General features: G+C 41.1%; 53 protein-coding genes, 1 tRNA gene and 1 riboswitch (2 of these 55 cut by a window edge). Of the genes, 43 read left to right on the top strand and 11 right to left on the bottom strand.

Features of this window, described 5'->3' with window-relative positions; translation table 11 throughout:
* Positions 1-174: riboswitch (Lysine riboswitch) on the bottom strand; it reaches 23 nt to the left of the window's first position.
* A 182-nt stretch (positions 175-356) separates the two neighbouring features.
* The 6 genes from L3V41_RS16060 (at position 357) to L3V41_RS16035 (ending at position 8,865) form a co-directional block, all read left to right on the top strand.
* Positions 357-1,052 (top strand): DNA-3-methyladenine glycosylase I, encoded by a 696-nt coding sequence (locus tag L3V41_RS16060; RefSeq protein WP_237128084.1) that lies wholly within the window; start codon positions 357-359, stop codon positions 1,050-1,052.
* Between the two features lie 8 nt (positions 1,053-1,060).
* The gene (locus L3V41_RS16055) at positions 1,061-2,473 is read left to right on the top strand and encodes a protein adenylyltransferase SelO family protein (RefSeq protein ID WP_237128083.1); all 1,413 of its coding nucleotides are present in this window, start codon (positions 1,061-1,063) and stop codon (positions 2,471-2,473) included.
* 382 nt (positions 2,474-2,855) lie between these two features.
* Positions 2,856-3,905, top strand: coding sequence for an OmpA family protein (locus L3V41_RS16050; RefSeq protein ID WP_062568263.1), 1,050 nt, complete (start codon positions 2,856-2,858; stop codon positions 3,903-3,905).
* A gap of 282 nt (positions 3,906-4,187) precedes the next feature.
* Entirely contained in the window at positions 4,188-6,785 is a 2,598-nt protein-coding gene (acnB, locus tag L3V41_RS16045; protein ID WP_237128082.1) for a bifunctional aconitate hydratase 2/2-methylisocitrate dehydratase, read from the top strand.
* Positions 6,786-6,984: 199 nt separating this feature from the next.
* A complete protein-coding gene (locus L3V41_RS16040) occupies positions 6,985-7,617 on the top strand; it encodes a 2OG-Fe dioxygenase family protein (RefSeq protein ID WP_130151508.1) in 633 nt (210 codons plus the stop codon).
* Between the two features lie 9 nt (positions 7,618-7,626).
* Positions 7,627-8,865, top strand: coding sequence for a cysteine desulfurase-like protein (locus L3V41_RS16035; RefSeq protein WP_062568241.1), 1,239 nt, complete (start codon positions 7,627-7,629; stop codon positions 8,863-8,865).
* Positions 8,866-8,919: 54 nt separating this feature from the next.
* Here L3V41_RS16035 and L3V41_RS16030 read toward each other — a convergent pair whose 3' ends face one another.
* Positions 8,920-9,624, bottom strand: coding sequence for a 2OG-Fe(II) oxygenase (locus L3V41_RS16030; RefSeq protein WP_062568242.1), 705 nt, complete (start codon positions 9,622-9,624; stop codon positions 8,920-8,922).
* 36 nt (positions 9,625-9,660) lie between these two features.
* Between L3V41_RS16030 and L3V41_RS16025 the strand changes: the two genes are divergently transcribed.
* The 10 genes from L3V41_RS16025 to L3V41_RS15980 all read left to right on the top strand — a co-directional run bounded on the left by L3V41_RS16025 (position 9,661) and on the right by L3V41_RS15980 (position 19,611).
* The gene (locus L3V41_RS16025) at positions 9,661-10,059 is read left to right on the top strand and encodes a thioesterase family protein (protein ID WP_193988161.1); all 399 of its coding nucleotides are present in this window, start codon (positions 9,661-9,663) and stop codon (positions 10,057-10,059) included.
* 81 nt (positions 10,060-10,140) lie between these two features.
* Positions 10,141-10,719 (top strand): aminodeoxychorismate/anthranilate synthase component II, encoded by a 579-nt coding sequence (locus L3V41_RS16020; protein WP_062568244.1) that lies wholly within the window; start codon positions 10,141-10,143, stop codon positions 10,717-10,719.
* A gap of 49 nt (positions 10,720-10,768) precedes the next feature.
* Complete coding sequence (locus tag L3V41_RS16015; protein ID WP_062568264.1) at positions 10,769-11,929, top strand: HDOD domain-containing protein; 1,161 nt, start codon at positions 10,769-10,771, stop codon at positions 11,927-11,929.
* Positions 11,930-12,299: 370 nt separating this feature from the next.
* On the top strand, positions 12,300-13,505 hold the full coding sequence (locus tag L3V41_RS16010; RefSeq protein ID WP_062568245.1) for an aspartate aminotransferase family protein: 1,206 nt from the start codon (positions 12,300-12,302) through the stop codon (positions 13,503-13,505).
* Between the two features lie 82 nt (positions 13,506-13,587).
* A complete protein-coding gene (astA, locus tag L3V41_RS16005; RefSeq protein ID WP_193988162.1) occupies positions 13,588-14,604 on the top strand; it encodes an arginine N-succinyltransferase in 1,017 nt (338 codons plus the stop codon).
* A gap of 18 nt (positions 14,605-14,622) precedes the next feature.
* Positions 14,623-16,092, top strand: a complete 1,470-nt coding sequence (gene astD / locus L3V41_RS16000) for a succinylglutamate-semialdehyde dehydrogenase (protein WP_193988163.1) — start codon at positions 14,623-14,625, stop codon at positions 16,090-16,092.
* 129 nt (positions 16,093-16,221) lie between these two features.
* The gene (locus tag L3V41_RS15995; protein ID WP_062568248.1) at positions 16,222-16,569 is read left to right on the top strand and encodes a DUF3802 family protein; all 348 of its coding nucleotides are present in this window, start codon (positions 16,222-16,224) and stop codon (positions 16,567-16,569) included.
* A gap of 87 nt (positions 16,570-16,656) precedes the next feature.
* The gene (locus L3V41_RS15990; protein WP_062568249.1) at positions 16,657-17,070 is read left to right on the top strand and encodes an OsmC family protein; all 414 of its coding nucleotides are present in this window, start codon (positions 16,657-16,659) and stop codon (positions 17,068-17,070) included.
* A gap of 88 nt (positions 17,071-17,158) precedes the next feature.
* Entirely contained in the window at positions 17,159-17,971 is an 813-nt protein-coding gene (speD, locus tag L3V41_RS15985) for an adenosylmethionine decarboxylase (RefSeq protein ID WP_054552422.1), read from the top strand.
* 131 nt (positions 17,972-18,102) lie between these two features.
* On the top strand, positions 18,103-19,611 hold the full coding sequence (locus L3V41_RS15980; protein WP_237128081.1) for an NAD(P)H-hydrate dehydratase: 1,509 nt from the start codon (positions 18,103-18,105) through the stop codon (positions 19,609-19,611).
* 18 nt (positions 19,612-19,629) lie between these two features.
* On the opposite strand, the gene L3V41_RS15975 is transcribed toward L3V41_RS15980, so the two are convergent.
* Positions 19,630-20,079 (bottom strand): response regulator, encoded by a 450-nt coding sequence (locus L3V41_RS15975; RefSeq protein ID WP_062568251.1) that lies wholly within the window; start codon positions 20,077-20,079, stop codon positions 19,630-19,632.
* A 201-nt stretch (positions 20,080-20,280) separates the two neighbouring features.
* On the opposite strand from L3V41_RS15975, the gene L3V41_RS15970 reads away from it, so the two are divergent.
* The gene (locus L3V41_RS15970) at positions 20,281-21,009 is read left to right on the top strand and encodes a LexA family transcriptional regulator (protein ID WP_193988164.1); all 729 of its coding nucleotides are present in this window, start codon (positions 20,281-20,283) and stop codon (positions 21,007-21,009) included.
* A 10-nt stretch (positions 21,010-21,019) separates the two neighbouring features.
* Here the strand turns inward: L3V41_RS15970 and L3V41_RS15965 are convergent, their stop codons facing one another.
* From L3V41_RS15965 to L3V41_RS15945, 5 genes are all read right to left on the bottom strand, one after another.
* Positions 21,020-23,362 (bottom strand): ATP-binding protein, encoded by a 2,343-nt coding sequence (locus L3V41_RS15965; protein WP_237128080.1) that lies wholly within the window; start codon positions 23,360-23,362, stop codon positions 21,020-21,022.
* The gene (locus L3V41_RS15960) at positions 23,359-23,991 is read right to left on the bottom strand and encodes a biliverdin-producing heme oxygenase (RefSeq protein WP_062568253.1); all 633 of its coding nucleotides are present in this window, start codon (positions 23,989-23,991) and stop codon (positions 23,359-23,361) included. The genes L3V41_RS15965 and L3V41_RS15960 overlap by 4 nt, the downstream gene beginning before the upstream one ends.
* Before the next feature lie 226 nt (positions 23,992-24,217).
* The gene (groL, locus tag L3V41_RS15955) at positions 24,218-25,864 is read right to left on the bottom strand and encodes a chaperonin GroEL (RefSeq protein WP_062568254.1); all 1,647 of its coding nucleotides are present in this window, start codon (positions 25,862-25,864) and stop codon (positions 24,218-24,220) included.
* Between the two features lie 51 nt (positions 25,865-25,915).
* A complete protein-coding gene (locus tag L3V41_RS15950) occupies positions 25,916-26,203 on the bottom strand; it encodes a co-chaperone GroES (RefSeq protein ID WP_062568255.1) in 288 nt (95 codons plus the stop codon).
* A gap of 141 nt (positions 26,204-26,344) precedes the next feature.
* Positions 26,345-26,821, bottom strand: coding sequence for an FxsA family protein (locus L3V41_RS15945; protein ID WP_062568256.1), 477 nt, complete (start codon positions 26,819-26,821; stop codon positions 26,345-26,347).
* A gap of 159 nt (positions 26,822-26,980) precedes the next feature.
* Here L3V41_RS15945 and cutA point away from each other — a divergent pair, with 159 nt between their 5' ends.
* The 15 genes from cutA (at position 26,981) to L3V41_RS15870 (ending at position 42,625) form a co-directional block, all read left to right on the top strand.
* Positions 26,981-27,301 carry a divalent-cation tolerance protein CutA gene (cutA, locus tag L3V41_RS15940; protein ID WP_062568257.1) on the top strand — a complete coding sequence of 107 codons (321 nt, stop codon included), beginning with the start codon at positions 26,981-26,983 and terminating at the stop codon, positions 27,299-27,301.
* Entirely contained in the window at positions 27,301-29,130 is a 1,830-nt protein-coding gene (locus tag L3V41_RS15935) for a protein-disulfide reductase DsbD (RefSeq protein WP_237114721.1), read from the top strand. Before cutA ends, L3V41_RS15935 begins: the two co-directional genes overlap by 1 nt.
* 350 nt (positions 29,131-29,480) lie before the next feature.
* Positions 29,481-29,933, top strand: a complete 453-nt coding sequence (aroQ, locus tag L3V41_RS15930) for a type II 3-dehydroquinate dehydratase (RefSeq protein ID WP_062568259.1) — start codon at positions 29,481-29,483, stop codon at positions 29,931-29,933.
* Positions 29,934-29,964: 31 nt separating this feature from the next.
* On the top strand, positions 29,965-30,429 hold the full coding sequence (accB, locus tag L3V41_RS15925; RefSeq protein WP_237128079.1) for an acetyl-CoA carboxylase biotin carboxyl carrier protein: 465 nt from the start codon (positions 29,965-29,967) through the stop codon (positions 30,427-30,429).
* Between the two features lie 23 nt (positions 30,430-30,452).
* Entirely contained in the window at positions 30,453-31,793 is a 1,341-nt protein-coding gene (gene accC, locus L3V41_RS15920) for an acetyl-CoA carboxylase biotin carboxylase subunit (RefSeq protein WP_062568261.1), read from the top strand.
* Between the two features lie 137 nt (positions 31,794-31,930).
* Positions 31,931-32,401: a tRNA (adenosine(37)-N6)-threonylcarbamoyltransferase complex ATPase subunit type 1 TsaE gene (tsaE, locus tag L3V41_RS15915; RefSeq protein ID WP_062567170.1), complete on the top strand. Its 471-nt coding sequence runs from the start codon at positions 31,931-31,933 to the stop codon at positions 32,399-32,401.
* Positions 32,402-32,470: 69 nt separating this feature from the next.
* Positions 32,471-33,778, top strand: a complete 1,308-nt coding sequence (locus tag L3V41_RS15910) for an N-acetylmuramoyl-L-alanine amidase (protein WP_228074507.1) — start codon at positions 32,471-32,473, stop codon at positions 33,776-33,778.
* Positions 33,779-33,801: 23 nt separating this feature from the next.
* Entirely contained in the window at positions 33,802-35,640 is a 1,839-nt protein-coding gene (mutL, locus tag L3V41_RS15905; RefSeq protein ID WP_237128078.1) for a DNA mismatch repair endonuclease MutL, read from the top strand.
* Between the two features lie 15 nt (positions 35,641-35,655).
* Positions 35,656-36,573 (top strand): tRNA (adenosine(37)-N6)-dimethylallyltransferase MiaA, encoded by a 918-nt coding sequence (miaA, locus tag L3V41_RS15900; RefSeq protein WP_237128077.1) that lies wholly within the window; start codon positions 35,656-35,658, stop codon positions 36,571-36,573.
* Between the two features lie 80 nt (positions 36,574-36,653).
* Positions 36,654-36,917: an RNA chaperone Hfq gene (gene hfq / locus L3V41_RS15895; protein ID WP_062567174.1), complete on the top strand. Its 264-nt coding sequence runs from the start codon at positions 36,654-36,656 to the stop codon at positions 36,915-36,917.
* A gap of 17 nt (positions 36,918-36,934) precedes the next feature.
* A complete protein-coding gene (hflX, locus tag L3V41_RS15890) occupies positions 36,935-38,224 on the top strand; it encodes a ribosome rescue GTPase HflX (protein WP_062567175.1) in 1,290 nt (429 codons plus the stop codon).
* 91 nt (positions 38,225-38,315) lie between these two features.
* A complete protein-coding gene (hflK, locus tag L3V41_RS15885) occupies positions 38,316-39,482 on the top strand; it encodes an FtsH protease activity modulator HflK (RefSeq protein WP_062567176.1) in 1,167 nt (388 codons plus the stop codon).
* A 5-nt stretch (positions 39,483-39,487) separates the two neighbouring features.
* Positions 39,488-40,366: a protease modulator HflC gene (gene hflC, locus L3V41_RS15880; protein ID WP_062567177.1), complete on the top strand. Its 879-nt coding sequence runs from the start codon at positions 39,488-39,490 to the stop codon at positions 40,364-40,366.
* 224 nt (positions 40,367-40,590) lie between these two features.
* Positions 40,591-41,904, top strand: a complete 1,314-nt coding sequence (locus L3V41_RS15875) for an adenylosuccinate synthase (protein ID WP_062567178.1) — start codon at positions 40,591-40,593, stop codon at positions 41,902-41,904.
* A gap of 112 nt (positions 41,905-42,016) precedes the next feature.
* Entirely contained in the window at positions 42,017-42,625 is a 609-nt protein-coding gene (locus L3V41_RS15870) for a tetratricopeptide repeat protein (RefSeq protein ID WP_193988171.1), read from the top strand.
* Between the two features lie 42 nt (positions 42,626-42,667).
* On the opposite strand, the gene L3V41_RS15865 is transcribed toward L3V41_RS15870, so the two are convergent.
* Positions 42,668-44,527 (bottom strand): sodium:proton antiporter, encoded by a 1,860-nt coding sequence (locus L3V41_RS15865; RefSeq protein WP_062567180.1) that lies wholly within the window; start codon positions 44,525-44,527, stop codon positions 42,668-42,670.
* A gap of 914 nt (positions 44,528-45,441) precedes the next feature.
* On the opposite strand from L3V41_RS15865, the gene proB reads away from it, so the two are divergent.
* Positions 45,442-46,548, top strand: a complete 1,107-nt coding sequence (proB, locus tag L3V41_RS15860) for a glutamate 5-kinase (protein WP_062567181.1) — start codon at positions 45,442-45,444, stop codon at positions 46,546-46,548.
* Positions 46,545-47,792 carry a glutamate-5-semialdehyde dehydrogenase gene (locus L3V41_RS15855; protein WP_062567182.1) on the top strand — a complete coding sequence of 416 codons (1,248 nt, stop codon included), beginning with the start codon at positions 46,545-46,547 and terminating at the stop codon, positions 47,790-47,792. Before proB ends, L3V41_RS15855 begins: the two co-directional genes overlap by 4 nt.
* Before the next feature lie 159 nt (positions 47,793-47,951).
* Here the strand turns inward: L3V41_RS15855 and L3V41_RS15850 are convergent.
* Positions 47,952-48,027, bottom strand: a tRNA-Ala gene (locus L3V41_RS15850).
* Between the two features lie 166 nt (positions 48,028-48,193).
* On the opposite strand from L3V41_RS15850, the gene L3V41_RS15845 reads away from it, so the two are divergent.
* Both L3V41_RS15845 and L3V41_RS15840 read left to right on the top strand, forming a co-directional pair.
* Entirely contained in the window at positions 48,194-48,580 is a 387-nt protein-coding gene (locus L3V41_RS15845) for a hypothetical protein (protein ID WP_237114725.1), read from the top strand.
* Positions 48,581-49,081: a prolyl-tRNA synthetase associated domain-containing protein gene (locus tag L3V41_RS15840; protein WP_193988173.1), complete on the top strand. Its 501-nt coding sequence runs from the start codon at positions 48,581-48,583 to the stop codon at positions 49,079-49,081. It abuts the gene before it with no gap.
* On the opposite strand, the gene L3V41_RS15835 is transcribed toward L3V41_RS15840, so the two are convergent.
* Entirely contained in the window at positions 49,048-50,184 is a 1,137-nt protein-coding gene (locus L3V41_RS15835; RefSeq protein ID WP_237128076.1) for an MFS transporter, read from the bottom strand. The two genes, L3V41_RS15840 and L3V41_RS15835, sit on opposite strands and share 34 nt — an antisense overlap.
* A gap of 233 nt (positions 50,185-50,417) precedes the next feature.
* Here L3V41_RS15835 and L3V41_RS15830 point away from each other — a divergent pair, with 233 nt between their 5' ends.
* The 6 genes from L3V41_RS15830 to L3V41_RS15805 all read left to right on the top strand — a co-directional run bounded on the left by L3V41_RS15830 (position 50,418) and on the right by L3V41_RS15805 (position 54,376).
* Complete coding sequence (locus tag L3V41_RS15830) at positions 50,418-50,957, top strand: DUF2058 domain-containing protein (RefSeq protein ID WP_062567186.1); 540 nt, start codon at positions 50,418-50,420, stop codon at positions 50,955-50,957.
* A gap of 125 nt (positions 50,958-51,082) precedes the next feature.
* Positions 51,083-51,406, top strand: coding sequence for a c-type cytochrome (locus tag L3V41_RS15825; protein WP_062567187.1), 324 nt, complete (start codon positions 51,083-51,085; stop codon positions 51,404-51,406).
* Positions 51,407-51,536: 130 nt separating this feature from the next.
* The gene (locus L3V41_RS15820) at positions 51,537-52,304 is read left to right on the top strand and encodes a class II aldolase/adducin family protein (protein WP_237128075.1); all 768 of its coding nucleotides are present in this window, start codon (positions 51,537-51,539) and stop codon (positions 52,302-52,304) included.
* A gap of 9 nt (positions 52,305-52,313) precedes the next feature.
* Complete coding sequence (locus L3V41_RS15815; protein WP_237128074.1) at positions 52,314-53,489, top strand: mandelate racemase/muconate lactonizing enzyme family protein; 1,176 nt, start codon at positions 52,314-52,316, stop codon at positions 53,487-53,489.
* A gap of 138 nt (positions 53,490-53,627) precedes the next feature.
* Positions 53,628-54,020, top strand: coding sequence for a hypothetical protein (locus tag L3V41_RS15810; RefSeq protein ID WP_062567190.1), 393 nt, complete (start codon positions 53,628-53,630; stop codon positions 54,018-54,020).
* A gap of 23 nt (positions 54,021-54,043) precedes the next feature.
* On the top strand, positions 54,044-54,376 hold the full coding sequence (locus tag L3V41_RS15805; protein WP_062567191.1) for a hypothetical protein: 333 nt from the start codon (positions 54,044-54,046) through the stop codon (positions 54,374-54,376).
* Between the two features lie 46 nt (positions 54,377-54,422).
* Here the strand turns inward: L3V41_RS15805 and L3V41_RS15800 are convergent, their stop codons facing one another.
* The gene (locus tag L3V41_RS15800) at positions 54,423-55,385 is read right to left on the bottom strand and encodes an FHA domain-containing protein (RefSeq protein ID WP_062567192.1); all 963 of its coding nucleotides are present in this window, start codon (positions 55,383-55,385) and stop codon (positions 54,423-54,425) included.
* Positions 55,386-55,505: 120 nt separating this feature from the next.
* Here L3V41_RS15800 and L3V41_RS20030 point away from each other — a divergent pair, with 120 nt between their 5' ends.
* Positions 55,506-57,671, top strand: partial view of a serine/threonine-protein kinase gene (locus L3V41_RS20030; RefSeq protein ID WP_276325274.1) — the 5' portion only. It continues 381 nt past the right edge of the window; only the first 2,166 of its 2,547 coding nucleotides appear in the window; its start codon is at positions 55,506-55,508; the stop codon falls past the right edge of the window.

Here is a 57,671-nt window from a genome sequence, read left to right as displayed (position 1 = left end):
CTAATCAATAGCACTTTGCTATTGTTGGTGACAGTCGCTGGGATTCAGCCCAGTCGCCCGAAATAAGCACCTCACAAACGGTGTTACTTCTCGGCGTTAATTCCCCTCACGTATGATCAACAGAGTCTGTGCTCTTCCCATACGCTACCTGAATAACGCACCTCTTCCAGCCCTTTATGCTCGCTTTAAAGGTTAAAGCCAACATAGTTAAATAGGGTATATTCGGCGATTAAAGCATTTTAGCCATCTAGGTGTCAAGGCGAAGGGTTTGTTTTTAGTGACCGATTTTGCAACATGGTTACGTATAAGCGTGTTTTTACGTACACTTAGCGTTAACCAAATAAATTGGAAAAATGATGGAAAAATTTAACGATATTTATCAACGAGCCGTATCTCGAAAGGGCAGCGAAGACATGCTGCAGGCACTGTTATCAAACCCGCTCGATGATACTGATATTGCCAAAATGCATGACGATTTATGGTTAGAAGAGTTCACACGTAAAGTTTTTCAAAGTGGCTTTTATTGGTCTGTTATCAATAACAAGTGGGCAGGTTTTCGCGACGTGTTTTGGGATTTCAGCGTAGAAAAATTGTTGATGATGCCACCGGATATGCTTGAGCAAAAAGCCAGTGACGAGCGCATAGTTCGTAATTTTAAAAAAGTACAAACGATCCCAGAAAACGCATACATGATCCACGAAGTTGCTGAGAAACATGGCAGCTTCAGCCAGTTTATTGCGGATTGGCCAACTGACAATATTATTGGCTTGTGGGCCTATCTTAAAAAACATGGTGCGCGTTTAGGAGGGAATACTGGCCCTTACGCTTTGCGAGCGCTTGGTAAAGATACCTTTTTACTTTCTCGCGATGTAGAAACCTACTTGCGTGCTCACGAGTTGATAGACGGGGGCTTACAAACTAAAAAATCGTTACAAGCAGCGCAAGATTTTTTCAATGAACTACAACAGCAAAGTGGCTATAGCCTGCAAGCACTTAGTCAGCTTGTGGCCTATGGGGTTGGTGATAACCGCGTAGGTGTAGCCACACGTTAAGGACAGCTATGAAACTGCAAACTCGATACACAGATATTAGTGAACTGCTTGCCATTAAAGATATGCCGAGCGCCGTTGCTGAGCCGCAATTACTGCTATTCAATGATAGGCTAGCTGATAACTTTTTAATTAAACATGACAGCGAACTTTTAGCTAAATTGCTATCTGGTTCAACGATAGATAGCGCCGTTGCTCCGGTTGCACTTGGTTACTCAGGTCATCAGTTTGGTCATTTTTCACCGCGTCTTGGTGATGGCAGAGCGCATTTGCTTGGTGCGATTGAGGATCAAGGAGGCACATTGTGGGATGTGCAATTAAAAGGGGCGGGAGCAACTGTATTCTCGCGCGGTGGTGATGGTCGCTGTGCCATTGGCCCTGCAGTACGTGAGTACATTATGAGTGAGGCGCTTCATGCGCTAGGTATCGCGACTACACGCTGTTTAGCTGTGGTGACTACTGGTGAAACAGTATATCGCAATCCTCCTCGACCTGGTGCAGTCGTCACTCGCTTAGCTAAAAGCCATATACGTGTAGGTTCATTTCAATACTTAGCAACACAGGGTGATATAGAAGGGTTAGAAAAGCTTGTCGATTACGCTATCAGTTGTCATTTTCCTGAAATTAATAGCACGGGTGAAAAGCGCTATATTGACTTTTTAACAGCTGTACAAGACAAACAAATTGAGTTGATAGTAAGTTGGATGCGTGTCGGTTTTATACACGGAGTTATGAATACTGATAATACCTTGATAAGTGGTGAAACCATTGATTATGGTCCTTGCGCTATGATGAACAACTTTGATTTTGATACTGTGTTCAGCTCAATTGATCACCAAGGGCGCTATGCATTTGGTAATCAGCCGACGATTGCTAATTGGAATTGTGCACGCCTAGCTGAAAGTCTATTGCTCTTATTTAAAGATGAAAAACAAGCGCTTATAGACCTTTCGGCGGTTATAAATAGTTTTTCAACTCGGTTCAATGATGCCTTTAATTTGATGTGGCAACAAAAGCTGGGCTTAGAAAGCATGGAAGAAGATGAGCATATACTTGTTTCTGAATTGTTGACGTTAATGAAGCAACATAAATTGGATTATACCAACACATTTAATCTTTTGACTGAGTCATTACAGTCTCAGGTAACCATACCTGCCAATATAAAAGAATGGTATAAAAAATGGTTTTTAAGAACATCTACTCAAAGTTATAAAACGATGCGTGCTGTTAATCCTGCAGTCATTCCACGCAACCATAATATCGAAATGATTATAGGTGAATATGAGGGCTCTGGAAAAAGCGCTTCATTGGAAGCATTTTTGAAAGTGATATCAAATCCTTATATTTATAAAGCTGAAAATACACATTGGTACGCGCCTCCTAAGGAAGGTGATGCGAATTATCAAACTTTTTGTGGAACTTAAAAAATTCCAGAAAAGGCTGATTGTTAGCGACTGTGCCTAAGTGTAATATTTAACACCTACGCTAAAAAATATGACAGAACGCTCTTTATATTTAAGTTAACGCGCCCTGTTATTAGGTTTATTTTTTCTAGTTAATTTATAGTAATTATTTATTAACAATAATAACGCATTGTTAATTTGAATGACGATTTAACTATAGTATTAGGTAAGTTTTATATTATCACCTATAGTTTCTAATGACCTGAATCAAACTATGATTTGAGTTAGTAGTATAACCTGCTACCTATTAAGTATAGGTTAACAAAACGAAGAGTATTCTGCTTATAAAATGGGCTGGGATGACTTAGCTGAAAATTTTAATTGTGAAAATGGGAAGGAAACAATGAAATTAAAATCACTTACAATGGCGATCGCATTAGCTGCAACTAGTGCATCAACATTTGCTGCAGAAAAAGAAGGTTTTTATATCGGTGTATTCGGTGACTACTACGATGCATCTTGGATTGCAACAGATTACTCACCTAACGTGAGAACTGGTTATGCAACGGGCTTCGGTGCTGAGATTGGTTACCGATTCTCAGATTACTGGAGTGCTCGTTTAGAGTACGCTGATGGAAATATTGATACTGAACACCTAATCACGGGTGATAAGTACGACATGGACATGGATAGATACGGCATTGACATGCTGCACCATTTTTCTGGTGGTCCATTCTACGGTGTATTAGGTCTGAAAGAAATTGATGTGTACGAGAAAAGTACATTTGCAAATATTGGTTTAGGTTACCAGCACTTTGTAACTGAAGGTCTATCAGTTAACTTTGAAACATCTTACTACCGAGGTTTAGAGTTCAGTGAGTCAGACTTAAACGCTAAGTTTGGTGTAAGCTACTTATTCGGTCAATCAAGCGAGCCAGCGGCGCCTGTTGAGCCAGCTCCAGTTGTTGTTCAAGAGCCAACAGATTCAGATTCTGATAATGATGGTGTACTTGATGCTGATGACCAATGTGCAAACACGCCTATGACAGATGCTGTAGATGCAACGGGTTGTACTTTATATGAAGAGAAGCCAGTAACAATTAGCCTACTAGTTAGCTTTGCTCATGACTCAGCAGCCGTTCCACAACGCTACTTTGATGACATTGCTGAAGTTGCTACCTTCATGAAAGAAAACACAGACGCAACGGTTGTTTTAGAAGGTCATGCTTCAGCAGTAGGTGATGCTGAGTACAATATGACTCTATCTAAGAAGCGTGCGGATGATGTTGCTGATGAATTAATCAAAGACGGCATCTCTGAAGATCGTATTTCAACTGTAGGCTATGGTGAAGAGCGTTTGAAGAATGAAGCAAACACTTTAGAAGCTCACGCTGAAAACCGTCGTGTTGAAGCACAATTAACATCAACTCAACGTGTAAAAGTTATGCGTTAATAGTGAGTTGTAAGTTTTGATAAACCCAGCCAAGTGGCTGGGTTTTTTTATGGCCAAAATAAGAATGATTCTCACTTAATAAATATTCATCTGAATAGCTTTTTTTTTAACTACTATTCATGCTATTTATAGTGAATATAAAGTGCCTAACCGCAGCATGGATTTTCATCTATACTTAAAAGCTTTATAATCAATCGTCAGAATACTATAAGTACTGGGTTATATATTTGGTATTTAGTTTAATACTACCGAGTACTTTCACGTCACCAAGAGGGCAATATTGTGCTACAAGAATATCGTAAACACGTAGAAGAACGTGCCGCGTTAGGTATCGTACCAGCGCCATTAGATGCTCAGCAAACGGCTGATCTTATTGAACTAATTAAAAACCCACCAGCAGGCGAAGAAGAGTTTATTGTTGATCTTCTTGTTAACCGCGTACCACCAGGTGTTGATGATGCTGCTTACATCAAAGCAGGTTTCTTAGCTGCAGTTGCAAAAGGTGAAGCGAGCTCTCCACTGGTATCAAAAGAAAAAGCTGCTGAGCTACTTGGTACTATGTTAGGTGGTTACAACATTGCACCTATGATTGATCTTTTAGATGACGCAGCGTTAGCACCAATTGTTGTTAAAGGTTTATCTAACACATTATTAATGTTCGATGCTTTCTACGATGTAGAAGAAAAAGCGAAAGCAGGTAACGAGTTTGCTAAGCAAGTAATCGAGTCTTGGGCAAATGCAGAGTGGTTTGTAAACAAGCCTGCAGTTGCTGAAAAAATCTCAGTTACGGTATTCAAAGTAACTGGCGAAACAAATACGGATGACCTTTCTCCAGCACCTGATGCATGGTCACGTCCAGATATTCCACTACATGCTTTGGCAATGCTGAAGAATGAACGTGATGGCATCAATCCTGACAAACCAGGTGAAGTGGGGCCAATCTCACAGCTAGAAGAGCTTAAAACGAAAGGTTTACCTCTTGCGTACGTTGGTGATGTAGTTGGTACGGGTTCTTCTCGTAAATCTGCAACTAACTCTGTACTTTGGTTCATGGGTGATGATATTCCTCACGTACCAAATAAACGCGTTGGTGGTGTATGTTTAGGCGGTAAAATCGCGCCTATCTTCTTCAACACAATGGAAGATTCTGGTGCATTGCCAATCGAACTGCCTGTTGACGAGCTAAACATGGGCGACCAAATCGATATCTTCCCATACGAAGGTGTTGTTAAGCGTCACGGTACTGATGAAGTAATCTCTACTTTCTCTTTAAAATCAGACGTAATTCTTGATGAAGTGCGTGCTGGTGGTCGTATTCCACTAATCATCGGTCGTGGTTTAACGGATAAAGCGCGTGCATCACTAGGTATGGAAGCTGAAGATATCTTCCGCAAACCTGCTCTTGTAACTGATTCTGGTAAAGGCTTCACATTAGCTCAGAAGATGGTTGGTAAAGCATGTAACATGCCTGGCGTACGTCCTGGTCAATACTGTGAGCCGAAAATGACCACTGTTGGTTCGCAAGATACAACAGGTCCTATGACCCGTGATGAACTTAAAGATCTAGCATGTTTAGGTTTCTCTGCAGACTTAACAATGCAGTCTTTCTGTCATACATCAGCTTACCCTAAACCAATCGACGTAAACACTCATCACACACTTCCTGATTTCATCATGAACCGTGGCGGTGTATCACTACGTCCAGGTGACGGTGTAATCCACTCATGGTTAAACCGTATGTTATTACCAGATACAGTAGGTACGGGTGGTGACTCGCATACTCGTTTCCCTCTAGGTATTTCATTCCCAGCGGGTTCAGGTGCGGTAGCATTCGCAGCAGCAACAGGTGTAATGCCTCTTGATATGCCTGAGTCAATCTTAGTTCGTTTCAAAGGCGAAATGCAGCCAGGTATCACACTACGTGACCTAGTTCATGCTATCCCTTACTTTGGTATCAAAGAAGGTCTTCTAACAGTTGAGAAAAAAGGCAAAATCAACGAATTCTCTGGTCGCGTACTAGAAATCGAAGGTGTTGAGCACCTAACTGTTGAGCAAGCTTTCGAGCTTTCTGATGCATCAGCTGAGCGTTCAGCGGCAGGTTGTACAGTTAAACTTTCTAAAGAGTCTATTGCTGAATACCTAGAGTCAAACATTGTAATGCTTAAGTGGATGATCTCTGAAGGTTACGGCGATGTTCGTACTATTGAGCGTCGTATCACCGCAATGCAAGAGTGGTTAGCTAACCCTGAACTTATGGAAGCGGATGCAGATGCAGAGTACAAACATGTACTTGAAATCGACCTTGCAGACATTAAAGAGCCTATTCTTTGTGCTCCAAATGACCCTGATGATGCACGCCTTCTTTCAGACGTTACTGGCGAGAAAATCGATGAAGTATTTATCGGTTCTTGTATGACTAACATCGGTCACTTCCGTGCTGCAGGTAAACTACTCGATGGTTTCAGTGGTCGAATCCCAACTCAACTTTGGGTTGCACCACCAACGAAGATGGATAAAGACCAGCTTACTGACGAAGGTTACTACGGTATCTTTGGCCGTGTAGGTGCACGTATCGAAACGCCAGGATGTTCACTCTGTATGGGTAACCAAGCACGTGTTGCTGATAAAGCAACGGTTGTGTCTACCTCTACGCGTAACTTCCCTAACCGTCTAGGTACTGGCGCAAACGTATTCTTAGCATCAGCAGAGCTTGCAGCAGTAGCGGCAATCTTAGGTAAACTTCCTACACCTGCTGAGTACCAAGAGTACGCAGCTAAGATCAATGCAACGGCAGCTGATACATACCGTTACTTAAACTTCCACCGTATGCCTCAGTATACGAAAAAGGCAGATGAAGTAATCATTCAGCAAGCTGTTTAATAAGTAAATAGTGTATTTTTACTTTAAAGCCCGCATTTTTGCGGGCTTTTTATATTTTAGATTAAATTTTCATTATTTTGACTTTATCGATCTTAAAATTGATCAATAACTGCATAGAGTTTACATAATAACGCAATATTTTCCCTTCAATTGCATTAAAATCCTCGCCAATATTCTCAACATTTAAGGCGAGATCTTTATGACTACATTAAACAACCAGAACCTCTTACAACTTCGCTTTGTAAGCCAAGCACATATTGACGCAGTTAAGCCTTCTTTTGCTAACCTTCCTGCTAATCCATACGCAGATGGTGAATTTCGTAAGCGTCGTTATTCAGTAATTAAAGTTGTTGATGGCGAACTAAAACTACAAGCAACAAAAGCATTCGTACAAGACGACTCTATCAATACCTTTCAAGGTAATGTTGAGCGTACCTATGAAAATCTAGAAGATAGCTTATTAGCCACTGATGGCATGAAGCAAATCGTTAATCAGTTCCGCGATATGACCGGTATTAGCGATGACCGCGATATTGAAATCCATCAATTTAGAATGCTTGCGATCGACAGCGACACACCTGCTGCCCCTGAAGGTGTTCACCAAGATGGTTTTGATCACGTGTGTGTATGTGGTGTATCACACGAAAACCTAGAAGGTGGTGAGCTACTTGTGTATGAACACCAGCAAGCAGAGCCATGTTTCAAAATGGAAATTAAAGACGGCATGTTCGCGCTTATTAATGACCGTGAAGTATGGCACAACGCAACGCCAATGAATAAATTAGACGCAAGCAAAGAAGGTTACCTTGATTGCTTCGTACTAACTGCGTAAGGATAAAACATGAACTTAACGCAATTACGTCGCCAATTTCCTGCACTTATGCAACAAGTTGCAGGTCAGTCGCCGATTTTCCTTGATGGCCCAGGTGGCTCTCAAGTGCCACAGTCAGTTTTAAGTGCCATGACTGCTTATTTGGGTTACTACAACTCAAACTTAGGCGGTGCATTTTTCTCAAGTGATAAAACAGTTGAGTTAATGGCAAACGCTCGTCAAGCTGCAGCCGATTTACTAAATGCGCCATCTAAAGAGCAAATCGTGTTTGGTGCAAACATGACAAGCTTAACGTTTAGCTTTAGCCGTGCAATTTCGCGTGATTGGACTGAAAATGATGAAATTATTGTCACCAATGCTGATCACTTCTCAAACGTTTCATCGTGGCAGCAAGCTGCTGAAGATAAAGGTGCGACAGTAAAAACGGCGCTTATCAACGAAGCTGATTGCAGCTTAGACATGGCCCACTTTGAAAGCCTTTTATCAAGCAAAACAAAGCTTGTAGCAGTGACGTATGCATCAAACACCACAGGTTCAATTAATGACATTAAACGCATCGTTGAGCTTGCACATGCTGTTGGTGCGCTCGTTTATGTTGATGCCGTTCACTATGCACCTCATGAGCTGGTAGACGTACAAGCACTTGATTGCGACTTCTTAGCCTGCTCTGCATACAAGTTCTTTGGTCCTCACCTTGGTATTGTATATGGCAAACGTGAGCACCTTGAAGGTTTCACACCATACAAAGTTGAACCTGCAAAAGATATTGCGCCAGGTCGCTGGGAAACCGGTACACAAAGCTTCGAAGCCCTGGCTGGCCTTATTGCTGCGGTTGACTACATTGCTGCAATTAGTGAGCTTGATGACAGTCATGCACGCCGAGAAAAACTCGCGGCCGCTTTTGCTATCACTAAACAACACGAAATGTCACTCAGTAAGCATTTCTTAACTCGCTTAGCAGATTACCCACGTATTAAGTTATTTGGTATTAATGATTTGGCGCGTTTAGAAGAGCGTACACCGACCTTTGCTCTAACGTTTGAAGGTATCGAGCCGCGTATCGTGTCTGAATTTTTAGGCAAACAGCATATCTGTGTGTGGGATGGTAATTTCTATGCACAAGGTTTATGTAAGCAGCTAGGTGTATTAGATACCGGCGGTGTAGTACGTATTGGTTGTATGCATTACAACACTATTGAAGAACTCGATCAGGTTTTCGATTTATTTGATCAGTTATTAAAGATGTAAACACGTTACTAGTTAGCTATCAGAATGTCGTTTCTGATAGCTAATATAACAAGTTTACGACTGCGGCTGTCCATAAATTTGTTCTGCGCGGTTAAATAAAATCCACGACGTTAAAATATATTTATCATTTGAAATGGGCTTGTTGCCACGGTGAGTATGCGTGAAGTAACCTGGCGCTATTACCATAGAACCTTGTTTTGGTGATATTTTACGTTGTTGATAGTAAAACTCTGTTTCTCCGCCTTCTTCGACATCATTTAAGTAAAACATAAATAACAGCACACGATGCAAGGCTTCGTTATGGCCAATTTGTGGGTATACCTCACTATGCCAATACGGGTAGCCACCTTTATTAATGTCGTACTTTTGTGCCTGAATAGGACCCATTCTAAAAATTTGCTGGACTAATAGTGGCAGTTGAGGTTTACCGACTTCTTCATAGTTATCGTGTGTTAAATCAACTGGTTTTCCTGTTTTCGGATGATACACTTTCAACCCAAAGGCACCAATCATCATGAAAATGTGCTCTTCAATGTATTTAAAGACGTAACCAGCAGTGACTTGCTGAATGTGCTTTAATTGTTCAGCATATTCTGGGTGATTACTCAGATATAAGTCATGACTATCTTTCTTTGCTAAATCGATACCGCCAGAGGTCATGCCCTGCTTTAAATGCGCGCTTTGTTCAAATAGCGTGATAAAGTTGTCGCAAAATTCTTTACTAAGGGCGTTTTCGTATACACGAATAAAGTCCGTCATGAGCTACCTTTTATTTATATTTTTTATAGGGTTACTATGTTTACAGAAAAAATCTCGCCTCGTTTTAGCGAAACGGATGTTCTAGGGCACATCAACAATACCGTACTCCCCGTATGGTTTGAAGCAGCGCGTGTCCCTATTTTTAAATTTTTTACACCTGATTTAAACCCTCACGACTGGAAATTGATTATTGCTAAGGTTGAAGTCAGTTTTGTTGGTGAGCTTTTTTACGGCCATGAGGTTGAAATAAAAACAAGCGTGGAGCATATCGGTTCAAGTTCATTTGTGGTGAGGCAAGAAGCTTGGCAGCAAGGCACATGTTGCGCAGTCGGTAAAACAGTGTTGGTGCGCTATGATTTTAATAATAAATGCTCACAAAAGCTTGATGAAGATGAAAAAACAACACTTGCAGCTCATTTATTCGCTTCAGAATAGGGCATTTATGCCGACATTCTTTAGTGCTTGAGGTAATATACGCGCTCATTATTTTGAGTCCGTATTTCTGGGTTACACGCAATGCTGTTAATGATTGATAATTATGATTCGTTTACCTATAACTTAGTGCAGTATTTTCAGCGCTTAGATCAAGATGTATTGGTAAAACGAAATGATGAAATCAGTATTGCTGAAATCAAGCAGCTCAAGCCTGAGCACATTGTGCTTTCACCAGGACCTTGCTCTCCCAACGAAGCGGGTATTTCACTTGAGGTTGTTGAACAATTAAGAGGCCAGTTGCCAATTTTGGGAATTTGTCTTGGTCATCAATCTATTGCACAAGCTCTAGGAGCAAAGATTATTCGGGCCAAGCAGGTGATGCATGGTAAAACATCCGTTATTCAGCATACCAACCAAGGTGTTTTTACTGGGCTTGAAAACCCGCTTCGTGTGTGTCGTTACCACTCTTTGGTTGTTGATAAGCAAACATTACCCAATGAATTGACGGTTACCGCATGGACTGAAGTAAACCATGATTTAGACGAGATTATGGGCTTAATGCATCGTAACTTAGCGCTTGAAGGGGTTCAGTTTCACCCCGAGGCAATTTTGACAGAGCAGGGGCTTGAACTACTTGCTAACTTTTTAACTCGCTTCTAATCTTAAGTTTATTGAATTAACAATTATGAACGAAAAAACGCCTGTGCAAATAACTGAACAAGATCGCCAACAAAGGATTGCAATGATGCTTGACGAGCGCGCGCATGATTTATTGCTTGGCCATAGTTTTGCACAACGTCAAATTGGTTATATTCATACACTTGAAATTGACTATGGTGAAAAAATCGAGCAACGCACTTTACTAGAGGTGGAAGTTGCCGCCCATAAGAAGCGCCAAAAATCCAGTACGGCTCATCATAAATACCGCGCACAAGCGAGTAAACAATTACATCAAGTTATCGAAACGGCAATGAACAAGCAGCTTGAGGATATTGATTCTGTTATCCATGAAACAATTGGCATACAGGATGCTGTTCCAGCAATTATTGATATCCTCGCTGTAAAGTCGGCTTCTGTAGGGCGAATTGAGCCTTTGGTACAAGACTTATCATGGTTAGGACGAGAGTTGGTCGCGCTTGTTAATTTGCCTTTTTATCGTAAGCAACGCAGTAAAAATACATCAGTTAAGGTCGATAACCCGTTATTAGCACTACGTTATATTGGGCTGGATAACTTAAAGTTTGTTGTTCCTACGTTTGCTGTACGTCATTGGATGCCTCATAGCACTGAACCATTTCCATTGTTAAAGCGTCGTTTACGCGACAACTCGATGGCGTGTGCGATTGCAGCGCAAGAGATTGCAAAGTTGAATGATGTAAATGAAGAACACGCATTTACCCTTGGCATGCTAATGGATGTAGGCAAGATTGCCTTGGTAAGGTTGTACTTGCGTACATTCGAACGTGTGTGGCAACGTAAAGTGACTATGGCACGTGAAGAGCAGAATAAGGATCTTCATACCGCTTTGCTTGAACTTAAACCTGACCCATTATTTTTAAGCTCTTTGTTGAGTAAGTTATCAATGACGATTACTGCTAAGGTGATTGAGCAAATGGCTTTTCGTTACCTGCCTTTCAAAGCGGTCATGGAGCAACTTATCTCGTCACATCCGATTAGCGATGAAAGCTTACCTTTAACTCGTGTTATTTTAAAAGCACGATGTTATGCACAATTTTTGAGCTTGAACGAACATCAATTAGTTGAAAAAGACGAAATCCAGTCTTGGTTTACGTATTTTGGTTTTACTCAAACAGAGCTCAAACATCTGGCTAAATGCAATTTTGAGAATTTCAATATCAAAATCAATTAAAAAAATTAACATTTTTTTTGCGACTATTCATTCATAGTTGAGCTCAATTCATCAACAATGTTTTGCTAATCTATATAAGCTTGCCCTCCTAGTATCGCGCCTTATTCTTGTAATTTACTTATAAAATCACTTTCAAATACTTATTCACTATCTATGAAAAAATATCTCAAGCCCTTTATTTTCAAGGGCTGCATGAAAGTTTTCTAAGAGACAGATGGAAAATTTTCTGAAATAATGGATGAATGAAAATTGAACCAAAGAGTAATTTTGGTGATTTTGCGCTAAGCTCAATCGGCTCATTAAAAGGGCTTGTTTTTTACTTGCTAGTGCCAGCTTACTCTGTGTGTGCTTACAATTATGAGGATATAAAATGACAGTCAATCGCGAATTATTTGATCAAGTAATGGTTCCAAACTACGCACCATCAAGTGTTATTCCTGTTCGAGGCGAAGGCTCTCGCGTGTGGGACCAAGAAGGTCGTGAGTTTATCGACTTTGCAGGTGGTATTGCTGTTAACTGTCTTGGCCACTGTCACCCAGCTCTAGTAAATGCATTAAAAGAGCAAGGCGAGAAAATTTGGCATCTATCAAATGTAATGACCAATGAGCCTGCACTGCGTCTTGCTAAAAAACTGACTGACGCTACGTTTGCAGAAAAAGTGTATTTTGCTAACTCGGGTGCAGAAGCAAATGAAGCGGCGCTTAAATTAGCACGTCGTTTTGCCCTTGATAACTATGGTGAGCAAAAGTCACAAATTATCTCATTCAACAAAGGCTTCCACGGCCGTACCTTCTTCACAGTAACGGTAGGCGGTCAAGCCGCATACTCTGATGGTTTTGGTCCAAAGCCGGGTGACATTGTTCACTGTGATTACAACGATTTAGCAGCATTTGAAGCGCTTATCTCAGACAAAACGTGCGCTGTAATGATGGAGCCTCTGCAAGGTGAAGGCGGTATTATTTCGCCAACAGCGGAGTTTGTTGAAGGTGTTCGTGAGTTATGTACTAAGCATAATGCACTACTTATCTTTGATGAAGTACAAACAGGTGTTGGCCGTACGGGTGAGCTATACGCGTACCAAGGTCTTAATGTAACACCAGATATCTTAACGACTGCAAAAGCGTTAGGTGGTGGTTTCCCAATCGGTGCGATGATCACGACAACTGATATCGCTAAGCACTTAAAAGTAGGTACACATGGTTCTACTTATGGCGGTAACCCACTTGCGTGTGCAGTAGCAGAAGCAGCGTTTGATACAGTAAACACACCAGAAGTACTTAATGGCGTTAAAGAAAAGTCAGCATTATTCCGTGAGCTACTAACGAATATTAACGACAAGTACAATGTATTCACTGAAATTCGTGGCGAAGGCCTTTTAATTGGTGCTGTTGTTACTGAGCAATTTAAAGGTCGTGCAAAAGAATTCCTAGTTGCAGGCACAGAAGAAGGCGTTATGTCTTTAGTTGCTGGTGCAGATGTTGTTCGTTTCACACCGTCACTTGTTATTCCAGAAGCTGATATCCGCGAAGGTATGGCTCGTTTCGAAAAAGCAGTGGCTAAAGTCGTAAACGGCTAATTATCCAACTGTCATTTCAGGGCAAGTATTTGCTTGCCCACATTTCTTATTTACCGTTATTTATAAGGGAGCAAGCGGACTCATGATGATCCTTCGCCCAATCCAGCAAAACGACTTTTCAGCATTAGTAAAAATTGCTGATGAATCAGGCCATGGCTTTACGTCTTTGCCTAATAATGAAGAGTTGTTACAAAAGAAAATTGATCACTCTGTAAGCTCGTTTGCTAAAGCTGCATCGCAACCAGGTGATGAAGGTTACTTGTTTGTTCTTGAAGATAGCGAAACCGGTGAAGTGGTTGGTACCTCAGGTATCGAAGCAGCGGTTGGCTTGGATGATGCGTTTTATCACTATCATTTAAGCAAGGCAATTCATTCATCGCGCACACTTAATGTTTACAAAGCGGTTGATATTCTTACGTTATGTAATGACTACACGGGTGCGACAGAGCTTTGTACTTTGTTTTTAAAAGATGGCTACCGTAAAAATAATAACGGTAAGCTGCTTTCAAAAGCGCGTTTTATGTTTATTAATCAACATAAGCAACGTTTTGCAGAAACTGTTATTGCAGAGATGCGCGGTGTCTCAGACGAAAATGGTGAAAGCCCATTCTGGCAATGGTTAGAAGAGCACTTTTTTTCAATGGATTTTCCGACTGCCGATTACTTAACAGGTATTGGTCAGAAAGTCTTTATTGCTGAGTTAATGCCTAAATATCCAATTTACGTCAACTTACTTAGCAAAGACGCACAAGCAGTTATTGGACAAGTGCACGACAACACACGTCCAGCCATTGAACTGCTTAAAAGTGAAGGGTTTACCTTTAATGGTTATGTGGATATTTTTGATGCCGGTCCGACAGTGGAAGCAAAGGTAGATAATATCGCTACCATTCGTAATGCTAAAACACTTAGCGTGGAAATTGGTGAATGCCAAGGTGAAACTACCGCACTGATAGCAAACGATAAACTTGTCGATTTTAGAGCGACTGTAGCGCAAGTTAATTTGCCATGTGATGCAGATACAATCACATTATCAGCAGAACTTGCAAAAGCACTACACCTTAATGTGGGTGACAGTGTATCAGTTGCCGCACTTTAGAATTTAGGAGAGACAGTCATGACGCATGCAGCGCAATTTATTAATGGTCAATGGCAAGCAGGCCTTGGTCATGCATTTCAATCTGTAAACCCTGCAAACAACGACGTTATTTGGCAAGCAAACACAGCAACTGCCGAACAAGTAGACAGCGCAGTTAGTGCTGCGCGTGAAGCATTCTACAGCTGGGCTGACAAATCATTTGCAGCGCGTTTAGCGATTGTAAAAACATTCGCAGAAACACTTAAAGAGCACAGCGAAGAATTAGCGGTTGCTATCGCACAAGAAACCGGTAAACCACTTTGGGAAACACGCACTGAAGCAGGTGCTATGGTGGGTAAAATCGCTATCTCTGAAAAAGCATTTTTAGAGCGTACAGGTGATGTTGAAAACCCAATGCCACAGGGCCGTGCGATGATCCGCCACAAGCCTCATGGTGTTGTAGCAGTGTTTGGCCCTTATAATTTCCCAGGTCACTTACCAAATGGGCATATTGTGCCAGCGCTTTTAGCGGGTAATACCGTGGTATTTAAACCCTCTGAGCTAACACCAGCAGTTGCTGAGTTAACCTTAAAGTTATGGCAAAAGGCGGGTCTTCCTGCGGGCGTAATTAACCTTGTGCAAGGTGAAGTTGAAACCGGTAAAGCACTTGCGTCTCATAAAGGTATCGATGGCTTATTCTTTACGGGCTCTTCACGCACAGGTCACATTTTACATGAACAGTTTGCAGGTCAACCTGGTAAAATCTTAGCGTTAGAGATGGGCGGTAACAACCCGCTAATCGTTACTGATGTTGCAGATACAAAAGCAGCTATTCACGATATTATTCAATCAGCGTTTATCTCTACAGGTCAGCGTTGTACGTGTGCGCGTAAGCTGTTTTTACCAACAGGTGAGCAGGGTGATGCAATCCTTGCAGGTCTTATTAAGGCGACTAAAGCGATTAAAGTGGGTGACTACGACGCTGAAGACCAACCTTTCATGGGCTCGATGATTTCAGCAGCGGCTGCTGCCGGTATGGCTGCTGCGCAACAACAACTTGTTGAGCTTGGCGCTGAGGTGCTAGTTGAGCTAACGCACAAAGAAAATACCGGCTTTGTAACACCGGGTATCTTAGAGTGTACAAATGTAGCTAACTTCCCAGATGAAGAACACTTTGGACCACTACTTAAAGTATTCCGCTTTACAGACTTTGATGCTGCTATTGATAAAGCGAATGACACAAGCTTTGGCTTATCTGCGGGCTTATTAAGCGACAGCGCAGCAGATTACGACCACTTCTTACGTCGTATTCGTGCTGGTATTGTGAACTGGAACCGACCAATCACGGGCGCATCAAGTGCTGCACCATTTGGTGGTATTGGCGCGTCGGGTAATCATAGAGCGAGTGCCTACTATGCGGCCGATTACTGTGCTTATCCAGTTGCTTCGGTTGAGCTAGAAAAAGTAGCGATGCCGGCTACCTTAAGCCCAGGTCTAAAAATTGATTAATCGGTACTTATAATTGAAAAAAGCAGCCTAGGCTGCTTTTTTTGTATTAGCTTTATAGCAAAGGTAGCAATTAAAAGCGCTTTCTGCTTAAATCAATAGAGTTATAAATTTTATTAGGTGTACAGTGGTATGGTTTTAGATAGGCAAGGATACGATGATCTCGTCATGTATCTCACTCAAAATTTAGCGCTATTTGAGAAGCCTGGTCAAATAAAACCAGGAGCTCCTACCGTTTTAGAGTTAATTGAAGATGTTATTGCTGAGAATGTGATGCTTCTTTGTGAACAACATACAGAGCTAAACACCGAACAGCGAAGTCAAATAGTTCGTGAAGTTGACGGTATTGTGTATGACTTACAAGAAGTACTCAGTAGTGTAACTAATCAACCCGTCACTGTTGAGCAGCATGCGTTTATTGATGAGTTTGCAGGCCTTGTGAAAAACTTGTTCGACAATGCCGTAATAGAGAGCGCATAACCTTTCAAAGCCTAATATCGTTTTTCGATTGCATATCAGTGTGACTTGCTTACAATCAAACAAAAATAATTGTAAGAGATAAAACATATGCAAGCGAATGTAAAATGGGTAGAAGGTGATACGTTTATCGGCCTTTCAAATTCAGGCCACAATGTAGTTTTTGATGCGGGTAGTGACAGTGCTGCACCAAGTCCAATGGAAATGGTGCTAATGTCAGCGGGTTGTTGCTCATCTGTTGATGTAGTAAGCATCCTTAAAAAAGCCAAACAGTCGTTTAGTGATGTACACGTAAAGTTAACTGCTGAGCGTGCTGAGTCAGCCCCTCGCGTGTTTACTAAGATTAATCTACACTTTGTGGTTACTGGCGATAATGTCTCTGAAAAACACCTTGCCCGTGCTGTTCAACTGTCTGCTGAAAAGTATTGTTCGGTAGCCTTAATGCTTGATAAAACAGTAGAAATCACTCACAGCCATGAAGTTGTGCAAGAACAGGTAAAATAACGCTTTTTCCGAGCAGAAAATTCGTATAAAATCCGCGAACTTTTATTTCTGCTGGTGCAGGTTTCACTCGTTTTAAGGTTGGTTTAGCATGAATAAACCCTTCGATAAAATTAAGCTTCATGGCTTTAATAACTTAACTAAGAGCTTAAGCTTTAGTATTTACGATATTTGTTACGCAAAGACGGAACAACAACGTAAAGAATACATTGAATATATCGACGAACAGTACAGTGCTGATCGCCTTACCGATATTTTAGGTGAAGTTGTGGATATTATTGGTGCAAACATTTTGAATGTTTCTCGCCAAGATTATGATCCGCAAGGTGCCAGTGTAACAATTTTGATTTCTGAAGAGCCAATTGAGCAACAAACAACGTATGACGTTGATGAAGCGCCAGGGCCTCTTCCTGAAACGGTTGTAGCACACTTAGATAAGAGCCACATCTGTGTTCATACATACCCAGAAGCTCACCCTGATGACGGTATTTGTACGTTCCGTGCCGATATCGAAGTATCAACCTGTGGCATTATTTCGCCATTAAAAGCGTTAAACTTCTTAATCCACAGCCTAGAGTCTGATGTTGTAACAATTGACTACCGTGTACGTGGTTTTACCCGTGACGTAGATGGCGTTAAGCACTATATCGATCACGCGATTAACTCAATTCAGAACTACATGACTGAAGATACAAAAGAAGCGTACCAAATGATGGACGTAAACGTGTATCAAGAGAACTTGTTCCACACCAAGATGATGTTAAAAGAAACTGACTTGAATACTTATCTATTCGGGGTTTCTACAGCCGATCTTTCTGAAGAAGAAGAAGAAGTTATCTATTCTAAATTAACCCGTGAGATGCAAGAAATCTTCTACGGTCGTAATTTACCTGATACAGAGTAAGTGACAGGAAGAATTAAAAACGGCGTATAAGCTAGCTTATACGCCGTTTTTTTATGCTTCAAATAGAGCACTGAATTGACTGCGCTTTTAAGGACTTATATGCTGATAAAAAGCCTCTGTTAAGGACAACTATGACAGTTAATCTCTCTCATTCTGTATTTCTTGCAGAGCAAGTCCGCAAAAATGAAGGGCTTGCTGCTACAACAAGCGCAGTAACACTTTATGAATTGATGGAACGCGCAGGAAAGGCCGTTTTTGACCATACGTGTGCTTATTTTCCTAATGCTAGCAGGTACGTGGTATTAGTCGGTGTGGGTAATAACGCCGGTGATGGCTATGTGGTTGCCCGATTAGCAAAACAAGCGGGTAAGCAGGTGACAGTGATCGCCGCTTTGCCTGACAAGCCATTAAAAGGCGATGCACTCACTGCTCAACAAGCGTGGTTTGATGCTGGTGGTACAATTACGAAGAGTTTAAGCGCATTCGATCAAGCCGATGTCATCGTTGATGGTTTACTTGGTACGGGTATTCAAAACGAAGTTCGCACGCCGTTTAGCCAACTTATTCAATTAGCGAATAGTAGCCGTGCCCCAATAATTGCGATAGACCTGCCCTCAGGTATTCATGCTGATACTGGCTCAATATTAGGTGTTGCGATTAAGGCACTTGTTACTGTTACCTTTGTTGGGATTAAGCAAGGTCTTGTTACGGGGCAAGGAAGAGCACAAGCTGGTGTATGTGAATTTACCGACTTAGGTATTGGTGAGGCCTTTTTAAAGCTTACAGAGCCAACGGCAGCGCTTATTAGCTATCAAACAGTTGATGCATTGCCTGCCAGAGATAACAACAGTCATAAAACGAGTCATGGCAAATTACTATGTGTCGGTGGCAATACGGGCACTGCAGGAGCAATTCGTTTAACGGCAGAAGCAGCTCTGCGTACTGGTGCGGGTATGGTCAAAGTGTTCACGCATTCAGAATCTGTGCTTAGTGTGAGTATTGGCAGGCCAGAGCTGATGGTGAGTGCAGCAAACTTAACTGCTGCACTTGAGTGGGCAAGTTGTATTGCAATAGGCCCAGGACTTGGTTTGGATACTTGGTCAGAAGAGGTCTTTGAAACGGTTATGCAGTATTGTTTTACGCATAACAAGCCTTTGGTAATTGATGCAGATGCACTTACATTGTTGGCTCAGCACGCCTCTTCATTTCCAATTGTCAATTCGGTGATCACCCCACATCCTGGTGAAGCCGCCCGTTTGCTTAACTGTAAAGCAAGTGATGTTGAAGCAAATCGCTTTGCTGCGGTAAGTGAGCTTGCACATAGCTACACACCAACCTGTGTTCTAAAAGGAGCAGGAACCTTAATGGCTAACAAAAACCAAGTATGGGTGTGTACAGATGGTAACCCTGCACTTGCTGTTGGTGGCAGTGGTGATGTTCTGACCGGCATTATTGCTGGGCTGCTTGCACAGGGGATTAATACAACGCAAGCGGCCACTTTAGGTGTTACCTTGCACGCAAAAGCGGGTGATATTTTAGCAAAGGCTGAAGGAGAGCGTGGGATGTTACCCAGTGACTTATTTAGCGTTGTAAGGCAGTTGATTAAGGAATTGGCGAGTAACGATGATTTTAACTGCTAAGCCGAAAAAACTTTCGGCTCAGTCTAACACAATCCTAGCTTGAACAAGCCAATATTGAGTTAACATTTTCATTGATTCAACTAAATCAAAATAACTGGATGGCTTGGTCATAAAAGCATTCGTACCTAAGCTGTAACATTGCTTAATATCAATTTCTGAGTCAGAGGTTGTAAAAATAATAATCGGAATATGACGATAACGCTCCGATTTTTTTAGCTCAACTAATGCTTCTTTTCCGCCCTTTCTTGGCATGTTTAAATCTAATAAAATTAGACTTGGTAAAATTTTATTTTTATCAAGTGACTCAAGTAATTGCATGCCGTCATCGACAAATTGAATTTTATTTTCGTCGACATTGTTTTCAACAAGGGCATCACGGATGAGCTCTTGATCATCAAGATCATCATCAGCAACTAAAATATAGCTCACAGAGCGTAATTTTTTAGTAAATAATTTGTCGTTAAACATTGGCAACCCCTGAATTTATAGAATGTGGCTTATCTGTGTTATGTAGCTACTTTTTCATAAAAAACAACAAATTAAATAATTAGTTACTCGAGTAGTATATACTTTAGCTAAGCAAGTGTTATATTAACTTGCTTATACCTATAATACAAACATAAGTTTATTAATAACACGATGATATTAAATAACACTAGTACAAATAGAGTGACAGCTCTACGCGAAAAATTGAACCTTTCTCAACAAGAGTTTGCGGATAAAATAGGCATAACTCAAGGTGCTTTATCGCAATTAGAATCTGGCAAGTCGACCTTATCTCTCAGTACGATTACTAAAATCAGCCAAGTGTTTAATGTTGACTGCAATTGGCTTATTTTGGGAATAGAGGGGTATGATGATTCACATTTTCAGAGCTATCAAAAAGTCTTAGGGACTTCATTCATTCCACTTGTAAAGGAAGAGGCTCATGCTGGTTATATAGATCAATGCAATGATGAAGGTTACATCAAAACCTTAGATGTCTATAAAATTCCAGGATTTGAAAATGGTAACTATCGACTCTTTGAAGTAGAAGGCGACAGCATGTTACCCACTATTCGGCCGAGAGAAACGGTTATCACTGAGCAAGTTAAAGACATTACACAGTTAGAAAACGGTTCTGTTTGCGTTGTTGTCACTAAGGATGGCATTATTGCTAAGCGCCTGTTCCGTCATGACACAAACCCTATCAGTTACTTATTTAAGAGTGATAACCCTGAATACAAAACATACTCTATTCAGGGAGATGATATTTTAGAGATCTGGCATGTTAAGGCAAAGATAAGCTCTATAACTGATCAGGAGTCCTATATTCAGAATCAACGTTTTCAGTCCATTGAAAATGAAATTAGACAACTAAAAGAGCATATTAGTAGAGTTTTACCGCCACAAACGTAGCGGTAAAATACTAAAGTTGAGTTAACTCTACTTCTTTTAGCGGCAAAGTAACGTAAAATTGCGCGCCTTCATTGATACTCGCTTGTGCTGTAATTGAACCATAATGACGTTCAACTATTTTCTTACAAATTGCTAAGCCTAGGCCTGTTCCTTCGTAGGCATGTTTAGAGTGAACCCGTTCAAAAAGGTTAAATATTCTGTCTTTAAACTCGCTATTGAAGCCAATTCCGTTATCAACAACAGCGATAACAATATGCTCATCTGTTCGCTCAACTAACTTAATTTCTATAATGGGTGGCTGATTTGGGTGGCTAAACTTAAGTGCATTGAGAATTAAGTTTTGAAACAAACGCTGGATTTGTCGTTTGTCGCCATAAATCTCACCAACCTCTTCGATGTGAAACACCGCTGACTTGTCAGCTATAATTAGCTCAAGGTCATCAAGAATATCATCTAAAATATCTTGTGCTGAGAAGCGACGAAAATCTTCACCTTTTCGATTGATCCTAGAAAAGCTCAGTACCCCTTTGATGAGTTTTTGCATTCTTTCAGCAGAGTCCATCATACGTGAGATATACGAAGCGTTTCTTTCTCCAATCTGTTCTTTAGAGTTTTGCAGGCGATCACCGAACATTTGGATTTTACGTAACGGCTCTTGTAAATCATGAGACGCAACAAAAGCAAAACGTTCCAACTCTTTGTTAGACTCTTCAGCGGTTCTAAGCGCGATTTCAAGGTCAAGCTCGGCTTGTTGTCGGGTGAGTATTTCCGCTTTTAAAGCGACGGTTCGCTCATTCACTTTAGTTTCTAACACGTTGTTTAGCTTTTTAAGTCGCTCTGACTTTTCGATTACATGATTAATCAAATGATTGCGAAACTTTAACGCGCAAGAGATTTCGTTGGCTTTCCAAGGAGTGCACTTATTGCGAACATTTTCTTGCCATAAGCGGAACGAGCTGCGAGGCATCAGGCGATGACTACCGTCATCAAGAAACTCAATTATTTTTTCGGGTTTCCCTCCCCAATTCTTTGTTTCAATGACCTCTTTACGAAACCACATAATAAATAGGTTTTCATTCGTAGAGATGGGCATAGCAAGCACGCCACTGGCCACATTAGCAAACTTATTAAAGTCAGCATGCTCATTAGATAAATGATGATTATGATAAAGTAACTCATCTTCTAGATGGTGTTCTTTTATCCATTCAAACAAATCATTAATATCATCGTTTGCGGGCACATCACCAAAACTTTCAATGTCTTTTTCTAGTCGCCATGCAACGCCATCTGCGTTTAGCATGCTAAGCAGAGCAGGGGCTTGTTTGCGTAAACCATCAATAAAAAAGACCTCTTCAGACATGTGCTCAGCTATTTCTGCACTGATTGAAGTGGCATTGGCCTCTTGAATTGCTTCAACTGATTGTGTTTTCAGTGAGATAATATAAGACAGCATCAAGCCCATATATTGCGCAACTTGGCGTGCTTCAAATGGAACAACATGACTTGAATAATGGTGGCAAGCAATCAGTCCCCATAATTTACCAGCAATAATAATACTGATGGACATTGATGCTTTAACCCCCATGTTGCGCAAGTATTGGCAATGGATAGGGGATACACTTCTTATTATACACGTGCTTAAATCTACCGGCTTATCTTGTGGGTAAATAGGTGATACCTCAGCATCTACATCGGCAAGTAACCGAATAGGGTTACGTAAGTATAAAGCACGCGCCTGTTTTGGAATATCTGACTCAGGAAAGTGTTGGTGTAAAAATGAGTTTAACTCATCTTTTTTGGCTTCTGCCACGACCTGACCATTATATTCATGATCAAACTGATAGAGCATCACGCGATCAAAGCCGGTTAAGTTGCGAACCTCTTTTACCGCCGTGTCGTATGATGAGCTTAGCTCTTTTGAATCCGCAATCAAATGAAGTGATTGTTTCATCAAGTAATTCATAGGGTCGAAACTTGAGTGCTCTTTCTTTTTATTAAACTCAAGTTCAATTAGTAGGTATTCATCGTTACGAGAAATAGCCCCTTTAATCGAGGTGTCGTCCGATTTGCCTTTTATTTCAATGGTAAGGGGGTTAATAGTATGGAAGTCTCGCTCAGCTTTATTCCTCTCGATGATGTTGGATGTACTCGGTTCAAAAATATCTCTGATATGCGAGCCTAATAAGCGCTCTTTTTGTGTATTTAAAAGTGCTAAAATGTTTTCGCTGAAATAGTATACTTTGAGTGTTTGAGGGTCAACAACAAGCAAGTAGCCATGCGGTTGAATAGAGCCTGGAATATGAATGGGTTCTTTATGGCAATTATCTAATGAGACTTCAAACTTGTTGCTCAATTTATATCTCCAAGTGATTGAGAGATTACGCTAAATGCGGTGTTCGCTCCCAATAAAATATCATCAGCCGAATGTGGATTATGGTTATGATACTGTTTTAGTGCTTGTATATATTGAGCCCACTTTTCACCTCTGAGATCGCCATAACTATAAAAAAAGCGGATCCCTTCAAGCTCATTTATCCAATTGTGCTTTTTAAGCGCTTTAAATATGTGACCCCCACCCATAGTGGCACCCTCCATTACATACATCATTCCGAATGCTTGTGATACGTTATGGATATTATTTAGATCAACGTGCTTGTTTAAATTAGCAGATGAGGCTTTTTGGGATGCCTGTAAATAAGCAATATCTTGATCTAACCAACCAAGCTTACTGCGGCCAATAAGCAGTTGCTGAGTGGCACCATAAGCTGATACAGAGTGCTCCATTATTGAATAGCTATTACGCATCGCGATTAAAATGTTTAAATACGATTGCTGCGTCATATTTTTATCGAACAATACCGCACCGAGTTGTTTTTCTACATGAGAGTGAAGCGGGTCGGTACTCTTTTTTATAAAAGTATGAATGTTAAGTTGACTGCTATCTCTAATTATTTCGGTGGCGTGTAATACAGCTGAATCCATTATTATCCTGAAGGCTTTTTTAGTGCATGTGTGACGTACTTTGACCAGTATATACTTAGGTACAAGTATGTAAAATAGAAATTTAAGACTTTAGTAGGTGAGTGATAACTAAGCTGCGCTTATTTTAAATCGCTTATCATACTAGCAAGTGATTGTTTTAAAATAAAAAGCAAAAACCCAGCCGAAGCTGGGTTTTTAAAGCAAAGCGCTTAGGAAGGGATGTTTATCACATCATGCCGCCCATACCACCCATGCCGCCCATACCGCCCATATCTGGAGCAGCTGGCTCATCTTTCGGGATCTCAGCAACCATTGCTTCAGTTGTGATCATAAGACCCGCGATTGAAGCTGCGTACTGTAGTGCAGAACGCGTTACTTTAGTTGGGTCTAAGATACCCATTTCAATCATGTCGTTGTACTCACCAGATGCTGCATTGTAACCGTAGTTACCTTCACCACCTTTTACAGAGTTAACAACAACAGATGCTTCGTCACCTGCGTTAGTCACGATTTGACGAAGTGGTGCTTCCATCGCACGTAGTGCAACTTTAATACCGTGGCTTTGGTCTTCATTGTCACCAAGTAGTTCAGCAAGTTTGCTTGCTGCGCGTACTAGTGCAACACCACCACCCGGTACTACACCTTCTTCAACCGCTGCGCGAGTTGCGTGTAGTGCATCTTCAACACGGTCTTTCTTCTCTTTCATTTCGATTTCAGTCGCTGCGCCAACTTTGATTACTGCAACACCGCCAGCTAGTTTAGCCATACGCTCTTGTAGTTTCTCTTTATCGTAGTCAGACGTCGCTTCTTCGATTTGTGCTTTGATTTGTGCAACACGACCATTGATGCCGTCTTCTTCACCTGCACCGTCGATGATCGTTGTGTCATCTTTGGTGATCACAACGCGCTTCGCTGTACCTAGATCTTCGATAGTTGCTTTTTCAAGCTCTAAACCGATTTCTTCAGAAATGACAGTACCACCGGTTAATACTGCGATGTCTTGTAGCATTGCTTTACGACGGTCGCCAAAACCTGGTGCTTTAACCGCAGACACTTTAACGATACCACGCATGTTATTTACAACAAGTGTTGCAAGTGCTTCACCTTCAAGGTCTTCAGCAATGATAAGTAATGGCTTACTCGCTTTAGCAACCGCTTCTAATGTAGGTAGTAGCTCACGAATGTTAGATACTTTTTTGTCTACAAGTAGAATGTAAGGGTTGTCTAGCTCTACTGCACCTTTTTCAGCGTTGTTGATGAAGTAAGGAGATAGGTAACCACGGTCAAACTGCATACCTTCCACTACGTCTAGTTCGTTTTCTAACGACTGACCTTCTTCAACAGTGATAACGCCTGAATCACGGCCCACTTTTTCCATTGCTTGTGCAATGATGTCACCGATTTCTTTATCAGAGTTAGCTGAAATAGTACCTACTTGTGCAATCGCTTTTGTATCAGCACATGGAACAGAAAGCGCTTTAAGTTCTTCAACTGCTGCAATGACCGCTTTGTCGATACCGCGCTTAAGGTCCATAGGGTTCATACCCGCTGCAACCGCTTTTAAGCCTTCGTTTACGATAGCTTGCGCTAATACTGTTGCAGTTGTTGTACCGTCACCTGCTGCGTCATTCGCTTTAGACGCTACTTCTTTAACCATTTGTGCGCCCATGTTTTCGAACTTGTCTTCAAGCTCGATCTCTTTAGCGACAGATACACCATCTTTGGTGATGACTGGCGCGCCGAATGATTTATCTAATACAACGTTACGGCCTTTAGGACCTAAAGTTACTTTCACTGCGTTTGCTAAAATATTTACGCCAGTTAGCATTTTGCCACGTGCGTCACCTGCAAAAAGTACTTCTTTTGCTGCCATGATTAAATTCCTCTTAAATTCTATAAACGGGTTGCTAAACGAAAAGTAGGATTAGCCTACAATGCCTAGAATGTTGTCTTCACGCATGATCAGGTACTCTTGACCTTCGATCTTTTCAGTTTTTTCAACGTATGAGCCGAATAGCACTGTGTCACCAGCTTTTACTTCTAGAGCTCTTACTTCACCGTTGTCTAAAATACGGCCATTACCAACAGCGATTACTTCTCCGCGCGTTGATTTTTCAGCTGCAGAGCCAGTTAATACAATACCGCCAGCAGACTTAGTTTCTTCTTCTAGACGCTTAACGATGACGCGATCATGTAAAGGGCGAATGTTCATTTATTTAGTTCTCCTAACAGTTTCTGAACAGTACAGAAAAAATCGTGTATTTTGCAGGGGAGGTTGAGCCACCCGATGCATTTCATTGCCTTCAATAATGGGGGTGGCTTAAAAAAATCCAAGTATAAAAATTAAAAAATTTTAATCTTTTCTTTCATACTCACCATCAATCGTTGTTGGTTGGTGAGTTGGCTCTTCATGTTGTGGGGTTTTGCTGTGATATTGAAAGTGAGCAGAGCTGTGATTTGCTTGTGAACTCATACGCACCGTTGCTTGACTCGCAAGGCTTGCAGCAAGCTTGTTACGAATAGCAGGTGTTAGCAATAAAAAGCCAAAAACATCAGTCATGATGCCAGGTGTAACGAGTAAAACACCGGCAATAATCACACATAATCCAGTAAATAACTCTTTTGCTGGCATTTGTCCTTGTGCCATCTGTAATTGAACGTTTTGAATGGCGCCTATACCTTGTTGCTTCACTAATTTCGCGCCAACTAGGGCGGTCACAATCACAAGTGCTATGGTGGCAAAGCCGCCGATCACTTCACTCACTTGGATGAGTAAAGCAATCTCCACGATGGGCACTAAAATAAATAATAAAAACAAAAATCTAAACATAACACTCTCTAAAAATGCCACTCTTACGAGTCAATGAAATATAAATAAGGGTGAACAGGTCTTTTTTCAAGGTGGAACCATGGATCACTGTCGCCGCTACACATTGTATCCGCTATCGGCTACTATGGTGCGACTCAAGTAATCAAATAAAGGTTCCTTATGACAACGCATTTTCGACTTATTTTTACGACCTGCGCAAATGAAGCAGAGGCTCGTCAGTTAGCACAACATTTAGTGAAAGAGAAACTCGCTGCGTGTGTGAACATTTTGCCAACTGTTGAGTCCATTTACATGTGGGAAGGTGAGGTAACGAGTGAAACAGAAAGCAAGTTACTTATTAAAACTAAGTCAGAAAAAATGAATGAGGTGATCCAAACTATCAAGAAGTTGCATAGTTATGAGATACCTGAAATTCAGGTCGTTGATGTTGCTACAGGCAATTTAGCCTATTTTAATTGGATGGATGAGGTACTCAGTTAATGCGATCGTTCTTTTTATTACTCTGTGCGCTATGGCTAATGCCAGCCAGTGCAAGTAATAGCAACTTACTCGGAAACTTGTTACAGCAACCCGCTGAGCAAACCTTTTTACCCGTTGATCAAGCATTTGTTTTTGACTTTGATCAGCAAGGCAAAACGTTATTTATTGGTTGGGATATTGCGCCAGATTACTATTTGTATAAAAAGAAAATTGAAATTATCGCAAAAGGCGCTGACATTGAAACGCCTGATCTGGGTGAGGGAGTCATCATCGAAGATGAGTTCTTTGGAAAGACTGAGGTATTTTTTAATTCTCTCAGTATTATCAATAAAGTCAATAATGTTACTGAGGGAGCGGTTGTAAAAGTACGTTTTCAGGGCTGCGCTGAAGCGGGGCTTTGTTATCCACCAGAAGTGCGTACTATTCCCCTATCTGTGATTGCTGGTGAACAAGTTTCAGACAATGCGTCAACAAGTAACGCCTTAGCTGCATTAGGTGTAAATGCTGAGTCACCGACTGTAAACCAAACGACTATTGATGAGAGCGCCAAGCCAGCTCAAGAGCAATCTTATACTGATAAATTGGCATCACAAGGACTACTTACCAATCTCGTTATTTTCTTTTTAGTGGGGATTGGCCTTGCGTTTACACCTTGTGTATTTCCGATGTTCCCTATTTTGTCTAGCTTGATCGCGGGTCAGCAAAACCTATCAACCAAAAAGGCGTTTTCGTTGTCGTTTGTTTATGTGCAAGGCATGGCCGTCACATACGCTGCATTAGGGTTAGTGGTTGCGTCACTGGGTGGCCAAGTGCAAGGGTATTTACAACACCCGACAGTGCTTATTAGCTTTAGTATTTTATTTGTACTTTTAGCAATGTCGATGTTTGGTTGGTACGAAATTAAGCTGCCAAGTGGCATGATGAATAAGCTCACACAGGTAAGCAACCAGCAAAAAGGCGGTAATTATGTTGGCGTCTTTATGATGGGGGTTTTATCTGGCTTGATAGCCTCACCGTGTACAACAGCACCGCTATCGGCAGCACTTTTATATGTAGCACAAAGCGGTGACTACCTAGTGGGTGGTTTAACCTTGTATGTGCTGAGTTTAGGCATGGGCATACCCTTGTTATTGTTAGGTACATCAGGCGGTAAGCTATTACCCAAAGCGGGTGGTTGGATGGAGCAAGTAAAAACCCTGTTTGGTTTTATCATGCTCGTTGTGCCGCTTATTCTGCTAGAGCGTATTGTCGATATTGACATTATTTGGCTGATGGCAGGATTGTTAGCACTTGCAACGGCGTTGTATTTACACCATTGGCAAAGTGGGCAATCACAGGGCAAGTTAAAAACTGCATTATGGTTTGCTGCAACTTTATTAGTTGTTACTGGTGCGAGTTTAACAAAAAATTATTTTTGGCCTAGCCAAGCTTCTGTTGCCGGAGCATCAGCGCAAACACATGGCTTTAAACAAGTTGCTAATTTAACTGAATTGAAAGAAGAGATTGTTCAGGCAAGTAGCGAAGGGCGTTTAGTGATGGTCGACTTATATGCCGACTGGTGTGTCGCGTGTAAAGAGTTTGAGCATTACACTTTCCCAGATACAGCTGTACAAAGCGAGTTTGCACATTTTGAACTGATTCAAGTTGATTTAACTGAAAGTGACGCTAAAACCATCGAGCTGATGGAAGAGTACACCGTATTTGGTTTACCAAGTATTTTATTCTTCGACACACAAGGTAATGAGTTAGTTGAGCAACGCGTAACAGGTTTTTTAAATGCCAAAGATTTTGCTGAGCATTTAGCAAAAGTACGAAAAACAGCAAAATAAGCGTAACTTTGCAGCGAAATTTTAAAACGCCACTCATTCGAGTGGCGTTTTCGTTTTTTATACCACTTTCAATTTGCAAATCTAATACATTTAGATTGTTTTTTTTGAGAGTAACTAGTTTTGTTTAGACTCAAAGCATTTTCCTAACGAAGTTGTGTGCCTTGCTATACCTGCTCTTCACTTATTTGGGTAGTGATTAGACCAGTATTTTGCTGCTATTTACGTCGAAATATCTATAATAGGTGGTTAACGTGAGAAATAGTTGCTATTTTTCATTTGAGCCCTTAAGTTAAGGAAGGGTTTAGAGTGAATATAGTTAAACTAGTTACTTAAAGGATATATCGCGTATTATGGCTGCAAAATTAAAGCTTTTAGTTATAAATGGGCCTAATTTAAACATGCTTGGCAAGCGAGAGCCTGAAAAGTACGGCACACAGTCTCTTGACGAGATTATGGCTGAACTTAGCAAGGTCGCTGTTGGTCACAATGTTGATTTGGCGCATTTTCAAAGCAATAGTGAAGCCGCGCTCATTGAGCGTATTCACCAAGCTTGGCAAGCGGTTGATGCAATTATTATCAATCCTGCAGCCTATACGCATACCAGCGTCGCATTGCGAGATGCATTATTGAGTATAGACGTTCCCTTTTACGAGGTGCATTTAAGTAATGTACATGCTCGTGAGGCATTTCGTCATCATTCGTATTTTTCGGATGTAGCACAAGGCGTTGTAATTGGATTAGGTGCAATGGGTTATAAAGTAGCGTTGGAAGCTGCTGTTAACCGATTGCAAAACACACAATAATTTTTAAATAAACTAACAGGCGGGTCGTTTAATGGATATTCGCAAGATTAAAAAACTTATCGAACTAGTAGAAGAATCGGGTATTGCTGAATTAGAAATCACTGAAGGTGAAGAGTCAGTACGCATTAACCGTAATAATATGAGTGCAGGTCCTGCAATGCATTATGCACCTCAACAGTTTGCAGCACCTGCGCCAGCAGCGGCACCAGCTCCAGTAGCAGAGGCTCCAGCAGCAGAAGCGGCTGCTCCAGCTGCGCCAACGGGTCACCAAGTTAAATCACCTATGGTTGGTTCATTCTACTCAGCAGCTTCTCCTGAAGCAGCACCTTATGTAGAAGTAGGCTCAAAAGTAAATGTTGGCGATACGTTATGTATCGTTGAAGCAATGAAAATGATGAACCAAATCGAATCAGATAAAGCAGGCACAGTAAAAGCTATCTTAGTTGAAAATGGCGAGCCAGTAGAATTCGATCAACCTTTATTCATCATTGAATAATAGCGCAACAAAAGGCCAACTCTATGTTAGATAAAGTAGTCATTGCAAACCGAGGTGAAATTGCACTTCGCGTATTGCGCGCCTGCAAAGAGCTTGGGATCAAAACTGTTGCTGTGCACTCAACGGCAGACCGTGATCTTAAGCACGTGTTACTGGCAGACGAAACAATTTGTATTGGTAAACCAGCTGCGTCTGAAAGTTACCTAGATATTCCACGTATCATTGCTGCGGCAGAAGTAACAGATGCGGTTGCGATTCACCCAGGTTACGGTTTCTTATCTGAAAATGCGGATTTCGCAGATCAGGTTGAACAAAGCGGCTTTGTTTTCATCGGTCCTAAAGGTGACACTATTCGTTTAATGGGCGACAAAGTGTCGGCAATTGAAGCAATGCGTAAAGCAGGCGTGCCTTGTGTACCAGGCTCTGATGGTCCATTAACGGCTGACAGCGAACGTAATATCCAAATAGCTAAGCGTATTGGTTACCCTGTAATCATTAAAGCAGCAGGCGGCGGCGGTGGTCGTGGTATGCGTGTTGTTCGCAGTGAAAAAGAACTAATCGATTCAATTGCTCTTACTCAGCAAGAAGCGAAACAGTTCTTTGGTAATGGCATGGTTTACATGGAGAAATTCCTTGAAAACCCACGTCATATCGAAGTACAAGTACTTGCCGATGGTCAAGGTAATGCGGTTCATTTAGGTGAGCGTGATTGTTCAATGCAGCGTCGTCACCAAAAAGTAGTTGAAGAAGCGCCAGCGCCAGGTATCACTGCTGAAATGCGTAAATTTATCGGCGACCGCTGTACTCGTGCATGTATCGAAATTGGTTATCGCGGTGCAGGTACGTTCGAGTTCTTATATGAAAACGGCGAGTTCTATTTCATTGAAATGAACACACGTATTCAGGTTGAGCACCCAGTAACAGAAATGGTGACTGGTGTTGACTTAATCAAAGAACAACTAAAGATTGCAGCTGGCCAGCCATTGTCATTCACACAAGAAGATGTGGTTATTCGCGGTCATGCAATTGAGTGCCGTATTAATGCAGAAGACCCAGAAACCTTTATTCCATCACCAGGTAAAATCACGCGATTCCACCCTGCAGGCGGTTTAGGTATTCGTTGGGACAGCCATATTTATGCAGATTACACAGTACCTCCTCATTACGATTCAATGATTGGTAAGCTTATCTGTTATGGTGAAAACCGTGATGTAGCAATTGCCCGTTCACGTAATGCACTGAACGAATTAGTGATTGATGGTATTAAGACGAATACACCACTGCACAAGAAAATTTTAGCAGATGAAAACTTCCAAAATGGTGGAACAAACATTCACTATCTAGAGAAGAAATTAGGTCTGTAAATCGTTTTAAATTGAAAAAGCCGGCAACTTGCCGGTTTTTTTTGTTTCTGACTCATGGTTCGCCTGATTCTCGCCTTAAAAAAATATTCTGGTATGATTAATAAAGTAATGTGTTTCAAGTATTTCATGAGGTAATAATGACCAACAGTGTTGGCTTTGCATTGGCAGATGAAGCCGCAACGGTAAATATGGGCAAGCAACTTGCAAAATTAATGGAGCAAGGAGCTGTGATTTATTTACATGGAGACTTAGGTGCCGGTAAAACCACCTTAACGCGTGGTATTGTGCAAGGTTTTGGTCATCAAGGTAAGGTTAAGAGTCCAACTTATACACTGGTTGAACCATACCAGTTAGATAAAGCTGATATTTATCACTTCGATCTATATCGCTTGGGTGACCCTGAAGAGCTTGAGTATATGGGGATCCGTGACTATTTTTCCCCACACGCTATTTGCGTAGTAGAGTGGCCTGAAAAAGGGGGGGAGTTTATACCCACGCCAGATCTTGATGTTACATTACGTTATGAAGGTGAAGCACGTGCTATTTTAATAAATAGTTTAACAGAGCGTGGTCATTCGATTGTAGAGAAGTTGAAGAGCACGCAATAATAAACAGATAAAAATAAAGGTGTATGAGCAAAAATGGGTCGTTGTACATTTAAACTATTAACTATCTTAATGTTTTTGGTTGTAAGCCAAGTTGCGTTTGCACAAAATACAATTAATAGCGTACGTGTCTGGCCCTCTCCTGACAGCACTCGTGTGGTCTTTGATTTGAACGAGAAGCCTGATTTTAGTTATTTTATGCTAAAAAACCCAGCCCGTTTAGTGGTTGACTTAAAAAATACCAATAAGCTAGATAGCTTGCCTAATATTCCTAAAAAGCATCAGATAGTTTCAAAACTGCGTTACTCAAAGCCAAAAGATAGTAAAAGTGTCCGTTTTGTTTTTGAACTCGCGCGCGCCAGTAAACCGGTTGTGTTTGCTTTATTGCCTACCGAACCATACAAACACCGCTTAGTGGTTGACCTTGTAGATAAAACACCGAATGCAGAACCGATTGCTTCAACTAACACGAGTGTGAAAAAACGAGAGCTTCATCAAGAACGTGATATCGTCATTGCTATTGACGCGGGTCACGGTGGTGAAGACCCAGGTTCAATTGGCCCCTCAGGTACCTATGAAAAAGATATCACGCTACAAATAGCGAAGCGCTTAGAGCGCATGATAGACGCTGAACGAGGAATGATCTCGCGTATGGTGCGCCGCAGTGACTACTTTGTAAATTTAAACACCCGAACCAGCATTGCTCGTAAGAAAAAAGCCGACTTTTTTGTGTCGATCCATGCCGATGCCTTTACTAGCCCGCAACCAAATGGTGCGTCAGTATGGGTGCTTTCACTGCGCCGTGCTAATTCAGAAATTGGTAAATGGATTGAGGATAAAGAGAAACATTCCGAGCTTTTAGGTGGTGCTGCTGGGGTATTAAAAGATACTGCGAGCGAAAAATATTTAGCGCAAGCACTGTTAGATATGTCGATGGATCACTCGATGAAAACAGGCTTTAGTGTTGCACAAGAAGTTGTTAGTGAATTAAAAAAAGTTGCTAAAATGCACAAAAAGCACCCTCAAGCGGCAAGTCTTGCGGTATTGAAATCTCCAGATATTCCGTCTATTTTGGTCGAAACTGGGTTTATTTCGAACCCGCGTGAAGAGCGAATGCTAAAAACAGCACAGCATCAAGAGCGCTTAGCAAAAGCAATTTTCACCTCGATTAAAAATTACTATATGCAAAACCCGCCAGACGACTCGTTATTTGCTAAGTTAAAAGCGCAGTTTCCGACTAAACACAAAGTACGTCCAGGTGAATCATTAAGTATTTTGGCAAGCAGATACAATACCTCCGTTAGTAAGTTAAAAACGGCCAACAACTTAAAATCGAATACCCTGTTTATTGGTCAAGAGCTTGATATTCCGCAAAGCTAATCAATTTTTGCGTTAGGAACACTATGAGTATAGAAATACTACCCGCGCGATTGGCTAACCAAATTGCTGCGGGTGAAGTGGTTGAACGACCAGCCTCGGTTGTTAAAGAGCTAGTCGAAAACAGTTTAGATGCCGGCGCAACGCGCATTCAAATAGACATTGAACGTGGTGGCCACAAGCTTATTCGCATTCGTGATAATGGCTCAGGCATTAATAAAGACGAGCTGACATTAGCCTTGTCACGCCATGCCACGAGTAAACTAAAATCACTTGATGACTTAGAGAACATTTGTTCACTGGGTTTTCGTGGTGAAGCCTTGGCATCTATTAGTTCAGTATCGCGCTTAACTTTGAGCTCAAAGCCAAAACAGCAAGAAGCTGCATGGCAAGCCTTTGCAGAAGGGCGTGATATGGCTGTGCAAATAAAACCAACAGCCCACCCAGATGGCACCACTATTGAAGTTAAAGATTTATTTTTTAACACCCCCGCACGACGTAAATTTCTGCGTACAGAAAAAACAGAGTTTTCACATATTGATGAGCTTATAAAGCGGATTGCATTGAGCCGGTTTGATGTCTCAATTACGTTAACGCATAACGGCAAAGTGGTGCGTCAATACCGTGCAAAGCCTAACCCAGAGCAAGCAATTAGCCGTGTTGCACAAGTTGCCGGTAAAATCTTTAGTGAACAAGGTTTGCATATTCAATCTGGTGAAGCAGGGTTAATGCTAAGAGGCTGGGTATTGCCTGTTGGGTCAAGCAATACGACTCAGTATACCTATGTGAATAACCGCATGATGCGCGACAAGCTCATTTTACACGCGATTCGCCAAGCATTTGAAGAAGTCGCAGGCTCAGAAGAACTACCAGGCTTTGTTATCTACATTGATATTGACCCACGTCAGGTCGATGTAAATGTGCATCCAGCCAAGCATGAAGTACGTTTTCATCAAGGGCGTTTAGTGCATGACTTTATTTTGCAGGCAATAAAACAAGTTGTGGTGCCGCTGCAGCATGAAGCTGGTTTTACTGAGCACAATGACACTGCTTTTCAGCAGGCCCCGTTTGAAGAGTTGAGTCAGAGTAGCTCGCAGTTAAGCTATACTGCATCAGCGCCTACAGAGCAGTATGATTATCCTAAATCAGAGTTACAGCCAACACGCTCAGCGAGTTACTCTGGCACAGCAGGGCGTTCGGGAGGGGGGGTTAGTCGCGATAGCCAAGGACGCAGTAAAGCATCACATCAAGATGTGAATGCTTTTTATCAAGGGATCAGTGAGCAACATGCTGCGCATTTCGATCAAGTACGGCCTGAGCCAAGCATTGCTGCACTGGTTGTGGAGCAAACAAAACTTGCCAAACTTATTCACGTACGCGAAGGTGAATGCGTATTTAGTGAAGACAAGCAACTATTTGCTGCGCATTTTAAGCATGCTTTAGCGCTCGACTGGCAAGCGCAAGTAGAGCAAGCTGGCAGTCTTGATGGCAAAGCTTTGTTGTTACCTGTACGAGTAAACACACATGCTGATGATATTAGTGCTTTAAATGCTCAGCAGTCGTGGTTTACCCTGCTAGGTTTTGATTTAGTGATTGAAAAGCAATTTGTGATGGTTAAAAAGCTTCCGCCTTGTATGTATTTACTTGATGTTAGTAATGCCATTGAGCGACTTATCATTGCTTGCAAAACATCGCCAAGTTCACTGGATGAATGGCTAGAATGGTTAACACAGCAAATTCCGACACGTTATTACACAAGCCAAGCCTTTATGGAACAAGTGACTCGGTTAGAAAATAATCCACAAACTATGCAACGTTTACGTCAAAAAGCAGTTAAAATAGAACTATCTCAGTTTTTAAACTAAGCAAGGTATTTAGGCTTGAATAACTTACCCGTCATTTTTTTAATGGGACCAACCGCAGCAGGGAAAACAGACTTAGCAATTTCGCTGTGTGAGCATTTAAACACAGAAATAATCAGTGTAGATTCAGCGCTGGTGTACAAAGATATGAATATTGGTACAGCTAAACCAGATGCTGATGAATTAGTGCGAGCGCCTCATCATCTAATCGATATTATTGATCCTGCAGAAAGTTATTCAGTTGCTGATTTTCGTCGCGATGCGATTGAAAAGATTGATCTATTTCATAAGCAAGGTAAAGTACCTGTATTAGTTGGCGGTACAATGATGTACTTCAAGTCATTGATTGATGGTTTGTCGCCGCTACCAGAGGCATCACCCGAAGTGCGGGCTGAACTCGAAAAGGAAGCAAAGCAGTTTGGTTGGCCGCATTTGCACGCAGAGCTTGTTAAAATAGATCCCGAGGCTGCGAGTAAAATAAGTGAAAATGATTCACAACGTATTAATCGTGCGCTCGAAGTTTATCGTATAACTGGCAAAACAATGACAGCGCTACAAAAACAAAAGCAGCCAGCGCTTCCTTATACTTTTCATCAATTTGCTATCGCGCCTGCCGATCGCAGCGTTTTACATCAGCGAATTGAGAAAAGGTTTAAAATAATGCTTGAACAGGGGTTTGAAAATGAAGTTTCATCCCTATATAAACGTAAGGATTTACACCCAGATCTACCTTCGATTCGTTGCGTAGGTTATAGACAAATGTGGGATTACATTGCAGGCGAAATTGACTATGATGAAATGGTCTTTCGTGGTGTTGCTGCCACGCGCCAGCTTGCCAAGCGGCAGTTAACTTGGCTAAGAGGTTGGCCTGATGTTACATGGTTGGCCACGGGTGATGAAGAAAACTTGCAACGTGTAGTAAGTTCGCTAAGCTAGTAGTAGTTGAAAAATTTTTAGCTTTGTTAAATTAGTTCAGCTACTTAATTATAATAACACCTAGAACGAAGGAAAATAACATGGCAAAAGGCCAGTCGTTACAAGACCCATTTTTGAATGCGTTACGTCGTGAGCGCATTCCAGTATCAATCTTTTTGGTTAATGGCATTAAGTTACAGGGTAAAATCCAGTCATTTGACCAATTTGTTATTTTACTTGAAAACACCGTGAATCAAATGGTGTATAAACACGCTATTTCTACCGTAGTTCCAGCGCGTACTGTTAACTTCCAAGGTGCACAAGGAAGCGATGATTCAGAAGAGCAAGAGCCTGGAAATTTTTAAATTTAGGAGCGTAATGCTTGTTTGACCGTTATGAAGCCGGCGAACAGGCAGTTTTAGTTCATATCGACTTACCTAAAGAAGGGGATCGTGAAGATCTTCATGAATTAGAGTTGTTGGTATCTTCTGCTGGTGTTAGTAGTTTGGCGATTGTGCAAGGCAGTCGTCAAGCACCACATCCGAAACTTTTCGTCGGTACCGGAAAAGCAGAAGAAATCGCTGAAACTGTCAAAATCCACAATGCAGATGTCATTATTTTCAACCATCAACTAAGCCCGTCACAGGAACGTAACTTAGAGAGCGTTTGTCAGTGTCGTGTACTTGATCGTACGAGTTTGATCCTTGATATTTTTGCCCAGCGAGCGCGTACTCATGAAGGTAAACTTCAAGTTGAGTTGGCGCAGCTACGTCACATTTCAACACGCTTGATCCGTGGTTGGACTCACCTTGAGCGCCAAAAAGGTGGGATAGGTTTACGTGGTCCAGGTGAGACGCAGCTTGAAACCGATAGACGACTTCTGCGTGCAAGAATTAAGAATATTCGTGCACGATTAGATAAAGTTGCTGTGCAACGTGAACAGGGGCGACGAGCACGTACCCGTAATGAAATACCCACAGTGTCATTAGTTGGTTACACTAACGCAGGTAAATCGACCCTGTTTAATCGAATAACAGACTCAGATGTGTATGCGGCCGACCAATTATTTGCAACACTTGACCCGACATTACGTAAGTTAGACATTGGCGATGTTGGTCCAGTGATCCTCGCGGATACTGTTGGCTTTATTCGTCACTTACCACATGATTTAGTGGCTGCTTTTAAAGCTACATTAACTGAAACCCGGGAAGCCGATTTACAGCTACATGTTATTGACGTAGCAGACCCGCGTCGTAAAGAGAATATTGAGCAGGTGCAGTCAGTTCTAAAAGAAATTGATGCAGATGAAGTGCCGCAATTATTAGTGTATAACAAAATTGATGCGCTAGATGACGTTGCGCCGCGTATAGATAGAAACGATGAAGGCCAGCCAATTAGAGTGTGGTTATCTGCTCGAACGGGTGTGGGTTGTGAGTTATTGTCAGAGGCAATTAATGAGTTGCTAGCAAAGAAAATGCTGGCAGAGTCGCTTAAATTACCTCCACAGCATGGTCGTATTCGCGCTGCATTATTTAACTTAAATGCTGTTCATGAAGAGTGCTTTGATGAACAAGGTAATTGGTTGCTTTCAGTGCGTTTACCGATGGCTGAGTGGAATCGTTTGAAAAAAGAAATGGGACAGGATCTCGATTCTTTTATAGTTGCGAACTAAAAATCGTCAGCATTTGTTAATTTTAGTATGAGAAATGCTGTAGATTTGATAGATTTAACCCAATTCATTTAGATAACAATGGAGTATAGCTATGGCCTGGAATGAACCGGGTAATAATGGCAATGATAAAGATCCGTGGAATAACAAAGGCGGAAAAGATCAAGGCCCACCTGATTTAGACGAGGTACTGCGTAAATTCGGCAACAAGTTTGGCGGTTTATTTGGTGGTAACAAGCCAGGTAAAAACGGCGGCGGACTTGGTGGCGCAGGCATTTCTTTCATATTAATTATTGCCATCATCGTTTGGGCATTAAGCGGTATTTATACAGTTAAAGAAGCTGAGCGCGGTATTGTTTTACAATTTGGTCAGTTTAGTCGCATTGCAGAGCCAGGCTTACGTTGGAAAATGACGTTCATCGAACGTGTCATTCCGGTTGATATTGAAGCGGTACGCTCTTTATCTGCGAAAGGCTTTATGCTGACTGAAGATGAAAACGTCGTAAATGTAGAGTTTGAAGTGCAGTATCGTGTTATCGATCCTCACCTATATAAGTTCAGTGTAACGGATGCTGATCACAGCCTACAACAAGCGCTCGATAGCGCACTTCGCTATGTTATTGGTCATGTGAAAATGGACCAAGTATTAACAACAGGTCGTGAGGTCGTTCGTCAACAAACGTGGGATGAGCTAAACAAAATTATCGAGCCGTATAACCTCGGTATTATTGTCAGCGACGTGAACTTTAAAGACTCACGCCCACCAGGTGAAGTAAAAGATGCCTTTGATGATGCCATTGCAGCACAAGAAGATGAAGAACGTTTCATCCGTGAAGCAGAAGCTTATGCCCGTGAAATAGAGCCGCGTGCCCGTGGTCAAGTGACACGTATGACACAAGAAGCTGAAGCATATCGCGAGCGCATTACACTAGAAGCGCAAGGTGAGGTAGCACGCTTTGAAAAGCTATTACCAGAATACCAAGCAGCGAAGGAAGTAACGCGTAAACGTTTGTACATTGATGCAATGGAAGAAGTACTGGGTAATAGCTCTAAAGTGCTTGTTGATGTGAAAAACGGTAATAACATGATGTATTTACCGCTTGATAAAATTATGGAAAAGCAAGGCACCGCGACCCGTGTTGCACTGCCAAGTTCAAGTGATATCAAAGATTTGCGCAACAAGTTGAATACATCACGCAACAGTACGGTTAACTCGAGTAATGACCGTTTTGCAACTGATCGCTTTAATGAGGGGAGATAAGCAAAATGAAAAATTTTAGTTTAGTAATACTTGCCCTTGCGGTTGTTATGTCTTTTTCATCTATTTTTGTCGTACAAGAAGGTGAAAAGGCGATTGTATTGTTGTTCAGTAAAGTGCAGAAAGACAGTAATGACACAGCAGTAGTTTACGGCCCAGGCTTGAACTTTAAAGTGCCATTTTTCAGTCAAGTACGCCGTTTAGATGCACGTATCCAAACATTAGATGGTGCACCTGATCGTTTTGTAACAAGCGAGAAAAAAGACTTAATTGTTGATTCATACGTGAAATGGCGTATCAACGACTTTAGTGCATTTTACCTACGCGCACGCGGTGATAAGCAATACGCTGAAACACTGCTTAAGCAAAAGGTAAATAATGGTCTACGTACTAATTTTGGTTCTCGTACTATTAAAGAAATTGTTTCAGGTGAGCGTAGTGAGCTTATGGAAGAAGCATTAGTACAAGCTTCAGAAAGTGCGCAAGAGTTAGGTATTGAAGTACTTGATGTACGTGTTAAGCAAATTAACTTACCACAAGAAGTCAGTAGCTCAATCTTCCAACGTATGCGCGCTGAGCGAACTGCGGTGGCGAAAGAGCATCGCTCTGAAGGTCAAGAAAAGGCAGAAACAATTCGTGCTGAGGTTGATCGTCGCGTAACAGTTATGCTGGCAGATGCTGAGCGAAATGCGCGAACTGTTCGCGGTCAGGGCGATGCAGAAGCGGCGGGGATTTATGCTAATGCTTATAATAAAGATGCTGAGTTTTTTAGCTTTGTGCGCAGTCTTGAAGCTTACAAAAAAACCTTTAAAGATAAGCAAGACGTCATGATTATCTCTCCTGATAGTGATTTCTTTAATTACATGAAAGGCGCTAATGCCCAGTAATTAAACACTTAATAATGAAAGCCCTGCACTTTGCAGGGCTTTTTTATTTCAGTCGTGAACTAATTTCTTTGTATTATAAATTTATAACTCCCTGTTCTGGCTGCGGTTGTTTTATTGGCTATGGTGATAAAAAGTCGGCCGCAGAAAAAATAAGCTAAACGGGGTGATCTTTCACCTCGTTTTCTGGTAAAATCTCGTCCTAATTTTTTCTAAGTGAATTTGCAATGGGTAAAAACGTTGTTGTACTAGGCACCCAATGGGGTGACGAAGGTAAGGGTAAGGTAGTTGACCTCCTTACAGACAAAGCATCTTTAGTAGTTCGTTATCAAGGTGGTCATAACGCAGGCCACACTTTGGTAATTAACGGTGAAAAGACGGTTTTACACCTTATTCCATCGGGTGTATTACGTGACAATGTTAAGTGTGTGATTGGTAATGGTGTTGTTTTATCACCAGAAGCGTTGATGAAAGAAATTGGCATGCTAGAAGAGCGTGGCGTGCCTGTGCGTGAGCGTTTATTAATTAGTGAAGCGTGTCCGCTTATTTTACCTTTCCACATTGCATTAGATTTAGCCCGTGAAAAAGCACGTGGCGATAAGCCAATCGGTACTACAGGTCGTGGTATTGGTCCAGCTTATGAAGATAAAGTAGCACGTCGTGGTTTACGTGTTGGCGACTTATTCAATCCTGAATTATTCGCGAGCAAATTAAAAGAAGTATTGGAATACCATAACTTCACACTAGAGCATTACTACAAAGTAGAGCCGGTTGATTTCCAGAAGACATTTGATGATGCAATGGCTATTGCTGATATCTTAAAAGCGATGGTTGTTGATGTGACTGAGCTACTTGATCAAACGCGTTTAGCGGGCGACAACATCTTATTTGAAGGTGCGCAAGGTACATTGCTTGATATCGACCATGGTACTTATCCGTACGTAACATCATCAAACACAACCGCAGGTGGTGTAGCAACAGGTGCTGGTTTTGGTCCATTACACCTTGATTACGTACTAGGTATTATCAAAGCTTACACAACACGTGTAGGTTCAGGTCCTTTCCCAACAGAGCTTTACGATGGTCTTGATAAGCAAGACCCTGTAGGTAAGCATTTAGGTGAGAAAGGTCATGAATTCGGTGCAACGACAGGTCGTTTACGCCGTACTGGTTGGTTAGATGCAGTGGCGATGCGCCGTGCAGTTCAAATCAACAGCATCTCAGGTTTCTGTTTAACTAAATTAGACGTTTTAGACGGTTTAGAAACATTAAAAATCTGTACTGGTTATCAGTTAGAAGATGGCACAGTAACGAACGTGACGCCATTAGCTGCTGAAGGTTACGAGAAAGTAACGCCAGTATACGAAGAGATGCCAGGCTGGTCAGAAAACACAGTAGGTGTAACCTCAGTTGATCAGTTGCCTAAAGCGGCACTTGATTACATCAAACGTATCGAAGAAATCACGGGTGTTCCAGTTGATATCATCTCAACAGGTCCTGATCGTGTAGAGACCATGGTATTACGCAACCCATTTGCATAATTGCCATAGTGACTAAAAAAGCTGCTTCGGCAGCTTTTTTTGTGCCTAAAATTCACTCTGGAATGATAATTGTATATTATTTGCTAAGACTGACTTTTTTTAAGTGATTTTGATGCGTGTTTTATTGCCTTTAACATTACTCTTTTCCAGCCTGAGCATGGCTGAAGAGCCCATTGCAGCAGTACCTCTGTACACAGAAAGCGAGTTAATTGGCTTGATCAATAAAAATGCACACCTAGCACGTGTAAAGGCAGATGATTGCCAGTTAGTACAAGATATCGAAGCGCGAGCCAATAAAATGGCGCTACCATCGTATCAGTTCCTGTATGGCGATATGCTGGCCTATGCAGTCTGTGTTGATCGTAACGTAGAGTTGGGGGTGTATTATATGCGTCAAGCTGCTGAGCAAGGGTTAGCAGCAGCACTAGAACAACTTGGCCGCTATTATGATGTCGGGCGGTTGGTTCAGCAAGATAAAGCGATGGCTGTGACCTATTTGCGCGAAGCATCTGCACAAGGTAACTTAAAAGCGCAAATGCGCTTAGTTAGGCTATTCAACCAAGGGTATGGTAGCCCAAGAGACTATGAGGATGCTTATCGCTGGTTGTTTCACTCTATGGTTGCAGATAAAGCGCAGCATAAAAAAGTTGAGCAATTATTAGCAAAACTAGCGCAAAAAATGCCTGATAGTGTGGTTCGGCGCGCACGTTTACCTATGTAATTTAAACTGTTAAAAATAAGGCCAGCATGTGCTGGCCTGTGATCATTTATCTTCTTTTTTATCTTTATTTTTGTTCTGGTTAGGGTCTTTAAGAACCGATAACTTGGGTGGTTGTAAAGCAACGATGCGCTCACCTACTTGCGGTGTTTTCTCCATATTTGTCGTAAATGGTCTAATACGAACAGGAGAGTCGTCATCATCATCTTTTTCACCGTTTAAAATAAATAACGGAATAGCTTCACTATTAACTTCTTTATATTGCTCCCAGCTAAACTCATCCGAAATGCGTGTAGCACTCACTTTACCACCTTTGGCTATTAGACTGCTTAAACGTGCATATGCGCCATTGTCACCAAATAGAATCTGACGAGACAAAAATGTTGCGCTATCTTTGTTTGCTTTAGCGTGGTTAGTTGAAGAACGAAGAGAATACACATCCTTTTCATTTAGCAAATGCGAGAAATACTGCACACCCAATGCATTATGGTGACGATTAGGTGAAAGTGCTAAAACACTACGAATTGTTGTTAAAGGTAAATAACGCTCGGCATGTTCAGACTGTGGATTACCATAATAACAAGGCAGGCCATCCATACGTGCCATTTTGCAGTTCTCCCATGCTGGATCAGAAAGATGTACAGGAATATTCTGCTCTTTTAGTCCACAGGCTATTGCACGTGCAACATGGTTTGCACCAATGATTAAAATAGTATTTGGCGCAGGCTGGCGCACTTTTAATAGTTTAGCAAGTGGTGTAGCTGTCAGACTTTGTAGTACAACCGTGACGATGATTACCGTGAAAATCAGCGGCACGATTTTCTCTGCGTCCGCGATACCTGCTTCAACCATGCTCAGTGCAAACACTGAGCCCACAGCGGCTGCGACGATACCTCTTGGTGCGATCCAAGAGAGTACCAAACGGGACTTTATTGGCAGATCTGAGCCGATAGTTGAAATAGCGATGCATGCAGGGCGCGCGATAAAGAGCACGATGGCTAAGAAAATAAACACATCACTGTGTAACATCATTAAGTCTGAAAGCTGTAAGCGTGCGGCAAGTAAGATAAACAAGGATGATATCAAGATCATCGACAAGTCTTCTTTAAACTCAAGTACTGAGTCTATTTCCAAGTCATCTTGATTGGCTAGCCAAATACCGAATACAGTCACAGCCAGTAATCCAGATTCATGGCTCAGATGATTTGATACTGTAAAGCTAATCAATACCAATGCTAAAATACCAAATTTGTGTAACTCAAAAGGCAACCACTCGCGACGAATGAGTAAGGTGGTTAGCCAGCCCGCGGCGACACCAATTGTTAAGCCAACCCCTAAGGTTTTAAACAAGGCAATAATTGTATGGCTTAATACTTCTCCTTGCCCAACAAGCATAACGGCTTCAAAGACGAGCACTGCAAATAAGGCTCCGATGGGGTCAATAACAATACCTTCCCACCTGAGGATGCGGTCTATATCTTGGTTAGGGCGCATTGAATTAAGTAAAGGTGCGATAACTGTTGGTCCTGTAACCACAAGCACAGCCCCTAGTACTGCGGCAACTCGCCAATTAAGTTCTAAGATCCAATAGGCACTTAAACTAATAATAATACAGGTGGTTATCATGCCGATGGAACAGAGATTTCGGACAACTTTTCCTATCCCTTTAAGTTCTTTAAAGTGTAATGTCAGCGAGCCTTCAAAGAGTATAACTGCAACACTTAACGAGACCACGGGGAATAGTAAGTCGCCTAAAAGGGCATCGGGTTCAAGCACGCCACTGAAAGGGCCAAGTAATAAACCCGTTAGAAGTAAAAATAAAATAGCCGGTACACGAAACGCCCATGCTACCCACTGTGCTATTACAGAACACAAGGCGATCCCTGCTATATAAATTGCTGACATAAAATGAATTATCCTTTTAGCTTTAGCACCAACATCATAGATAATTGCTATTGATGACGATAAATTGTCGCTGACTTACAAATAAAACTGCCTACTTATTAAAGCTTACTCACCGTCATAGACACAAGAAAACTTATTGCTCTAAATACGATTTTAGTCGTTATTAATACTTTTTGGGTTGTTATTGAAAACAAAACGGCCATAAGCTGATGAAAAATTATTAATATCGAAATGTATTCATTTAACTATTTGTTAAGTATGAACTATTTTCTAGGTTTATGGTAAGTATAAAATTAGTGATTAATATCTACTCTTGATCTTTCACCTCTTTATATCGTATTATAATTCGTGTTCAAACAATTTGATATCTAAATGATTAACTTTGTTTTTCTTTAGTAATTAGAGGATAAGCCCTAATAAATCAGTTGTTTGCTTTATATATTGTGTTTTATACACTTTGTTTTCTAATTAAATAGAAATGAGCTAATGATTGTTCAGTGCGTATTTATTACGAGTTGAATACAATAAAAGTTCATTATCTTATCAATGTTTAGCTCCCATCGTGGCGGCTAAATCTCGGTCATACAATCTACGCCCTATCTGTCGGTGTACCAGATTGTATAGGCTCTATGTATGTTGTTATTAATAAAAGCCGCACACAGCTTTTTACAGCGATACATAAACAACACTTATCTTTTTTTATCAACTTATGGTTTATAACCGTTTGGTCTACTGACTGAATAAAAGTTGTGCTATACCTAAACGCAGTCCATGCGCGGACTAGTTGCGTGTGCAGATAAGTGTCTGTGACAAAGTGAGAATACTCAGCACGTTTAGTTGTTCTAAACGTGAGTCTTTTAATCAGCGGCTTTAATGACGCTGAACAGATAGTAAAATGGAAAAGTTGAACAGTTATGCAAAAGTTTAAATGGCGACGTATTGTACTTAAAGTTGGTAGCGCATTGATCGCACCGGAACAAGATGGGTGTCGTTCACGTTATTTATTGACCATTGCGCAGTTCATCGTTCGCTGTCGAGCACGAGGTATCGAAGTGATTTTAGTATCATCTGGTTCGGTGGCAGCGGGTTCGCATTTATTTCCTGAGCAAGAAACTCGCTCGGTAACGATGAAAAAGGCAATGGCAGCTGCCGGCCAAACAGAAATGATGGCTATGTGGGATCGTTTTTTTGATTTCCCTTCCGCACAAATATTATTAACACACGGTGATTTACGAGACCGTGAGCGTTATACCAGCATTCGTGAAACGGTGTTCACTTTACTAGAGCACGGTGTACTACCTATCATCAATGAAAATGATACGGTCACCACGGATGACTTGAAAGTAGGTGATAATGATAACCTATCAGCGATGGTTGCTGCAGCAGCAGACGCAGATGCCCTGATGATTTTTTCGGATGTTGATGGTCTTTATGATAAAAACCCGAACTTGCATGATGATGCCGTATTGTTACCTGAAATAGAGAGCATCGATGAGTCAATCTACGCAATGGCAGGGTGTGCAACCAGCGCGGTTGGTACAGGTGGTATGAAAACTAAGATTGAAGCGGCAGAAAAGGCGACATCGCATGGTATTACAACCTTTATTCTAAATGGTTTCAAAGAAGAAACCTTCAATCGCCTACTTGAAGGTGACAACCCAGGCACTATTTTTATGCCTTATGAAAAACCAATGCAAGAAGCGGTGCATTGGATGACACACACCGCGAATGAGCAAGGTGAGGTTGTCGTAGAAGGCTCGTTTGATGAGTCTGCTCATCATGAAGATGGGTGTATTCGTAGCGATGAAATTGTTGCGGTACACGGAGAATTTGGCGTAGGCGATACTATTTTAGTCCGCAGTGACGATGGTACACGTCTAGCAAAAGCAACAGCGAATTACAGTAGCTGTTTATTGAATTTTATTGCTGACAACGAGCAAAGTGAATTTAGCGAAAAAATGCAAGATTCAATCGGCCCAGTTGTTTCAGAAAAAGATATCGCATTATTGGAGAAGTCATGAGTTTAATTACGGATATTTCTAGTCAAGCTGCAAAAGCTGCAACCCAGCTAGCTCTGCTTGATACTGCCACTAAGAATCAAGTTTTATCTGAGATGGCGCAGGCATTACGTGAAAGTAAGGCCTTCATTATCAAAGAAAACGAAAGCGATTTAGCGGCAGCACGTGATAATAACCTTGCTGCGGCGATGATTGATCGTTTGACCCTAAATGATGAGCGCATTGAAGCAATGGCTGAAGGCATCGAAGTGATTGTCAGCCTTGATGATCCGGTTGGTCAATTACGCGACATTTCAGAGCGTCCGAATGGTATTAAGATTAGCAAGATGCGCGTGCCACTTGGTGTTGTATGTATGATTTATGAAGCACGTCCAAATGTGACGGCTGATGCAGGTGCTTTGTGCTTTAAATCGGGTAATGGGGTAATTTTACGTGGTGGTAAAGAAGCACTGCGTAGTTCGCAAGCCATTGCCAGCGTAATGCATAAAGTACTTGAGAAGCATGGTTTACCAGCTGCCTTAATCTCAGTGATCCCTGATCCTGATCGTGGCTTATTAATGGAGTTAATGCAGCAACGTGACACAATTGATTTAATCATCCCACGAGGTGGCGAAGGTCTAATTAATTTTGTAACTGAAAACAGTACCATCCCTGTTATTCAACACTTTAAAGGTGTGTGTCACCTTTATGTTGATAAAGAGGCTGATCTGAATGTCGCCATTAACTTGCTGTTAAATGGTAAAACTCAGCGCACTGGTGTGTGTAACGCATTAGAAGGCCTAGTAGTACATCAAGATATTGCCGATGAATTTTTAAACCTGTGTGCAGTTGTGCTTCGTCAAGAAGGCGTGAAAGTAAATGCAGATGCAAAAGCGGCTGAATATTTTGACAACGCGACTGTGCTTGCTGATGATGAGTTTGGCGAAGAGTACCTAGACTTAGAAATCGCCATTAAGGTTGTGCCAGATTTTGCTGGAGCGATCGATCATATTGCTCAATTTGGCTCAAACCACACAGAAGTCATTTGTACTAAGGATCAAGCAGCAGCAGAGTTATTCCAGCGCAGTGTTGATGCGTCTGTTGTGATGGTTAACGCGTCATCACGTTTTTCTGATGGTTCACAGTTAGGCTTAGGTGCTGAAATTGGTATTGCGACCACTAAGCTACATGCTTATGGACCTATGGGTCTAGAATCGCTTACAACTGAAAAATACTTAGTGAATGGCGAAGGCCAAATTCGTGAATAATCGCTAAGAAGTAACTACGTTTAAAAGCCGGGCTTTGCTCGGTTTTTTTGTGTCTGATATAAAACGAAGAGGATAGTAAGACTAATTAAATAGCTTAAATTTAGAGTATGATACTGTCAGTTGATAATTCGGCAGATTGCCTAAAGAAGAGTAGGAAAGTGGTGGAGCTAAGCAGGATCGAACTGCTGACCTCCTGCGTGCAAGGCAGGCGCTCTCCCAGCTGAGCTATAGCCCCACATTCCTAAAATACAGGATGCTTAAGTCTTGCGTCTCAAGCGGGGTGAACTTTAATTATTTTTGTTTATTTGGTCAAGTGTTTTTTAAAAAATCATCGAATTTTTACCTAAGTCTTTTATTTTTGATAGACTAATGAGCATATACTGTTCAAGGCTTATCCAATAATGAAAAAAATAGCATGGCTTTTGGTTATTCTACTAACGGCTTGCGCCAGTCAAGACGACGCGCCTCCTTTCGAAATTAATAACAAACAGTTTTACGGCAAAAATGATGAACAAGGCAGCAAAATTTTTGCATACGTCGTGTCGGTGAAAGCACAAGGCAGGAAGCCACTAAACCTTGATAAGCCATTAACGCGTAGACAGTTTAAAGATTTTGCCGAGCAAGAGTACTTTGAAGAATCGAGCAGCTTAAAACTGATGCTTGAAGATCAAGCCGTTGAATTATTAAACCAAGAACTTAAGGCACGACAGTATTGCAACGATCAGCATATTATTGATGATGTGCTTTGGCGTGACTTAAGTGTACAACTACGAGGACGTTGTTTGTAAATGTATGCAGAAAAAACCAAGCTTGCCGCTGCATTAGCTCAGTTAGATATAAACTATGATGTGATTGAGCACCCACCATTACATGGCAGTTTAGATGCCGACAAATTCATGGTTAATAGACCTGGCACGCGATTAAAGAATCTATTTTTGCGTGATAATGAAGGTAAACGCCATTTTTTAGTGATCACAGCGCATGACAAACAATTAGATTTAAAAGCAATAGCACAGATGCAGGGGCTTTCTCGTTTGGGCTTTGCATCTGATGAGCGATTAGCGCGTTATTTAAAAGTGCCGCCTGGTTGTGTGTCTATGTTGGCACTTTTAAACGATAAACAAAATAATGTCACACTGTGGCTTGATCAAGAAGTGTGGTTTAACGAACTATTTCATTGCCATCCGTTTGAAAATACCGCGACATGGCTAATGAAAAAAGATGATTTAGAATTATTTTTCGAAAGCACTGGGCATCAACCCCGAATTGTTTTCTTACCTGCTAAATAAACTAAGCTTAAACCTACCAAGCAAACTAAAAGTAGCACGGTCATAAAGGCAACTTGGCCGTGTTGCTGATATACCAGACCCGGCAGCAAAGAGCCTAAAGCGCCTCCACTATAATAAAAAGACACATATCCACCATTTGTTACACTGGCAGGGGCACTGCTAATTTTATTAACCAAGGGTGCTGCACTTGAGTGAATAACAAACATCGCACCACAAAAGCCAGTAAAGGCAATAAAGAATAATAACAATTGTTGGCTCATTAATAGCACCATCGTCAGGCTATAGAATACAAATACCCAAGTTAGTAAACGCCAAGGTGTTAATGATTTACGTAATAGCCAAGGTGTCGCTATAGATGCTAGTGCACCAAGCAAATAACCGCTATAAACAAGGCCAATATCTCGAGTATTCGTAATAGCAAAACTGTCTTGCAGTATAAAGGGTAGGTAGTTTAGTAGTGCCGCAAAGCAAAAAAACATACAAAAAACCGCCCCGTAGAGCTTTAATACCAACGGATCTTTTAATTGTTTTAGATACAATAGCGGCGATTTAGCTGCATGAATGTTCGCACCTTTGCTTGCTTTAGGAATGGCGATTGCAAATATGATTAATCCTAACGCAATCACATAGTAAAAACTTTGCCAGCTTAAAAAGTCAGTAAATAAAGCGGCAAGCATACGACCAAAGTAACCACCGACAATCGTGCTGCCAATGTAGAGCGTCATATTACGCTGTAGCTCATCGGCTTGATAAGTTACACCAATGTAGCTTGTCATGGCGGTGAGTGCTGCAGGTAGAGTAATGCCTTGAATAAAACGTACTAATAGTAGTAGCTTAAAGCTTGGCACGTAGGTAAATGCAATGCAGCTTATGGCCAGAATAAACATGGCAAACTTTAAGATTGTTAAAGGGTTTCGTTTAGCTAAAAACAAGCCATACACTAAAGGTGCAATGGCTAACGGCAGCATAGTCACAGTCATTAAACTGCCAGCAGCGGCAGGTGATACAGAAAAATGGCTGGCAAATAATCCGAGTAAGGGTTGTGGGGCGTATAAAACAAAGAAAATAAATACAGAGCAAAGTAACAAATGTCGCAGCTGCATTTTTAGCTCCCTAAAGATAAAGCACAAGCTTATCGGGTATCACTTTTTTTACAAGTTAAAAGGCGATTAAAATAATAAATATTGCGTTAAATCAATATGTCATGATTTCATCGCGTGTTAATCTCAGGGCGTTAAAATAGATATCATGGAATCAAGTTGAGTCAATACTGTTATTTGTTTGCATAGCTGATTAAAATAGCCTTAATTAGGCATTTTATTATTGGAATTTCGTTATGGGTTCATTACAAGATCAATTACTTAAGGCAGGGCTTACTACGTCGCACAAAGCTAAGGTAGCTAAAACTGAAAAGCGCAAACAGCAAAAGAAAAAAAAGAAAGGCGCAACGAGTAACCCCAGCGATTTACAAAAGCACATTGAGCAAACCAAGCTTGAACAGCAGAAAAAAGCAGATGAGTTAAATAAAGCGCGTTTAGAAGAGCAGAAGCAGCGTGAGCAAGTTGCACGTGTTAAACAAATTTTAGAGCACCACAACCAAGATGAAATCCGTGGTGATCGTACTTTCAACTTTACGTACCAAAACAAAGTGAAAGAGTTGGACGTAAATGAAAAAACACAAAAAGCCCTTGCTGGTGGTCGCCTCGCGATTTGTGTTTTAGAAGGTCAGTTTTTTGTACTGGAAGATGAACCAGCACGAAAAGTCGCTGAAGTCAGCGAAGAATATATAGTGTTCCATGTTGAACCAGAAGATAAGCAAAAGGATGAAGATGATCCTTATGCTGATTTCGAAGTACCTGATGATTTAATCTGGTAAATACAGTTACTGTATAGGGTGTTTAAGTTGCGGTAACAATTATGTGTTTTTTCGGGTGCAATATTCCTAAATCATGGTCTACACTAAAGAAAATGTTTTCTAACCCATCACTAAGAGAAGATACAATGAGCAAGATAACTAAAATACTATGTGGGGCAAGCTTAGCAATGGCAGCTAGCTTATCGTTTAACTCAATGGCCGCTGACGGTGCTACGCTTTACACAGCAAAACTTTGCCAAACTTGCCATGGTGCAGAAGGTAAAGCACCAATTATGCCGCAATACCCTAAACTAAATGGCCAAAATAAAGAGTATTTACTTGCGCAAATGAAAGACATCAAGTCTGGTGCGCGTAGTAATGGTATGGCTGCAGCGATGAAAGCAATGGTTGCAAATGTATCTGAAGAAGAAATGTCAGCAATCGCAGACTACTTATCGCAAGTTAAATAATCTTCGTTTTTAAGTTATTAAAGGCCACATCAACTGATGTGGCCTTTTTGTATCAGCTATTGATTATCACCAAATAGTTATTTAGACTTCTATACATCTATTTGTGCGTGTCACATTAACAAGGTTTTCCATGTTTGATTTACCAAAACTCGATTTAAAAAATAAAGTATCAGAGCAGGAATGGCAGCTACGTGTCGATTTAGCGGCATGTTACCGCTTGGTGGAACACTTTCGTTGGGGTGATCTCATTTACACTCACCTTTCGGCACGTTTACCAGGTACAGATCATTACTTAGTCAATGCTTTTGGTTTAAGTTTTGACGAAGTGACAGCATCCAATCTTGTTAAGGTTGATTTAGCCGGTAATATTCTTGATGATACGCCGTTTAAGATTAACCCAGCAGGTTTTACCATCCACAGCGCTATTCACGAAGTACGTGATGATGCTCACTGCGTTATTCATCTACACACAAAAGAGACCATTGCTGTGGCAACCCAAGAAAAAGGCCTGTTGCCACTAAGTCAGTATTCAATGTTTTCATTACCATCATTGTCTTATCATGGCTACGAAGGCTTAGCGGTAAAAAGTGACGAGAAAAAGCGTTTGCAAGATGATTTAGGCACCACCAATCACATGCTATTAGTGAACCACGGCGGCTTAACTGTTGGCCCAACAGTAGGTGATGCGTTTATGCGTTTTTATGATTTACAGCGTGCCTGCGAAATTCAATTGGCGATTCAAGCCAGTGGTCAAGCGGCAATTCCAGTACCACAACCTATTATCGATAATATTTATAATCAAGCGAATGTCGTGCACAGCGGCAGCACCGGTGGGCAGCTAGCCTGGCCGGCAATGCTGCGAAAAGCTTATCGTCTTGATCCTCGTTTTGCTCAGTAAGGAGTAACCATGAAAGTTAATCGCGTCGAAGTGTTCGATATTCATTGTCCAGACAGACCTGCTTGGACACCTGTTTTTGTGCGTATTCACACCGATGAAGGTATTAGCGGTGTGGGTGAAGCGGGTCTGGCTTATGATTTAGGTCATAGTGCCGCTGCGGCAATGATCAAAGAAATGGCCGATGCCTTTTTAATTGGTCATGACCCATTTCAAACAGAAAAACTATGGTCACGAATGTTACGCGAAAGCTTTTGGGGTTTAGGTGGTGGGCCTGTTGTGTATGCAGCAATGAGTGCCATTGATACCGCACTTTGGGATATTAAGGGTAAAGCGCTTGGTTTACCTGTTTACCAGTTACTAGGTGGTAAAGTTAACGATAAGCTTCGTACTTATGCATCGCAACTACAATTTGACTGGGATAGTGAATTCAAAGCACTTGTTCACCCACAGGAATACGCAGAAGCAGCACTAAAAGCCATGGCTGAAGGGTATGATGCGGTAAAAGTTGACCCAATCCAGTACGATAAAAACGGCAATACTTATTACGATCGCACTAACATTATTTCTCGCGCAGAAATGAAGCTATATCGCGCGCGTATGCAAGCTATTCGTGAAGCGGTAGGTGATGAAGTTGACATTATTTTTGAGTGTCACAGCTTACCTGGCGCAACATCAGCAATTCAAATTGGTGAAATTGCTGAAGAATTCGATTGTATGTATTACGAAGAGCCAGTGAACTACTTAAATCATTCATTACATGCAAAAGTTGCTGATAAAGTAGCGGTGCCAATTGCAGGTGGTGAACGTTTGTATAACCGCTGGGGTGTGCGCCCTTACTTAGAAGATCAAAGTATTGATGTATTACAGCCAGACTTAGGCCTGTGTGGTGGTTTTACTGAAACTAAAAAAGTGTGTGATTATGCAGATATCTTCGATGTGCGTATTCAAGCTCACGTGTGTGGCGGCCCAGTAGCAACAGCTGCTTCGTTACACCTAGAAACCGCTATTCCTAACTTTTTAATTCACGAACATCACACTTATGCGATTAAAAGGTGGAACCGTGAGCTATGTATTCAAGATCCACAACCTAAAAATGGTTTCTTCCAAGTATCAGAAGAGCCAGGGATCGGTATTGAGCTAAATGATGAAGTTGTTATGCGCTCACAGCGTGTTGAGATAAAGTAAAAGCGTTTAGGTAATGCCCCGTTAATCGGGGTATTACCTGTGCTGTGTAATAATCTGTTATGGATTATTTCTCCCTAGTATCTAGATTGAGAAAGGAAGAGTGACTTCCAATCAATTTAGATTACAAAGGAGACAGTAATGAAATTAATTAATTCGGTTATCTATTGCAGCTTTATCAGTTGCCTATTTATTTCTGCGACTCAGGCGGCTGCAGACCCAAAATGTGATGTAACAGCACAATCTTTTGCTCATATTCAACAAAGGCATTGCACTTTTGGTGTACAAGCCAGTCAATTTTTGCCTCAGTACTGTGCAACAATACAAGATGCGCAAAAATTTTGCGAACAAGTGCAAAATGCAACTAATAAATCACGAACAGTACAGCCTGATGCTCGTATTAGGTATGATGCTAACTTAGGGATAGTTGTTGGTACTCAACAAGAGAAGTGCGCCCGCTTGATAATTAAGCCAAATGGAGAGGTTGTTACTCAGTTCCCTGAATTAAACGGTGCACCAGGAAACTGTTCTTAATGTCAATTTGGGAATAGATACTTATGAGAAAGGTCGTTCTATCATCTACAAAATTAAGTCTCGATGAGCCTGAATTTCAATGTTCTTTGACAGATGAACTTTGGCATGATGGTTATGAGTATATAATGACGTTAGATGATGCTCCTGTACTACAGCGGTTTTGGAAGCATCAATATGGCGTAGAGGCTGAAAATCCGATACGAGTAAGTATGCTTAACCAGCTTACAGAAGAGCTTGATAAGTGTATTGCTTGTTACCCTACGGAAGAGTCGCTTGTGGCATTTAGCCTTGAATTTAAGTCATTGATAAATAAAGCTGTAAGCTACAACTGTTCGCTACAAATAATAGCGCAGTAATCGACCAATGAATGGCTGTAGCTCTGCTCGTTGCCACAGCCATTTCTTAATTTGTAGGCTCTGTTGATTCGCAATTCGGCCCCTTTACAATTGTAAAACACTTCCCTCCAAAACGAACCTTACCTCGTTTACGTTCAATCAAAACATCAGCAGAGAGTGTATTATTGAAAGATTCCATAAACTGTTTTCGCGCACGGTGGATCTGAATATTGACATGGCATTCATTAATACCAAGATCGCGTGCTAATTTCTTAACTTGTACCCAGCCCTGTACATCTTTCTCAAATTTATTTTTAATATCGGCCAGTTTATTGCGAGCCAGCAGCACGGTGAGGTAGTGATGAGAGCGAACATCTAGGTCAATTAATGTGTTGTGTTGTCTTATTTTGAGTTCGGTTTGCTCTTCATCTAGGCTCAAATTGAATATAAATTGAAGGTCATTAATAGGTGTGGGGCTTAAATTCAGTGTATTTTCTTGTGATGTCATTTCAGCTTGAAAAAACTGCCACAGCTGCTCTCCTATTGTTATTTGATGACCATCTTCTAAAGTAACTAATTGGTGAGTTTCTGTGTTTTCGTAGCACCAAGAGAGCCTATCAGGATCGTAAAAAATAACGGCTGTTGGATGTTGGCTATCGGGTAAAAAATGATAACGTTCAAGCAAAATACAATGTGTATTTGTGCCATTGATAGGTAGTAAAAGATCTCTGGGTGGATCGATAGAAGTTAATTGGTAATCTAAGTTATTTATTTCTGAAAAGCTTAGGCGATCATTTAGGGCTAATGGGGAGTTGATTTGTTTATCAAGCCGTTTCCCGTTTAGCCAAATACCATTTTTGCTTAGATCACGAATATACCAGTGTGGTTCGACCCATTCTATTACAGCATGAATACGTGTCACTTCTGGGTAGTTTAATAATGTGTCAACAGAGTGGGCTAGTCGACCAAAACGATGAAAGTCGCGCAGATAAAAGCTCACATCTGAGTTTAAACTAGCCAGTATAGCCATATAGCTCTCTTTTAGTCCTTGAATAAAAATATAACTCTATCATAGTGTGTACATTAATTTTGCATTTAATTAACATTGAATACTAAACTAATTATTTATATGTGATGGATCGAGTAGTTTGTGATAGAGGATTACTATAAAAATATACAAGTCTTGGCGCAAGGAGGGATGAGTACGATATACCTTGCAACTGATCGAGAGCTGAATAGGCAAGTCGTACTCAAGGTAATGAAATTAGCTGGAGACACTACTGAGCGAGCCATTAGTGAAGCAAAATTAATAGCGAGCTTTAATCATCCAAATATAGTGCAGCTTTATAAAATCATTCATCGCGATCAACAAGTTTTATTAGAAATGGAGTATGTTAAAGGGAATACGTTAGCTCATGTAATGAAAGAGCAGAGGCTTACACTGACTGAAAAGCTAGAAATACTCATTCATATTAGTGATGGTTTAGCTGCAATTCATGATAAAGGCATATTACATCTCGATTTGAAACCGGCTAATGTGCTAGTAAGTGATGAAGGTACAGTTAAAATAACTGATTTCGGTATCTCAAAAATCAAAGGGGTAGAAGCAACTGATATAGTCAATGATTATGGCAGTTTAAACGCCATGTCGCCTGAGCAATTGAATAATCAAGCTGTTGACTTTCGAAGTGATTTATTTTCATTGGGGTTAATCGCTTATCAGTTATTAACGGGCTATCATGCTTATTCAAAACAAGCCTCAAGCAGTACAGCGCAAGATTTAGCAAAACAAATCAAATCATTTCCTTGTTGCGCAAATTATAAACCTATCAAAGAGTTATCTGCTGATTTAGTACCTTTACTAAAACAGTTATTAGCATTTAAAGTGGATAAACGCCCTGAAAGCGCTCGCGCCGTAGCATCTCAGTTTAGAGACGTTTTAGCCTCGCTTAGCTTCGAAAGCGTGACCGTAGATGTTACAAGTTACAAAAATAATAACAACCTAAGCAAAACTTTTTTCAATAGAAGATTACTTCTTGTTGTGATTCTTTTTTTGCTATTAAGCGGGGGGAGTTGGTTCTGGTATGCATCTAAACCGATAGAGAGAATAGCTTTATTACCCGTAGAATTTATAGCAAATAGCCAAGTTACGGATGCACAAAAACGCTTGCTCAGTCTTGGCGTCAAGGATGCAATAACCGAATATGTACTTGCTGATCGCAAGCTTGCTTTAATTGCGAGCAGGGAAGTTAAACAAGCACAATTAATACTTGGTAAAGAAGCAGGCCTAAATGATTTAGCTGCCGCTCTGGGAGCTACCAAACTATTAATACCTTTATTAGACTGCAACCGTTTATCGTGTGATTTCACACTAAACGAACTAGATAAAAACGCCACAATGATAGGCACAACACGAAGTGCAACAGATAAAGAAAACTATCTAAATATTTATAACTCAACTTTATCCTCGATACAAAGCTTGCTTACTCCAAGTATTCTTTCGAACAGAGAGCTGTTATTGTCAGATGAGTTTATTAGGCAGTATGTGTCGTTAGTTGCTCTGACTGCGAATGATTTAGGTAGCAGTCAAAAGCAACGCGCCATGGCTGAGTCTTTGTTGTTGCAAGAGCCTGATTTTAAGCCTTTGTATCCTTTATATCGAAAAATAGTTTTACGCCTTTATAAATCGTCAAAAAATGTAGAGCTCATAACAAAGTTACAATTTCAACTTGAACGATCGCCAACTTCATACCGTGAAAGCCCTGCTTATTTAGTTGATCTACTTGAAATATACCAGTATACGGGAGAGCACCTTAAAGCTGAAAAAATTATTAGCAGAATTCAAAGCTCATCTTTAGAGGAATACCAGAGAGAAATTATTTTGGCTATTTATTTTAAGCGTACAGGTCGCCTAGAAGAGTCTTTAAAGCACGCGAAGATGGCATATAAAATTAGACCCACTTTATTGGCCACCAGAAACCTTGCAATCGCGTACCTTACTTTGGGGAAACGTGCTGACGCATTAAAATATTTAAAGGAAGTATTAAGTTATAACCCTGATGATGTTGTGACGCTTAAAACAGTCGCGGATGTATCTTTGTTATCAGGCGACTTGACGGCGGCAGAGGATAATTATCAAAAACTGATCGATTCGGGACAGCAAAGTGCCTCTATTTATAGTAATTATTCAATTGTTCTTTCTTTACAAGGTGAGCTTGTAAATGCATTAAACCTTGCTGAAAAAGCCATGATGTTAGATACCAAAACAACCACCTTACAACTTAATTATGCTGATTTACTTTATTTGCAAGGCCGC

Origin of the sequence: Pseudoalteromonas sp. L21, from assembly GCF_021728035.1 — a bacterium.
Taxonomy (GTDB): Bacteria; Pseudomonadota; Gammaproteobacteria; order Enterobacterales; family Alteromonadaceae; genus Pseudoalteromonas; species Pseudoalteromonas arabiensis.
This window is presented reverse-complemented; position numbering and strand designations above follow the sequence as displayed.

Coding starts and splice junctions, on each gene's coding strand:
- L3V41_RS16060 (WP_237128084.1), top strand. CDS start 357: ATGGAAAAATTTAACGATATTTATCAACGAGCCGTATCTCGAAAGGGC.
- L3V41_RS16055 (WP_237128083.1), top strand. CDS start 1,061: ATGAAACTGCAAACTCGATACACAGATATTAGTGAACTGCTTGCCATT.
- L3V41_RS16050 (WP_062568263.1), top strand. CDS start 2,856: ATGAAATTAAAATCACTTACAATGGCGATCGCATTAGCTGCAACTAGT.
- L3V41_RS16040 (WP_130151508.1), top strand. CDS start 6,985: ATGACTACATTAAACAACCAGAACCTCTTACAACTTCGCTTTGTAAGC.
- L3V41_RS16035 (WP_062568241.1), top strand. CDS start 7,627: ATGAACTTAACGCAATTACGTCGCCAATTTCCTGCACTTATGCAACAA.
- L3V41_RS16030 (WP_062568242.1), bottom strand. CDS start 9,624: ATGACGGACTTTATTCGTGTATACGAAAACGCCCTTAGTAAAGAATTT.
- L3V41_RS16025 (WP_193988161.1), top strand. CDS start 9,661: ATGTTTACAGAAAAAATCTCGCCTCGTTTTAGCGAAACGGATGTTCTA.
- L3V41_RS16020 (WP_062568244.1), top strand. CDS start 10,141: ATGCTGTTAATGATTGATAATTATGATTCGTTTACCTATAACTTAGTG.
- L3V41_RS16010 (WP_062568245.1), top strand. CDS start 12,300: ATGACAGTCAATCGCGAATTATTTGATCAAGTAATGGTTCCAAACTAC.
- astA (WP_193988162.1), top strand. CDS start 13,588: ATGATGATCCTTCGCCCAATCCAGCAAAACGACTTTTCAGCATTAGTA.
- astD (WP_193988163.1), top strand. CDS start 14,623: ATGACGCATGCAGCGCAATTTATTAATGGTCAATGGCAAGCAGGCCTT.
- L3V41_RS15995 (WP_062568248.1), top strand. CDS start 16,222: ATGGTTTTAGATAGGCAAGGATACGATGATCTCGTCATGTATCTCACT.
- L3V41_RS15990 (WP_062568249.1), top strand. CDS start 16,657: ATGCAAGCGAATGTAAAATGGGTAGAAGGTGATACGTTTATCGGCCTT.
- speD (WP_054552422.1), top strand. CDS start 17,159: ATGAATAAACCCTTCGATAAAATTAAGCTTCATGGCTTTAATAACTTA.
- L3V41_RS15980 (WP_237128081.1), top strand. CDS start 18,103: ATGACAGTTAATCTCTCTCATTCTGTATTTCTTGCAGAGCAAGTCCGC.
- L3V41_RS15975 (WP_062568251.1), bottom strand. CDS start 20,079: ATGTTTAACGACAAATTATTTACTAAAAAATTACGCTCTGTGAGCTAT.
- L3V41_RS15960 (WP_062568253.1), bottom strand. CDS start 23,991: ATGGATTCAGCTGTATTACACGCCACCGAAATAATTAGAGATAGCAGT.
- groL (WP_062568254.1), bottom strand. CDS start 25,864: ATGGCAGCAAAAGAAGTACTTTTTGCAGGTGACGCACGTGGCAAAATG.
- L3V41_RS15950 (WP_062568255.1), bottom strand. CDS start 26,203: ATGAACATTCGCCCTTTACATGATCGCGTCATCGTTAAGCGTCTAGAA.
- L3V41_RS15945 (WP_062568256.1), bottom strand. CDS start 26,821: ATGTTTAGATTTTTGTTTTTATTATTTATTTTAGTGCCCATCGTGGAG.
- cutA (WP_062568257.1), top strand. CDS start 26,981: ATGACAACGCATTTTCGACTTATTTTTACGACCTGCGCAAATGAAGCA.
- L3V41_RS15935 (WP_237114721.1), top strand. CDS start 27,301: ATGCGATCGTTCTTTTTATTACTCTGTGCGCTATGGCTAATGCCAGCC.
- aroQ (WP_062568259.1), top strand. CDS start 29,481: ATGGCTGCAAAATTAAAGCTTTTAGTTATAAATGGGCCTAATTTAAAC.
- accB (WP_237128079.1), top strand. CDS start 29,965: ATGGATATTCGCAAGATTAAAAAACTTATCGAACTAGTAGAAGAATCG.
- accC (WP_062568261.1), top strand. CDS start 30,453: ATGTTAGATAAAGTAGTCATTGCAAACCGAGGTGAAATTGCACTTCGC.
- tsaE (WP_062567170.1), top strand. CDS start 31,931: ATGACCAACAGTGTTGGCTTTGCATTGGCAGATGAAGCCGCAACGGTA.
- L3V41_RS15910 (WP_228074507.1), top strand. CDS start 32,471: ATGTTTTTGGTTGTAAGCCAAGTTGCGTTTGCACAAAATACAATTAAT.
- mutL (WP_237128078.1), top strand. CDS start 33,802: ATGAGTATAGAAATACTACCCGCGCGATTGGCTAACCAAATTGCTGCG.
- hfq (WP_062567174.1), top strand. CDS start 36,654: ATGGCAAAAGGCCAGTCGTTACAAGACCCATTTTTGAATGCGTTACGT.
- hflK (WP_062567176.1), top strand. CDS start 38,316: ATGGCCTGGAATGAACCGGGTAATAATGGCAATGATAAAGATCCGTGG.
- hflC (WP_062567177.1), top strand. CDS start 39,488: ATGAAAAATTTTAGTTTAGTAATACTTGCCCTTGCGGTTGTTATGTCT.
- L3V41_RS15875 (WP_062567178.1), top strand. CDS start 40,591: ATGGGTAAAAACGTTGTTGTACTAGGCACCCAATGGGGTGACGAAGGT.
- L3V41_RS15870 (WP_193988171.1), top strand. CDS start 42,017: ATGCGTGTTTTATTGCCTTTAACATTACTCTTTTCCAGCCTGAGCATG.
- L3V41_RS15865 (WP_062567180.1), bottom strand. CDS start 44,527: ATGTCAGCAATTTATATAGCAGGGATCGCCTTGTGTTCTGTAATAGCA.
- proB (WP_062567181.1), top strand. CDS start 45,442: ATGCAAAAGTTTAAATGGCGACGTATTGTACTTAAAGTTGGTAGCGCA.
- L3V41_RS15855 (WP_062567182.1), top strand. CDS start 46,545: ATGAGTTTAATTACGGATATTTCTAGTCAAGCTGCAAAAGCTGCAACC.
- L3V41_RS15845 (WP_237114725.1), top strand. CDS start 48,194: ATGAAAAAAATAGCATGGCTTTTGGTTATTCTACTAACGGCTTGCGCC.
- L3V41_RS15840 (WP_193988173.1), top strand. CDS start 48,581: ATGTATGCAGAAAAAACCAAGCTTGCCGCTGCATTAGCTCAGTTAGAT.
- L3V41_RS15835 (WP_237128076.1), bottom strand. CDS start 50,184: ATGCAGCTGCGACATTTGTTACTTTGCTCTGTATTTATTTTCTTTGTT.
- L3V41_RS15830 (WP_062567186.1), top strand. CDS start 50,418: ATGGGTTCATTACAAGATCAATTACTTAAGGCAGGGCTTACTACGTCG.
- L3V41_RS15825 (WP_062567187.1), top strand. CDS start 51,083: ATGAGCAAGATAACTAAAATACTATGTGGGGCAAGCTTAGCAATGGCA.
- L3V41_RS15820 (WP_237128075.1), top strand. CDS start 51,537: ATGTTTGATTTACCAAAACTCGATTTAAAAAATAAAGTATCAGAGCAG.
- L3V41_RS15815 (WP_237128074.1), top strand. CDS start 52,314: ATGAAAGTTAATCGCGTCGAAGTGTTCGATATTCATTGTCCAGACAGA.
- L3V41_RS15810 (WP_062567190.1), top strand. CDS start 53,628: ATGAAATTAATTAATTCGGTTATCTATTGCAGCTTTATCAGTTGCCTA.
- L3V41_RS15805 (WP_062567191.1), top strand. CDS start 54,044: ATGAGAAAGGTCGTTCTATCATCTACAAAATTAAGTCTCGATGAGCCT.
- L3V41_RS15800 (WP_062567192.1), bottom strand. CDS start 55,385: ATGGCTATACTGGCTAGTTTAAACTCAGATGTGAGCTTTTATCTGCGC.